The sequence below is a fragment of the Rhizobium sp. 9140 genome (assembly GCF_900067135.1).
In the GTDB taxonomy this organism is placed as follows: domain Bacteria; phylum Pseudomonadota; class Alphaproteobacteria; order Rhizobiales; family Rhizobiaceae; genus Ferranicluibacter.
Genome location: NZ_FJUR01000001.1, coordinates 3561309 through 3617235, shown reverse-complemented (window position 1 = coordinate 3617235; position 55927 = coordinate 3561309). Strand labels below are relative to the sequence as shown.

General features: G+C 63.1%; 54 protein-coding genes, 1 tRNA gene and 1 pseudogene (2 of these 56 only partly in view). 39 read left to right on the top strand and 17 right to left on the bottom strand.

The window, feature by feature from the left end; genetic code table 11:
* The 18 genes from GA0004734_RS17100 to GA0004734_RS17015 all read left to right on the top strand — a co-directional run.
* A protein-coding gene (locus GA0004734_RS17100) for a major capsid protein (RefSeq protein WP_092935583.1) crosses the window boundary here: on the top strand, positions 1–689 show its 3' portion. 247 nt of this gene lie to the left of the window's left edge; the window shows 689 of its 936 coding nt (coding positions 248–936); its start codon lies beyond the left edge, outside the window; its stop codon occupies positions 687–689.
* A gap of 77 nt (positions 690–766) precedes the next feature.
* Positions 767–1018 carry a hypothetical protein gene (locus GA0004734_RS17095; protein WP_092935581.1) on the top strand — a complete coding sequence of 84 codons (252 nt, stop codon included), beginning with the start codon at positions 767–769 and terminating at the stop codon, positions 1016–1018.
* Between the two features lie 105 nt (positions 1019–1123).
* Positions 1124–1990, top strand: a complete 867-nt coding sequence (locus GA0004734_RS17090) for a hypothetical protein (RefSeq protein WP_092935579.1) — start codon at positions 1124–1126, stop codon at positions 1988–1990.
* Positions 1990–2415 carry a gp436 family protein gene (locus GA0004734_RS17085; RefSeq protein ID WP_092935577.1) on the top strand — a complete coding sequence of 142 codons (426 nt, stop codon included), beginning with the start codon at positions 1990–1992 and terminating at the stop codon, positions 2413–2415. The genes GA0004734_RS17090 and GA0004734_RS17085 overlap by 1 nt, the downstream gene beginning before the upstream one ends.
* On the top strand, positions 2412–2837 hold the full coding sequence (locus tag GA0004734_RS17080) for a phage tail terminator protein (protein ID WP_245292452.1): 426 nt from the start codon (positions 2412–2414) through the stop codon (positions 2835–2837). The genes GA0004734_RS17085 and GA0004734_RS17080 overlap by 4 nt, the downstream gene beginning before the upstream one ends.
* Entirely contained in the window at positions 2834–3067 is a 234-nt protein-coding gene (locus GA0004734_RS17075; RefSeq protein WP_092935573.1) for a hypothetical protein, read from the top strand. Before GA0004734_RS17080 ends, GA0004734_RS17075 begins: the two co-directional genes overlap by 4 nt.
* Before the next feature lie 2 nt (positions 3068–3069).
* A complete protein-coding gene (locus tag GA0004734_RS17070) occupies positions 3070–3999 on the top strand; it encodes a hypothetical protein (protein ID WP_092935571.1) in 930 nt (309 codons plus the stop codon).
* Between the two features lie 67 nt (positions 4000–4066).
* Entirely contained in the window at positions 4067–4480 is a 414-nt protein-coding gene (locus GA0004734_RS17065) for a hypothetical protein (protein WP_092935569.1), read from the top strand.
* A gap of 104 nt (positions 4481–4584) precedes the next feature.
* Entirely contained in the window at positions 4585–4878 is a 294-nt protein-coding gene (locus tag GA0004734_RS17060) for a DUF1799 domain-containing protein (protein ID WP_092935567.1), read from the top strand.
* Positions 4875–9038, top strand: coding sequence for a phage tail length tape measure family protein (locus GA0004734_RS17055; protein WP_092935565.1), 4164 nt, complete (start codon positions 4875–4877; stop codon positions 9036–9038). The genes GA0004734_RS17060 and GA0004734_RS17055 overlap by 4 nt, the downstream gene beginning before the upstream one ends.
* A complete protein-coding gene (locus GA0004734_RS17050) occupies positions 9035–9688 on the top strand; it encodes a hypothetical protein (protein WP_092935561.1) in 654 nt (217 codons plus the stop codon). The genes GA0004734_RS17055 and GA0004734_RS17050 overlap by 4 nt, the downstream gene beginning before the upstream one ends.
* A complete protein-coding gene (locus tag GA0004734_RS17045) occupies positions 9685–10335 on the top strand; it encodes a hypothetical protein (protein WP_092935559.1) in 651 nt (216 codons plus the stop codon). The genes GA0004734_RS17050 and GA0004734_RS17045 overlap by 4 nt, the downstream gene beginning before the upstream one ends.
* Entirely contained in the window at positions 10332–10757 is a 426-nt protein-coding gene (locus tag GA0004734_RS17040) for a DUF6950 family protein (protein WP_092935557.1), read from the top strand. Before GA0004734_RS17045 ends, GA0004734_RS17040 begins: the two co-directional genes overlap by 4 nt.
* Positions 10757–19441: a beta strand repeat-containing protein gene (locus tag GA0004734_RS17035; protein WP_092935555.1), complete on the top strand. Its 8685-nt coding sequence runs from the start codon at positions 10757–10759 to the stop codon at positions 19439–19441. The genes GA0004734_RS17040 and GA0004734_RS17035 overlap by 1 nt, the downstream gene beginning before the upstream one ends.
* A gap of 60 nt (positions 19442–19501) precedes the next feature.
* Positions 19502–20188 carry a hypothetical protein gene (locus tag GA0004734_RS17030; RefSeq protein ID WP_092935553.1) on the top strand — a complete coding sequence of 229 codons (687 nt, stop codon included), beginning with the start codon at positions 19502–19504 and terminating at the stop codon, positions 20186–20188.
* Between the two features lie 50 nt (positions 20189–20238).
* Positions 20239–20469, top strand: coding sequence for a hypothetical protein (locus GA0004734_RS17025; protein WP_092935551.1), 231 nt, complete (start codon positions 20239–20241; stop codon positions 20467–20469).
* 190 nt (positions 20470–20659) lie between these two features.
* Entirely contained in the window at positions 20660–21475 is an 816-nt protein-coding gene (locus tag GA0004734_RS17020; RefSeq protein ID WP_092935549.1) for a DNA adenine methylase, read from the top strand.
* A complete protein-coding gene (locus GA0004734_RS17015) occupies positions 21472–21840 on the top strand; it encodes a hypothetical protein (protein WP_092935547.1) in 369 nt (122 codons plus the stop codon). Before GA0004734_RS17020 ends, GA0004734_RS17015 begins: the two co-directional genes overlap by 4 nt.
* Positions 21841–22033: 193 nt before the next feature.
* Here the strand turns inward: GA0004734_RS17015 and GA0004734_RS17010 are convergent.
* The 3 genes from GA0004734_RS17010 to GA0004734_RS17000 form a co-directional block, all read right to left on the bottom strand.
* Positions 22034–22110: transfer RNA gene (locus GA0004734_RS17010), tRNA-Met, on the bottom strand.
* A 147-nt stretch (positions 22111–22257) separates the two neighbouring features.
* Positions 22258–23454 carry a tRNA 2-thiouridine(34) synthase MnmA gene (gene mnmA / locus GA0004734_RS17005; RefSeq protein ID WP_092935545.1) on the bottom strand — a complete coding sequence of 399 codons (1197 nt, stop codon included), beginning with the start codon at positions 23452–23454 and terminating at the stop codon, positions 22258–22260.
* A 155-nt stretch (positions 23455–23609) separates the two neighbouring features.
* A complete protein-coding gene (locus GA0004734_RS17000; protein ID WP_092935543.1) occupies positions 23610–24341 on the bottom strand; it encodes a helix-turn-helix transcriptional regulator in 732 nt (243 codons plus the stop codon).
* 634 nt (positions 24342–24975) lie between these two features.
* Between GA0004734_RS17000 and GA0004734_RS16995 the strand changes: the two genes are divergently transcribed.
* Positions 24976–25251: a CtrA inhibitor SciP gene (locus GA0004734_RS16995; RefSeq protein WP_092935541.1), complete on the top strand. Its 276-nt coding sequence runs from the start codon at positions 24976–24978 to the stop codon at positions 25249–25251.
* Positions 25252–25627: 376 nt separating this feature from the next.
* Here GA0004734_RS16995 and GA0004734_RS16990 read toward each other — a convergent pair whose 3' ends face one another.
* Positions 25628–25978, bottom strand: a complete 351-nt coding sequence (locus tag GA0004734_RS16990) for a flagellar export protein FliJ (RefSeq protein ID WP_092935538.1) — start codon at positions 25976–25978, stop codon at positions 25628–25630.
* A 446-nt stretch (positions 25979–26424) separates the two neighbouring features.
* On the opposite strand from GA0004734_RS16990, the gene ctrA reads away from it, so the two are divergent.
* Positions 26425–27123, top strand: coding sequence for a response regulator transcription factor CtrA (ctrA, locus tag GA0004734_RS16985; RefSeq protein WP_056339603.1), 699 nt, complete (start codon positions 26425–26427; stop codon positions 27121–27123).
* A gap of 251 nt (positions 27124–27374) precedes the next feature.
* Here the strand turns inward: ctrA and GA0004734_RS16980 are convergent, their stop codons facing one another.
* Complete coding sequence (locus tag GA0004734_RS16980; protein WP_092935536.1) at positions 27375–27737, bottom strand: response regulator; 363 nt, start codon at positions 27735–27737, stop codon at positions 27375–27377.
* A gap of 211 nt (positions 27738–27948) precedes the next feature.
* The gene (locus GA0004734_RS16975) at positions 27949–28590 is read right to left on the bottom strand and encodes a histidine phosphotransferase ChpT (protein ID WP_092935534.1); all 642 of its coding nucleotides are present in this window, start codon (positions 28588–28590) and stop codon (positions 27949–27951) included.
* 255 nt (positions 28591–28845) lie between these two features.
* Between GA0004734_RS16975 and GA0004734_RS16970 the strand changes: the two genes are divergently transcribed.
* Together GA0004734_RS16970 and GA0004734_RS16965 are read left to right on the top strand one after the other, a co-directional pair.
* A complete protein-coding gene (locus tag GA0004734_RS16970; RefSeq protein ID WP_092935532.1) occupies positions 28846–29481 on the top strand; it encodes a DUF1134 domain-containing protein in 636 nt (211 codons plus the stop codon).
* 114 nt (positions 29482–29595) lie between these two features.
* Positions 29596–30774: a hypothetical protein gene (locus GA0004734_RS16965; RefSeq protein WP_092935531.1), complete on the top strand. Its 1179-nt coding sequence runs from the start codon at positions 29596–29598 to the stop codon at positions 30772–30774.
* Positions 30775–30778: 4 nt separating this feature from the next.
* On the opposite strand, the gene GA0004734_RS16960 is transcribed toward GA0004734_RS16965, so the two are convergent.
* Both GA0004734_RS16960 and GA0004734_RS16955 read right to left on the bottom strand, forming a co-directional pair.
* Positions 30779–31615 carry a TrmH family RNA methyltransferase gene (locus GA0004734_RS16960; RefSeq protein WP_092935530.1) on the bottom strand — a complete coding sequence of 279 codons (837 nt, stop codon included), beginning with the start codon at positions 31613–31615 and terminating at the stop codon, positions 30779–30781.
* Between the two features lie 2 nt (positions 31616–31617).
* Complete coding sequence (locus GA0004734_RS16955; RefSeq protein WP_092935529.1) at positions 31618–31998, bottom strand: hypothetical protein; 381 nt, start codon at positions 31996–31998, stop codon at positions 31618–31620.
* Between the two features lie 30 nt (positions 31999–32028).
* Here GA0004734_RS16955 and GA0004734_RS16950 point away from each other — a divergent pair, with 30 nt between their 5' ends.
* The 4 genes from GA0004734_RS16950 (at position 32029) to GA0004734_RS26075 (ending at position 34921) form a co-directional block, all read left to right on the top strand.
* A complete protein-coding gene (locus GA0004734_RS16950) occupies positions 32029–33051 on the top strand; it encodes an RluA family pseudouridine synthase (protein WP_092935528.1) in 1023 nt (340 codons plus the stop codon).
* A gap of 103 nt (positions 33052–33154) precedes the next feature.
* On the top strand, positions 33155–33412 hold the full coding sequence (locus GA0004734_RS16945) for a DUF2171 domain-containing protein (RefSeq protein WP_092935527.1): 258 nt from the start codon (positions 33155–33157) through the stop codon (positions 33410–33412).
* Between the two features lie 219 nt (positions 33413–33631).
* On the top strand, positions 33632–34537 hold the full coding sequence (rpoH, locus tag GA0004734_RS16940; RefSeq protein WP_092935526.1) for an RNA polymerase sigma factor RpoH: 906 nt from the start codon (positions 33632–33634) through the stop codon (positions 34535–34537).
* 210 nt (positions 34538–34747) lie between these two features.
* Positions 34748–34921: a hypothetical protein gene (locus GA0004734_RS26075; protein WP_175386438.1), complete on the top strand. Its 174-nt coding sequence runs from the start codon at positions 34748–34750 to the stop codon at positions 34919–34921.
* 9 nt (positions 34922–34930) lie between these two features.
* On the opposite strand, the gene GA0004734_RS16935 is transcribed toward GA0004734_RS26075, so the two are convergent.
* Complete coding sequence (locus GA0004734_RS16935; protein WP_092935525.1) at positions 34931–35257, bottom strand: hypothetical protein; 327 nt, start codon at positions 35255–35257, stop codon at positions 34931–34933.
* An 83-nt stretch (positions 35258–35340) separates the two neighbouring features.
* Complete coding sequence (locus tag GA0004734_RS16930) at positions 35341–35523, bottom strand: hypothetical protein (RefSeq protein ID WP_092935524.1); 183 nt, start codon at positions 35521–35523, stop codon at positions 35341–35343.
* Positions 35524–35683: 160 nt separating this feature from the next.
* Here GA0004734_RS16930 and GA0004734_RS16925 point away from each other — a divergent pair, with 160 nt between their 5' ends.
* From GA0004734_RS16925 to GA0004734_RS16900, 6 genes and pseudogenes are all read left to right on the top strand, one after another.
* A complete protein-coding gene (locus GA0004734_RS16925; protein ID WP_092935523.1) occupies positions 35684–36985 on the top strand; it encodes an amidohydrolase family protein in 1302 nt (433 codons plus the stop codon).
* Positions 36982–37470 (top strand): bleomycin resistance protein, encoded by a 489-nt coding sequence (locus GA0004734_RS16920; protein WP_245292451.1) that lies wholly within the window; start codon positions 36982–36984, stop codon positions 37468–37470. The genes GA0004734_RS16925 and GA0004734_RS16920 overlap by 4 nt, the downstream gene beginning before the upstream one ends.
* 27 nt (positions 37471–37497) lie before the next feature.
* Positions 37498–38416, top strand: a pseudogene (locus GA0004734_RS16915) (LysR substrate-binding domain-containing protein).
* A gap of 109 nt (positions 38417–38525) precedes the next feature.
* The gene (locus GA0004734_RS16910) at positions 38526–39902 is read left to right on the top strand and encodes an LLM class flavin-dependent oxidoreductase (protein WP_092935522.1); all 1377 of its coding nucleotides are present in this window, start codon (positions 38526–38528) and stop codon (positions 39900–39902) included.
* 137 nt (positions 39903–40039) lie between these two features.
* Positions 40040–40567: a flavin reductase family protein gene (locus GA0004734_RS16905; RefSeq protein ID WP_092935521.1), complete on the top strand. Its 528-nt coding sequence runs from the start codon at positions 40040–40042 to the stop codon at positions 40565–40567.
* Positions 40568–40577: 10 nt separating this feature from the next.
* Positions 40578–41963, top strand: a complete 1386-nt coding sequence (locus GA0004734_RS16900) for an FAD-binding oxidoreductase (RefSeq protein ID WP_175386436.1) — start codon at positions 40578–40580, stop codon at positions 41961–41963.
* Between the two features lie 19 nt (positions 41964–41982).
* Here GA0004734_RS16900 and GA0004734_RS16895 read toward each other — a convergent pair whose 3' ends face one another.
* The 4 genes from GA0004734_RS16895 to GA0004734_RS16880 form a co-directional block, all read right to left on the bottom strand.
* A complete protein-coding gene (locus GA0004734_RS16895; protein ID WP_092935519.1) occupies positions 41983–42774 on the bottom strand; it encodes an amino acid ABC transporter ATP-binding protein in 792 nt (263 codons plus the stop codon).
* Positions 42771–43439: an amino acid ABC transporter permease gene (locus GA0004734_RS16890; RefSeq protein WP_092935518.1), complete on the bottom strand. Its 669-nt coding sequence runs from the start codon at positions 43437–43439 to the stop codon at positions 42771–42773. The genes GA0004734_RS16895 and GA0004734_RS16890 overlap by 4 nt, the downstream gene beginning before the upstream one ends.
* A complete protein-coding gene (locus GA0004734_RS16885; protein WP_092935517.1) occupies positions 43436–44077 on the bottom strand; it encodes an amino acid ABC transporter permease in 642 nt (213 codons plus the stop codon). The genes GA0004734_RS16890 and GA0004734_RS16885 overlap by 4 nt, the downstream gene beginning before the upstream one ends.
* A gap of 122 nt (positions 44078–44199) precedes the next feature.
* Positions 44200–45027 carry a transporter substrate-binding domain-containing protein gene (locus GA0004734_RS16880; protein ID WP_092935516.1) on the bottom strand — a complete coding sequence of 276 codons (828 nt, stop codon included), beginning with the start codon at positions 45025–45027 and terminating at the stop codon, positions 44200–44202.
* A gap of 230 nt (positions 45028–45257) precedes the next feature.
* On the opposite strand from GA0004734_RS16880, the gene hutC reads away from it, so the two are divergent.
* Positions 45258–45962, top strand: a complete 705-nt coding sequence (gene hutC / locus GA0004734_RS16875) for a histidine utilization repressor (protein ID WP_092935515.1) — start codon at positions 45258–45260, stop codon at positions 45960–45962.
* 33 nt (positions 45963–45995) lie between these two features.
* Here the strand turns inward: hutC and GA0004734_RS16870 are convergent, their stop codons facing one another.
* A complete protein-coding gene (locus GA0004734_RS16870; RefSeq protein WP_092936394.1) occupies positions 45996–47324 on the bottom strand; it encodes an MFS transporter in 1329 nt (442 codons plus the stop codon).
* A 398-nt stretch (positions 47325–47722) separates the two neighbouring features.
* Between GA0004734_RS16870 and cyoA the strand changes: the two genes are divergently transcribed.
* The 5 genes from cyoA to GA0004734_RS16845 are packed head-to-tail and all read left to right on the top strand — an operon-like array spanning position 47723 to position 52950.
* Positions 47723–49042 carry a ubiquinol oxidase subunit II gene (gene cyoA, locus GA0004734_RS16865; RefSeq protein WP_092935514.1) on the top strand — a complete coding sequence of 440 codons (1320 nt, stop codon included), beginning with the start codon at positions 47723–47725 and terminating at the stop codon, positions 49040–49042.
* 48 nt (positions 49043–49090) lie between these two features.
* Positions 49091–51091 carry a cytochrome o ubiquinol oxidase subunit I gene (gene cyoB / locus GA0004734_RS16860; RefSeq protein WP_092935513.1) on the top strand — a complete coding sequence of 667 codons (2001 nt, stop codon included), beginning with the start codon at positions 49091–49093 and terminating at the stop codon, positions 51089–51091.
* Positions 51092–51093: 2 nt separating this feature from the next.
* Complete coding sequence (cyoC, locus tag GA0004734_RS16855; RefSeq protein WP_092935512.1) at positions 51094–51723, top strand: cytochrome o ubiquinol oxidase subunit III; 630 nt, start codon at positions 51094–51096, stop codon at positions 51721–51723.
* Complete coding sequence (gene cyoD, locus GA0004734_RS16850; RefSeq protein WP_092935511.1) at positions 51720–52121, top strand: cytochrome o ubiquinol oxidase subunit IV; 402 nt, start codon at positions 51720–51722, stop codon at positions 52119–52121. Before cyoC ends, cyoD begins: the two co-directional genes overlap by 4 nt.
* Positions 52111–52950: an SURF1 family protein gene (locus tag GA0004734_RS16845; protein ID WP_092935510.1), complete on the top strand. Its 840-nt coding sequence runs from the start codon at positions 52111–52113 to the stop codon at positions 52948–52950. The genes cyoD and GA0004734_RS16845 overlap by 11 nt, the downstream gene beginning before the upstream one ends.
* 162 nt (positions 52951–53112) lie before the next feature.
* Here GA0004734_RS16845 and GA0004734_RS16840 read toward each other — a convergent pair whose 3' ends face one another.
* Positions 53113–54129, bottom strand: a complete 1017-nt coding sequence (locus tag GA0004734_RS16840) for an Ldh family oxidoreductase (protein WP_092935509.1) — start codon at positions 54127–54129, stop codon at positions 53113–53115.
* Positions 54130–54224: 95 nt separating this feature from the next.
* Positions 54225–55199 (bottom strand): AraC family transcriptional regulator, encoded by a 975-nt coding sequence (locus tag GA0004734_RS16835; RefSeq protein ID WP_092935508.1) that lies wholly within the window; start codon positions 55197–55199, stop codon positions 54225–54227.
* Positions 55200–55520: 321 nt separating this feature from the next.
* On the opposite strand from GA0004734_RS16835, the gene GA0004734_RS16830 reads away from it, so the two are divergent.
* Positions 55521–55927, top strand: partial view of an NAD(P)-dependent alcohol dehydrogenase gene (locus GA0004734_RS16830; RefSeq protein WP_092935507.1) — the beginning only. 634 nt of this gene lie beyond the right edge of the window; the window shows 407 of its 1041 coding nt (coding positions 1–407); its start codon is at positions 55521–55523; its stop codon lies beyond the right edge, outside the window.

Here is a 55927-nt window from a genome sequence, read left to right as displayed (position 1 = left end):
ACGGCCAGGACGCCATCATTCCGATCGCCGACATCATGCAGGCGCCGGCCGGTTACGACCCGGAAGCTTTCGCCGTCCAGCAGCTGACCAACATCGTCGAGCTGGATCGCGAGAAGCGCGTTGCCGACAAGACGTTCAACCCGCTGACCTATCCGCTCGCAAACCGCGAGGTTCTGACCGGCGCTTCTCAGTGGAGCCACGCTGACAGCAAGCCGATCCGCGCCGTCACGGATGCGCTCGACAGCATGGTCATGCGTGCGAACGTTGCTGTCATGGGCCGGCTGGCTTGGTCGCAGATGCGCCAGAACCCGAACGTTCTGCGGGCACTCACGACATCCGGCGTTGCCGATGGTCTCGCCGACAAGCGTGCTGTCGCCGATCTCCTCGAACTTGATGACATCGTCGTCGGCTCCGGATTTGCCAATGCAGCTCGTCCGGGCCAGCCGGCAGTGCGCTACCGCCTCTGGGGCAAGCATTGCGCCCTGATCCGTCGCGAGAAGATCGTGTCGAGCATGGGCGAAGTGCCGACATGGGGCTGGACGGCTCAGTTCGGCAACCGCGTTGCCGGCTCGATGGACGAGCCGAAGATCGGCCTTCGCGGATCGCGCCGTGTGCGCTCCGGCGAAAGCGTTGCCGAAGTCGTGTCGGCTCCGGAGCTTGGCTACTTCTTCCAGAATGTCGCCGCCTGAGTTGGCCTCGGCCTGACCGTCAGGCCACGCTCTCCCTTCGGCCAGCCGGCCGGAGGATAACGCCCGAAGGGACCAGCATGAAATATTGTCTCCGATCCAGCTTTTCCGTCATCGGCGCCGTGGTTTTCGCCATCGTCAGCGCAGCTGTCTACGTCGCCTATCCGGTCATCAAGCTTGCCATGACGTTTTTGCGGGACACGCCCTCGGCCGCCGCGCTCATCGTGATGGCCCCGATCTTCGGCGTCGTCGTGTTCCTCGTCATCGATGCCCTGAAGCCCGTCTACCGCCACAGCTACCGCACGCATGGTCTCAGCCTGACCGCTCGCTAAGGCGGGCGGCGGGAATGACTGAACTCCGGCCGCGCAATCGGCCGGAGCTTTTCGAAAGGGACCGGATGGCCGGTTCCTTTCCGAAAGCTCGAAGGGAAACCGTTCATGGCCAAGAAGATCACATCATCCAGCGCGCCGATCGCAGAAGAAACCGGGACCGACGTCCTGGGCACGGCGCTGGATGCCGCCACTCCTCCCGTGGCAGCATCCGACCCGTCCGGCATGAACGGGCCGGACGGGACCGTTATCGATGGCTCGAACATCCAGACCGGGAGCATAGGCGGTTTCCCAGCGGAGGCCGTCACCGCCAGTGAAATCGGAGATGGGACGGTCACCGCCGATCAGCTCGCCTCGAACGCGATCACGGCGTCCAAAATCCAAGCCGGTGGGATCGTGGCGAGCGCCTCGGTTCCAGCGCTGCTCGCAGGCGGCGTCACCGCGCGTCCCATGGACGGGGCCGTCGTGGACATCCCGCAGGGGACCGACGGCGGAACGGCTGTCCTGGTCGCGGGTGCGGCCGACCCGGTTGCGACCAGCAACGAGGCGCTGGATCTGCGCGCCCTGAAATATGCGCTCGACATGACGGGCTGCACGGACATTGACGATCTGATCGACAAGGCCACGGTCGGCCTTTCGCTCCTGCGCGCCATCGACACGCACGCCGGCCTCGGTCCGCTGCAGGGCTGGCATCCGATGGACGATCCGGCTGAGATCGTCGGTGATCTGGTCAAGATGGCCTCCGAGCTTCAGACCCAGATCAGTGCGCTGCGCGTTGCGCGCATTGCCGATGTCGAGGGCGCTCGTCCCGCCTACACCCACGAGAAGCGCCGGTTCATTCTCACCGGCCGCACCCGGCAGAACAACGTGCTGAAGGACATCGGCGACACGATCGACCTGACTATCGGAGAGCACGCCGAGCTGCTCGACACGCTGGCGATCGCCTCCACGTGGGACGAGGGCTTCGAAGTCTGATGCACTACGCCTCGCTCGAAGATCTGATCGAACGCGCCGGCCTGGATGAAATCCTTCAGGTCGCGGATCGCGACGGGGACGGCGCTGCGGATCCCGATGTCGTCGAGGCGTCGCTCACCCATGCCGACAACGCGGTGAACGGCTATCTGGCCGTTCGCTTCCGCCTGCCGCTGTCGAGCGTTGCGGCCATCGTGTCCACCTGGGCGGTCTCGATCGCGCGCTACCATCTGCATCGCAACGGTCCGCCCGACTACGTGGTGCGGGATTACAAGGATGCGATGGCGGCTCTTCAGCAGGCGGCACGCGGCCTGATCGCTCTTCCCGGCGCTGACGGCATCGCGCCGGCGCAATCCACCTCGGACGGCATCCGGGTCGATGGGCCCGAACCCGTCTTCTCCCGCGAGAAGATGGAGGGCTGGCTTTGATCGCGGCCGTCATCACCCGTTTGAAGAGCGAGCTAGGCACGGCGGTTTCCGACGTGCTGCCGGTCGAGGATCTTGCCTCGATCAGCGCAGGGACGGCTCCAAAGAACGGGACCGTCTTCGTCATCCCTTACCGCGAGCAGGCCGAGCCTAACACGCTGGCGATGGGTGGCTTCGAGCAGCTCGTGCACGCGCAGATCCTCGTGGCGCTCGTCCTGCGCCGGCATGCTGACGTCCAGGGCGCGCAACGTGCGCTCGACTTCGACACGATGAAGGGCGCGATCGAGCAGGCGCTTGCTGGCTGGTCGGTCGATCCCCGAGGCGACCTTTTCGAACTGGTGTCGGCACAGGCCGCGCCGCTTGGCAACGGTGTCACCGTCTATGTGCAGACGTGGCAGACGAGCCGCTACCTGGAGACCGAATGATGACCGATCATGAAGGCGGCGGCAGCTACGTCCGCCAACCCGATGGCTCGTTGCAGCTCGTCAGCCGCACGGAAGAGCCGAAGCCCGCCGCGCCCGAGGCGGACGCCGCGACAGCTGCACCCGAGCAGACGGCGCCGGCCGTCGCCACGAGCGATGCGCCGGCGATCGAAGAAACACCGGCCGTCACATCTGACGAAGCCGCGCCCACCACGCGGAAGAGGAACTCCTGACCATGGCAAAGCGCTACTGGCGAAACCGCGCCATCCTCGTCAAGTCCGAGACTATCTACGGCGAGGACAGCATTCCGACCGGCGCGGCTAACGCAATGGTCATGACCGATGTGGACTTCGATCCGTCTGCCGGTCAGGAGGTCAGCCGCGACCTCGTCCTTCCCTACATGGGCCACCAGGGCGTTACGCTGGTTGGAACCTACGGCACGCTCTCCGGCGAAGTGGAAGTGGCAGGATCCGGCACGCCCGGAACCCCGCCGCCTTGGGGCGTGCTGATGCGGGCCTGCGCCATGCGCGAGGTCATCACGGCCACGACCGATGTTCAGTACAATCCGATCTCCAAGGCGCAGGAAAGCGTGTCGGTGCGCTGGAATGGCGACGGCGTCCAGCACATCCTGCTCGGTGCGCGCGGGACGTGGACGCTCAACATGGCGCCGCTCGCCATTCCCCGCTTCCGGTTCGTCCTGACCGGTCTTCTGGGTGTGGTCTCGGATGCCGCCCTGCCGACCCTGACAACGACGGCATTCAAGAAGGCGGTTCCCGTCAACAAGGCGAACACGACCTTTTCGCTGCACGGTTATGCCGGCGGTACCGAAGGCATCACGTTCGACATCGGCAACCAGATCGAGCCGGACTTTCTGATCAACGAGGAAGCCATCGAGCATGTCGATCGCATGATGACCGGGTCGGCGATCATGCGTGCCGATGCGCTTTCTGCGGTCAACTGGTTTGCCAAGTCCGAAGCCGGCGATCTCGGCATCCTTGCGGCCCAGCATGGGAAGCAGGGTGGCAACATCGTCAAGTTCGGCATGCAGGCCGTCCAGATCGGCCGGCCGAAGTACGGCGAGACGCGCAAGCGGATCAACAACACCCTGCCGCTGATGGCAACGCCGGTCGCCGGCAATGACGAGTTCCTGCTGACCGTCATGTGACGGCCGGCAGCCCGCCTGCAAACTCCCTTCAAAGCCCTTTCGGGGCAACGTTCAGAAAGACGCCCGCATGTTCAAGCTCGTCGAAAACCTCGCCTTCTGGTGGCCGGTCAAGGTCACGGAACCCGACGCGAACCGGATGGGGAAAACCGTCGAGCATACGTTCGAGATCCAGTTCGAGCTACTGCCCGAAGAGATCAACCGGAACTCGGCCCGCGAGCGTGCAGCCATCCTTGCGGAGATCAACGCCGAGACGACAGATGCCGAGATGGTCGAGATCATGGCCCGCGTTGCTGACCACGACGAGGCGGCAGCACGCCGGCTGGTGCGGGACTGGCGCAAGATTGCCGACGAGAACGGCGAACCGCTGGCGTTCAGCCCGGAGACCTTTACGGCCGTCTGGGCACATGAGCGGGTCAGAGTGGCGATCGTGAAGGCGTACCAGGACGCCGTTACGCTCGACAAGGCCCGCCTAAAAAACTGACGGACGCGGCCGTCGCGTGGACATACGTCCGCCTCGGTCGCGTCGATCCCTCCCGTGCCACCATCATCGATGACGATCTCCGCCAGCAGTCCCAGAAGCTCGGCGTGACGTTCGTCATGGACGATGACGATGCTGAACCCAACGACGATGAGATTGCCCTCGTGATCCAGAACGCCGCCAGTCTTTCCGGCTTCATCGCGTGCTCGACGCAGTGGAGAGCGGCGTCGAACAAGAACGGCGTCTTGTTCATTGGCCTCGACTACGCCGCCTGCAAGATCGTGCTCGATGCCGAGGGCTATGAGCCCGACGTGTTCCGGGATCTTCGCGTCATCGAGGACGCCGTGCTGCCGCTCTTCAACGACGGCGACCCGGCCTCCGCCGAGGATGACGAGGAATGACGGCCGCCTATCGCATCGCGATCGGCGTCACCGTCGATCCCTCCGGCGCCAAGTCTGGCGGCACGGAAGCGCGCAATGCCGTTGCGGCGATCGGCAAGCAGGCCGAGGCGGTCGCGCCGAAGGTCCAGGCCGTCACCACGGCACTCGGCAAGCTCAAGGAAGCTGCCAACAACAACACGACCAAGTTGGACGATATCGCCGCGTATGGCCGTGAGATGGACCGGCTGCAGGCGCGCTTCGATCCGATGTTCGCTGTCATGCAGCGCCATCGGCAGGCGTTGACCGATATCGCCAACGCCGAGAAGGTCGGCGCGATCTCGGCCTCCACCGCGATCGAGGCGCGGATCCGCGAGACGCGCGCGATGCAGGAACAGGCGGGTGCCGCCGAGCGGCTTGCGGCACGCCAGAAGCAGCAGGCGCAATCGATCGTTGAAGCGAGGACGATCACGCCGAACCGTGGCGCCGATATCGAGGCGTACCTGAAGGAGATGGACCGCCTGCAGGCGCGGTTCGATCCGATGTTCGCCTTGATGGAACGCCATCGCAAGGCTCTGCTCGACATTAACGAGGCCGAGCGCGTCGGCGCGATCTCGGCGTCCACCGCCATCGATGCGAGGATCCGCGAAACCCGCGCCATGGAAGAGCAGGCAGGTGCTGCCGAACGCCTTGCTGCCCGACGCAAACAGTCCGCACAGTCCATCGTCCAGTCGCAGATGATCCAGCCGGACCGCAGCGCTGACATCACCGCCTTCATGGACGAACGCGATCGGCTGCGGCAGGCCTACAATCCGCGCTATGCGGCTCTCACGACCTATCGCAAGACGATCGAGGACATCCGTCAGGCCAACAGGGTCGGTGCGATTTCGCATGATGAAATGACGGCTGCGATCAGCCGCGAGCGTCAGGCGACGCTCGGGCTGATCCAGTCGCGCAAGGGCATCGCGGGTAGCAAGGGCCTGCGTCCGGACCAACAGGCCAACCTCTTCACGCAGGGCGTGGACACCGTCCAGTCGCTGGCGCTGGGCATGCCTATCTCGCAGGTCATTCTACAGCAGGGTCCGCAGGCCATGCAGATCTACGGCAGCATGGGAAATGCCGCCAAGGCAGCCATGGCCGCGATCACGCCGCTGCGGGTCGGTATTGCCGGCACGACAGCGGCCGTCGTCCTCGGCGCCATGGCCTGGAACGACTATCTCGGCTCCATCAAGGAAGTCGAGACCGCAGCGTCCGGGATTGGTCGCGCGACTGCCGGCAGTGCCGCGAGCATGGAAGCGGCGGCTCAGAACGGCGCAGCGGCGGCCGGGATCTCCGTCGCGTCGGCCCGCACAATGGAAGCGCAGTTCCTACGGACCGGCCGGATCGCCTCGGAGAACTTCGAGCAGCTGATCGCGATCAGCAAGAATTTCGGCGCGACGATCGGTGTGTCGGCCGATGAGGCGGGCGCGGCACTGGCCGAGATGTTCGCAGATCCGTCCAAGGCGATCGACACCCTCTATCGCCAGTATGGGCTGATCGATGCTGCGACGGCCGAGTATGCGCGCCGCCTGACGGCACAGAACCGGCTCACCGAAGCGCAGCAGGTCCTGCTGGCTGCTCTTCCAGGCCGGCTGGCTAACGCCAGCGAAGCGACCACGGCGCTTGGTCGTGCTTGGAACAGTGTGTCAAAGGCCGCAAGCGATGCCTACGACTGGATGGGGAAATCCATCGATCGGGCTTTGAGCGGGCCATCGCCGGCTGACGCTTTGAGCGAAGCAACTGAGTTGTACGCCGCTGCGCTTCGGCAACAGCAGAAGAGCAAAGGCACCATTTTCGGCGATGGCAGCTTTGACAGCGAAGTAGAGGAACGTCGGGCCGAACTGGAACGTCTTCGCCAGGAAGACATGGAGCGGCGCGGCAACGAAGCGCGCGATCGCGAACAGGAAAAGCGCCGTGCCGCTGCTCGAGGCGCACTCGACACCGCCAACGCCAGCCCGGCAACGGCGGCAGCCCGCGCCCGCCGCGATCTTGAGGACAGCCTCGTCAAGGCGCAAAGCGGGCTGGATGCGCCGGGCCTTCTCGACAGCCAACGCGCCGACATAACGGCAACGATCGACGCCAAGAAGCGTGCGCTGGAAACCTTGATCCCGGCGCAGGAGCGCGCCAATCAGCTTGCCGCGCTCGACATCCGCATTCAGACGGAGCGAAACCCTATCGTGCTCGCGGGCCTGATGGCTGATCGTGAGCGCCTGCAGCTGGCCGGTGAGGAAATCACCACGGCCGAGGCATCGTCCCGCATTGCCGCTGCACGCAACCGCGTCATCCAGGAGACGCTCGCCGCCTCCCGCCTTCAGTCGGCCGAGCTGGTCGAGGAGGTCGAAGCACGGCGCCGCCTTAACGATCAGGTCGCGGCCGGCAATATCACGGCGAGCCAAGCCGAGGCTCTTCTGCGCACGGAAATCCAGCTCCGCCCGCTTGCCGCCGCTGCGGCGGCTGCCCAGGGCGAGGAACAGAAGAAGCTGGCCGAGGCGCTGGCGGCTGCCAAGGACGCAGCCGCTGCCAGCGAACTTGAGCAACGCCGCGCCGGCGCGATCGACGTCATCAGGGGGCAGGACGACGATCTGGAGCGCTTGCGCCTTGAGAAGACACTCGTCGGCGCCAGCACGGCCGAACGCGAAAAGGCGCTGGCGGTTCTCGAAGCCGAGCAGATGATCCGGGCACGCGGCTATTCGGCTCTGTCGGCCGAGGCCGAACAGATCCGGCGCAATGCACGTGAGATCGCCAACCAGACGATCGAGGTCGAAAAGGCGACAGCTGCTTGGCAGATGTTTCAGTCAGCCGGCGAGACCGCGATCGACAATGTCTTCAGCTCGCTTCTTAAAGGGGACTTCAAAGGTGCTTTGAATGGCCTCCTCGGCGATGTCGGCAAGTTCTTCCAGGAGCTGGGCACGAACTCGATCAAGAACATGCTTCTGGGCGGCGATCGTCCGGAGCTGTCGGATGTGCTCGGCCGTTTCCTGAAAGGTGCGCCGGTCGCGGCCAATCAGAACACGCCGAAAGCAAGCGGCTTCGAGTCCTACGCAGCTCCGCTGATCCCTGTCACGCGCGAACCGCTGGGAAATATTTCGTCCTACGCCAAGGCCATCCAGTCGATCGAGAGCAGTGGCAACTACGGCGCGCTCGGTCCTATCACCCGGAGTGGTGACCGTGCTTATGGCGCCTATCAGATGATGGGCAACAACATCGGTCCATGGTCGGAGGCTGCACTAGGGCGCCGGCTGTCTACGTCGCAATTCCTTGGAGACAAGTCTGCGCAGGACGCCATTTTCAATCACCGCTTCGGCGGCTACGTCGATAAGTACGGTCCCTCGGGCGCCGCGCAGGCTTGGTTCGGGGGACCGGGTTCTGTTGGTAAAGGCGGTCGAGGTGCCGACGTCCTCGGGACCACAGGAAACGCCTATGTTGATAAGTTCAATGAGGCTCTCGGAAACGCGAACGGCAATTTAGACAAGCTCGCGACTACCGGACAGAACGCCAGCACGACTGTTGGCAGTCTTGCAGGTGCGTCATCGTCAGCCGTCAAAGGTCTAGGTGGCTTTGGTGAAGGCCTTGGGCAGGCAGGACAGAACTTAGCCAACTGGTTTCCGCCGGCCCCGTCTGGCGGCGGCGGCGGCGGGGGTCTCTTCGGCTCGTTGCTGACGGCGTTCCTTCCAAACTTCGTACCGAACGGTGCGCAGGCAAATTGGGCCGTCAACAATCCGGGCAAGGGTCTGTTCGACGTCGGTGGCTACACCGGCAACGGCGGGCGCAGCGATATAGCCGGCTTCGTCCATGGTCAGGAATATGTTGTCAAAGCCAGCGTGGTCGCGCAGCCAGGCGTTCGGCGCATGCTGGATGGGCTCAACTCCGGACGCGGCTACGACAAGGGTGGATTTGTCGCCAAGATCGGAGCGCCGGCGTCGGTTTATCCTTCGCAGGGCCAGAGCAGGATGGCGTCGACTGCCAACGATCGTGCAGGCTCCGGCAAGTCCGAAATCAACGTCTACGTCGATAACCCGCGCGGCGATCGCGACATCGAGGACGCCGTCGATCGCGGCGTTGCCAAGGGCCTTCGCGCCTACGACAAGAACCTGCCGGCCCGCTTCGAACAGATCAAGAAGCGCCCGTATGTGAGGGGCCAATGACCCATAGCTTCCCTTACAGCCTTCCAACGTTCGCCGATCGTCTGCCCATCTCCAGCGTCGAGTGGGGTGCAAAACGGCGTGACAGCCTGTCTGGACAGTCCAGTGGTCGCATCTGGCAGGCAGAGATGGCGGACCCGCTTTGGCGTGCCGTGGTAGAACTCGATCGCCGCTCGAGCGCGGAAATGAAACAGTATGCCGCCCTGATCCGCGCCCTTCGCGGTGCCCAAGAAGCATTCTGGATGTTCGACCCGCTGTCGCCCTATCCGGCGATGGATCCGCGCGGCACCATCCTTGGCAGCCGTGTCATCCAGATCGCCACGATCGGCACGGATCGTCGCTCGGTCAGCTTTAAAGGGTTTCCGGCCGGATACGTCCTCACGATCGCGGACAAGTTTCAGGTGTCGTGGGGCAGCAATCCCGTTCAATACGCTTTCCTCGAGATCTCCGAGCGCGGCGTTGCGGGCAGCGACGGCGTGACGCCCGTCCTCAGCATTTACCCGAATGTGCCCGACGGTTTGGCTGTAAACGCCAACACGATCTTCGCCCGGCCGGCCTGCCGCATGGTCATCATGCCTGACAGCCACATGCCCGGCCGCGCGCGCCGTCACCTGACCGAGGGCGCCGGTTTCACTGCGATCGAAAAGCCATGAAGACAGTCGATCCCGCCTTCTTCGCGTTGCTCCAGAACGCACCCCAGGACGGCATCGTGCCGCGTTGGTTCGTATCCGTGATCGCGCGCACCTATCCCGACGCGAACGGCAACACCACGCTGGAGACGAAGAACTTCTGGTCTGGCGATCGGCCGATCACGGTCGAGGTCCGCTCGTTGATCGACGGCGTGGTCTACGCACGCACCTTCCAAGGGCAGGTTGACCTCGACGTGGGCGAAAGCATCAGCACCTCGACGCTCGAGGTCAACACCCGCGCAGTGTCGATGACGATGCTGAACCCGGCCGTCGAAGACATGGCGCGGGGCCTCGACTGCCGTGCCGGTTCGCTTGAGATCTGGGTTGTGCTTCTCGATCCGAAGACGCGGCAGATCCCGTCGATGCCTGAGAACGACTACCTCGGCGTCATCGACGGGGCAGGCATACAGTCGGCTGCTGAAGACGGCGGCGGCGAAGTGCTGGAGATCCGCCTCGTCAACGACGCCGTGGTCAACCTGACCCGGCCGAACCCCGCCAAGTCCAGCGCCGAAGAACAGAAGAAGCGCAAAGGGCCGAATGGCGAGGTCGATAACTTCGGAAAATATGCCGGCTCCGTTGCCAACTGGATCGAACCTTGGGGCGAAGAATGATCGAGCTTAAGCGCCGCGAACTCTGGATCGGACCGTTCTGCGATGTCTTCAACGACATGCGCCGCAAACCGTTCTCATGGGCGCAGAACGACTGCGGTCAGCTGGCGATCGCGGCTGTGACGGCCATCACGGGCGCCGAGCTGCCGGTACCGGATCAGGGGGACTATCACGATGCCGCCTCGGCCTATCGTCTGATGCGCGCAGCCGGCTTTGATGATCTGGCCGACTTCGCCGCGTCATTGCTTCCCGAATACGAGCATCCGGTTGATGCGCAGACGGGCGATATCGCCGCCATCCCCACGGATACGCAGTTCCGCCACGTGCTCGGTGTCTTCGACTTCGACCGGATCTGGGTGATGGGCGAAGGGGGCTTGGCGACGGTCGATCGAGAGAAGGCGGTTCGCGCCTTTCGGGTGGGCTGATGTTCAAGAAAGCCGCTCTCGCCACAACCGCCCTGACGTTCTTCCTGCTGCAGCCTGACCCGGCTGCGGCCGGGCCGCTGATCGGCGCGGTTGCCGGCGTCTTCAGCGCCGTCATTAGTGGCTCCGGTATCGTCAATGCCGTCGTCAGTCTGGCACTGGCGGCCGCCACGACACTTTATTCGATGGCAACAGCGCCGGATGCGCCGCCGCCCGTTGGCGCCAAAATCCAGGCAGAGGTGGGCGACGATAAGCCGGTCTCCACGACGATCGGCCAGTTCGCTACGCGCGGCAAACGCAAATACTACGGCACGTGGGGAAACTACGACGGCGACACGCCGAACACCTATTTCACCGAGGTCATCGAGCTAGGCAACCTGCCGGTCTCGGGTCTCGACGGCATCTGGATCGAGGGCGAGAAGTGCACGATCCTATGGAACGAGCCCGACACGGTCTTCGGGCGCGGCTATCCCCTGAAGGAATATCGCGACAGCGAAGGGAACGTTCACGATTACTGCTGGGTGAAGTTCTACGACGGCTCGCAGACGGTCGCTGACCCCTTCCTCGTCAAAACGTTCAAGGATGACAAGAAGCGGCCGTGGGACGCGACCATGATCGGTCGCGGCATTCCCTACGCCATCATGACCTATCGCTGGGAACGCGATTACTTCAAGGGCCAGCCGAAGGTGCTGTTCGAGCCGGCGCCTTTGCCGCTCTACGACATCCGCAGAGACAGCACGAACGGTGGGAATGGCACTCATCGTTGGGACGATCAGAGCACCCACGAGCCGTCCTATAACCTCGGCGTGATGACCTACAACGTCCTGCGAGGCCTTCGCTACAAGGGCGAATGGTTCTATGGCGGGCAGAAGGTCAACGCCCTGCGGCTGCCATCCTCGAACTGGATTGCGGCATGCCAGGAGGCTGGCCGTCTGGTTGAGCGGGCGGACAAAACGACAGAACCGCAGTGGCGCGGCGGTTACGAGATCACCGGCGACACGCCGCCGCTCACTGTCATCGAGGAGTTTCGCAAGGCTCAGAACGGACGGCTGACGGATCAGGGCGGCGTCTTCAAGATCAAGAACGGGATCTTCGGTGGAGCCGTGTTTGGTTTCTCGGACGCCGACACCCTCATCACGGAACCGTCAGGCTTCGATCCGTTCCCGTCGGTCGATCTGACCATCAACGGCGTGACGGGCAAGTATCCGAACCCGGAAGAGGCGTGGGTTGCCAAAGATGCGCCGGTTGTTCGAAATGACGCTTTCGAGGTTCTCGACGGCAAGCGTAACCTTGCCGACATCTCCTTCGGCGCCACCTCGCACAATCGTCAGGTCCAGCAGCTCATGCGCGCGATCTTGGCTGAGGCGCGCCGCTTCCGCCGTCATCAGGTGCCCATGCCGCCGATGGCCTATGTGCTCGAGGCCGGCATCGACGTCGTCGCCTGGACGTCGCAGCACAATGGTTATGTGAACAAGCGCTTCCTCGTCACGGAACGCCGTGGCCAGATGGGCATGAACCAGATCGTCACCCTGCAGGAGATCGACCCGACCGACTACGATTGGGTGCGGACCATGCAGGAGGTCGTATCGAGCGGCTGGATCGGCCGCATCGATGTGCCGACGCAGCCAATGACCGGCTGGGAAGCTCGCGCGGATGTTCTCACAGACCCAGACGGTAAAAGCCGTCGGCCGGTCATCATCGTGTCGTGCGCCGCCAATCTTTCTGACGTCGCGCGCGTCCTGGTCCGCGTTCGCCTGAAGGCGACCGGCGCCCTCGTGTTCGAAAGCGATCAGTTCCCCTACGGGCCGACGTCGAGCGCATGGACCTTGAGCGGAATGTGGCTCTGGCCGGCGACGGAATACGAGGTGCAGGGAAAGCTCGTTCCGTACTCTTCGCGCAAGACGGAAGACTCGGCGTGGATCCCGTTGACGACGGCCAACATCGGGTTCTCCTCGGCCGACGTCCTCGACGGCGCCGTCATCACCAGCAAGATCGGCAACGCTGCGGTTTCGGCCAACAAGATCATGGATGCGGCTGTCACTGGTCTGAAGCTGGCCGATGCTGCCGTCTCGACTGCGAAGCTTGAGGTAGCGGCCGTCACGGCACAGATCCTAGCCGATCGCGCTGTGATCACGGCCAAGCTGGCTGACGCTGCGGTCTCAGTCAGCAAGATCATGGATGGCGCGGTCATTGCCGCGAAGATCGCTGACGCGGCGATCGAGCGCGACAAGCTGGCGGCGCAGGCCGTCGATGCCACGAAGTTCGCCAGCGGCATCGCGCCGGTCGGTGTCATTTCGGGCACTGTCGTTCCAACCACGAAGACGCAGGACGTCATCACGGTCAACGGCAAGCTCTATCGCTGGAATGGCTCGGCCTACACGGCATCGGTACCGACGGTTGACCTGACGGGCACCATCGTCGGAACGCAGATCAGTGATGCAGCGATCACGGCCGCGAAGCTCGCGGATGCCGCAGTGACGGCTGCTAAATTTGCTTCCGGCTTGCGTCCTGTTGAAGTGGTCTCGGCGCTGCCGACGACTGGCAATACCGCTGGCCGCACGGCCTACCTCACAACGGATGGCAAGCTCTATCGCTACAGCGGCACGGCTTGGATTTCGACGGTAGACGCGACGGACATCAATGGCACAATCGCCGAAGCGAACATCGCAAGCTTGGCCGCATCCAAGATCACCGGCCAGCTAACGGATACGCAGATCGCTCAGGTTGCCGCCGCCAAGGTGGCCGGCCAGCTGGCGGGTTCGCAGATTGCGGATCTGGCGATCACGAATACCAAACTTGCGGCTCTCGCCGTAGACGCTGCAAAACTTGCAGACGGATCGGTCATTGCCGCAAAGCTAGGCGACGGCGCCGTCACAACGGCAAAGTTCGCCGCCGGCCTGCGCCCGATCGAGGTTGTCAGCACTCTGCCGACCACCGGCAACACGGAAGGCCGCATCGTCTTCCTCACGACTGACGACAAGCTCTACCGGTTCAATGGCACGGCGTTCGTTTCTACACTTGCTGCCGGCGACATTAGCGGCACGCTCCTCGACGCACAGATCGCCGCAGTGGCGGCCGGCAAAGTGACCGGCCAGATGACGGATGCACAGATCGGGGCCGTCGGAGCAGCCAAGGTCACGGGCACGCTGGTCTCAAGTCAAATCGCCGATGCCGCCATCACGGCCGCGAAGTTCGGCACAGGCCTGAAGCCCGTGGAAACGGTCGCCTCGCTTCCGACGTCTGGCAATACGGCAGGCCGTGTCGTGTTTCTGAGCACCGATAGCAAGATCTACCGGTTTGATGGGTCCGCGTGGACTTCGAGTGTCGCGGCTCCAGACATCAGCGGCACGATCGCGGACACACAGATCGCAGCCATCGCGGCCGGCAAGGTCACGGGCCAGTTGACCGATACGCAGATCGCGGCGCTTGCGGCGGCCAAGGTCACAGGGCAGCTCGTTGGAACGCAGATCGCCGATCTCGCGATTTCGAATGCCAAGCTTGCGGCGCTCGCGGTTGATGCTGCCAAGCTGGCTGCCAATGCCGTCACCAACACGAAGATCGCAGATGACGCGATCTCGACGCCGAAGCTGCAGGCGAATTCGATTATTGCCGATAAGATTGCCGTCAACGCGATCACGGCTTCCAAGATGTCGATCGCCGCGAACGCAGTCGGCGCAAGCCTTATTCTTGACCGGTTCTACGGAGATCCGGGTTACTGGGCTCCGAACGCTCCCTACGTGACATTCGTCTCCAGTGCGGATGCCCAGGTCGCAGCGATGCGCGTTTCCGGCGCCATGAAGTTCAATGCTGCTCTGGCGGCGGCGAACGCCGGGCCGCGCATCCACGGCTGGATCGCGCGCGGTTTTCCCCTGACGCCGGACACTTGGTACCGCGCATCGGCCATCGTGAAGAACGTCGGCTGCAACAAGAACTTCAATGCCCTTGTCATCAACGATATGTCGATTTCCGCGTCGAACGGGAGCGTGATCGCTTCTGCAACGGACACCGGGTATCAGGCAGCTGCCGGCAAAACGATCGAGTGGCGCTTCAAGACGGACAGCTCCAGGACACAGACGGCAACACCTGTTCCTTACATGGATACCGGAACGGATGCCGCAGGCTACTGGTTGATTTCCGACATCCAGCTTGTCGAGATGGCGGAAGCATCCCTGATTGTCGATGGCGCGATTATTGCGCGTCATGTTTCGGCCGACGCCATCACGGCCGACGCTATTGCAGCAAATGCCGTCACGGCCGACGCGATCGCTGCGAACGCAATTACCGCAGTGAAGATTGCCGCCGGCGCCATCGAGACGGCCAAGCTTGCCGCTGGCGCCGTGACGGCCGGGACGATCGGCGCGAACGCCGTCATTGCTGGCAAGATCGCCGCCAACGCGGTGACGGCCGGCACAATCGCGGCCGGCGCCGTCACTGCCGGTACCGTGGCTGCGAATGCCATCACGGCTGGCACCATTGCAGCCAGCGCGGTCTCTGCCGGTAACCTCGCGGCCGGTATCATCACGGCCGACAAGCTCGCTGTCGGCAAGGGCACGAACTGGATCAACAACTCGAACGCCCAGGCGGACCTCACCAATTGGGGCACGTATGCTTCCGGTGGAACATGGGTCTTCGACAAGGGCGGTGACAAGTACTCGCCGATCGGCGGCTCGTTCCGCGCGGTTCAAACCGGAGCACAAAACAACGGGCAGTTCCTGGACGTCTTCCCGCTCGATCCGGCCAACACCGCCATGTCGATGCGGTGGGCGGTCGCTCAAGGGACATGGCTGGAAGCTTCGGTTTATGTCTTCGGCCATCGATCCGACTACGCACGCCTGCACATCGAGTATCTCAACAATGGCGGCAACACGATCGGCTACACGTTCGCCGACAAGCCAACGCACCAGAATGCAGATCCCGGCAGCCAGCTTTCAAACTACGAGCGCATATTCGTGGTCGGTCAGGCTCCGGCCGGCACGACGCATGTCCGCATCTTCCTGCGCTGCATGGGACACAGCGTCACCTATGGGACGGACTCCTACACGTGGTTCTCCAAGTTCTTTTTTGGTGAGGCGACGCAGTATCAGACGGAGCCGTCGCCCTGGAGCGAGGGCGGGCTTACCCTGATTTCTGAGGGCAATATCGTCACCAATGCGATCACAGCGAACAAGATCGCCGCTGGCGCCATCGTAGCTGGCAAGATCGCCGCCAATGCTGTCACGGCCAATGAGATCGCGGCCAATGCCATCACGGCCGCGAAGATCGCCTCCGGTGCGATCGAGACGGCCAAGCTCGCTGCTGGCGCCGTCACTGCCGGAACGATCGCTTCGGGCGCCATCACAACGGTAAAGCTCGATGCCCTTGCGGTGACGTCTGACAAGCTGGCTGTGAACTCGGTTGTCGCCGGAAAGATCGCGGCGGGCGTGATCTCCGCGACCGAAATCGCTTCCGGTGCCATCACGACTGCAAAGCTGGCGGCCAGCGCCGTCACTGCGAATGAGCTTGCGGCAAACGCCGTGGTTGCGGGAAAAATCGCCGCTGACGCAATCGTGGCCAATAACATCGCCGCGAACGCGATCTCGGCCAAGCAGCTAATCCTGGCGGATTTCGAGAACTTCATTCCCGACGGTCAGTTTGAGCAAGGCGCGCTCACATCGGTCTGGGACGCCAACTATCCGATGTACAATGGGTCCGGTGCGGGCGGCGCAAATATCTGGCTCTGGGTCGGTGACGCACAAACGGGTCGGTGGTCGCTTGTTCTGGAAAACGGCGTCAACGGCGGGTCCGGTGGCTCCATCTCAATGAACATGGTCACGAAGGACTTCATCCCGGTGACGTCCGGTGACTGGCTGGCGTGGGATGTGTCCGTTCGCACGACTGACGGATCTTCAGGTTTCGGTTTCTATTACCGCATCCTGTGGTTCGATCGTAACAAGACAGCGCTCTCGTCGCCGCAGTACACCGACGTCCAGGGGAACGCGTCCATTCCCGCCGCTTGGGACAAGCGCTCCGGCAAGACGCAGGTCCCTGGCTCTGCCACCTATTGCAAGGTGCAGATCTACCACCACAGCCCGTCAACGACGCGCTACCTGATCATCGATCGCATTTCTCTGCGGAAGGCGGAGGGTGCCGAGCTGGTCGTCGATGGATCGATTTCCACAGTCCATCTGGCGGCAAACTCCGTCACGGCGAACCAAATTGCGGCAAACGCGGTCACTGCAAACCAGATCGCAGCGAACGCGATAACTGCCGTAAAAATCTCGGGCGGTTCGGTTGAGGCGGGAAAGCTTGCTGCTGGCGCCGTCGTTGCCGGCAACATTGCAGCGAACGCGGTTACTGCTGGGACGGTGGCGGCGAATGCGGTCACGGCTGGAACCATTGCTGCGAACGCCGTCACGACAGGCACGATCGCGGCCGGTGCTATCACGGCCGGGCAGATTGCCGCCGGCGCCGTGGTTGCTGATAAGATTGCAGCTGGCGCCATCTCCGCTGACAAACTCGCGGTCGGCAAAGGCACCAACCTCTTGGAGAACTCGGATTTCCGTGCTGGCCTCACCGGTTGGCGCGCCAACCCAATGGGCGGGACGTGGGCGATCAATCGCGTCGATACAACGTGGGTTCCGATCGACGGCGGTCTTGAACTCATCAACACAGGGAACGACAACAACCAGTACGTGGATGTGGTTTCCGTAAATCCCGAAGCCACCAATCTGGATAAAAAATACCCCGTCGAGTCCAACCAGCGCTACGAGTTCTCTTGCTACATGAATGGTCACCGTGGCGGTGGCTTTCAGATGTTCATCCTGTTCTACAATGTTGCCGGAGCCGTGGTTGGCCAGGCAGTTACGGCTTGGAATAACAACACTGGATCCAACCCTGAAAAGCATCTCGAACGCATGACGCGCGCGTTCGTGATCGCCACGTCCCCAGCTGACGCTGTCTTCGCAAGACCGTTCTGCAGGGTCATCGGCAACACACCGGCTTCGGGGTCTGGCTCGTACACATGGATTGCTCGCCTCTTCTTCGCTGAAGCTGGGGCAAACCAGACGCAGCCGTCGGATTGGTCTATCGCGGGTGTTACCCTCATCCAGGAAGGCAACATCGTCACCAATGCGATCACGGCCAACAAGATCGCTGCGAATGCGGTTGTCGCTGGCAAGGTCGCCGCAAATGCGATCACCGCAGGCACGATTGCGGCCAATGCGGTGACAGCCGGCACGATTGCGGCCAATGCCGTGACCGCAGCGACGATCGCTGCCGGCGCGGTGTCCACCAACCAGCTGGCGGCGAATGCTATCACGGCGGCGAAGATCGCTGGCGGCACGATCACGGGCGACAAGATCGCTGTCCGGACCATCTCGGCCGACAGCTTCCTTGCGTCCACGATCACCGGCTACGAGATCAATGCGCGCACGATCGGCGCCGGCCATATCGCGGTCGGCACGATCAGCGCCACAGAGATCGCCTCCAACGCGATCACCGCCGACAAGATCGCGGCCAATGCCATCACTGCCGGCAAGATCGGCGCTGGCGCTGTGACAGCCGGCACGATCGCTGCGAATGCAATCGTGGCGGCGAACATCCAGGGCGGTGTCATCACCGGCGATAAGCTGCAGGCAAACACCCTCGGCGCGCGCGAGATCGCGGCGGGATCGATCACCGCCAAGCAGCTTGTCATCACCGACTTTAACAATCTGGTCCCGGACAACCAGATGACGACGACGGATGCGTGGGTCGGCACCATTCCGGGGTGGATCGTCTGGGGCGATCACGGCCTCTTTCAGTCTTACAACGGCATGGCCTTTACCGCCGGGCCTTGGGGGTCTGGCGGCTACACGAACTGCCAGAGCCGGTCATTCCCGGTCAAGGGAGGCACGGCCTATCGGTTCACCGGGGCCGTCTACTCGAACAACAACTTCAACGCCATGATCCGCGTCCTTTGGCTGGATGCCAATGGCGGCATCGCCAGCTTCGTCGACTACCTCAATACCGGCAACAGGGGTTCGGGCGGTACGGGGCCGCTCGTTGCAAACCTTGTCTCCCCTGGACAAGCGGCATCCGCCATTATCGAGTTGTTCGTCCAGCGGGACACGACGGGTGGGAATGTCTACTTCGGCGGCGTCGGCTGCTTCGAGCGCAATGGTGGCGATTTGATCGTTGACGGCGGGATCACGGCCGACAAGATCGCAGCGAACTCTATCACGACGGCGATGCTTCAGACCGGATCGATCAGCACGGACAAGCTGACGGTCGGTGGCGTAACATATGACAAGCTCGCCTCCCGTGCATCGTCGATGGCGTACATCGATGCGCAGACCAACGGCAACACGATCACGGGCACGAACGAGGTTCAGATCAACAGCCTCGTCGGCGTATCCATCACCGACCAGGACAGTCTGCTGATCTTCGCCGATTGCAGGCTTCGCTGCACTGTCATGGGCGGACTGTCGTCTACTGACGTCGAGATGACGCTCTATGAAGTCGTTGCCGGCGGAGCTGCACAGGAGGTCGCGCAGACGACTGTTACGTTCAACAAGCTGAACGCCAGCAAGACGACGTTCCTCTACTACATGCGCCGAAACGCCGGCAACTTTGGCTACCGGCTGCGCATCCGCCCGGTGGACGCCGGCGTTTCGATCCTCGTTGGCAGAAGCACCGCCGCAGGCGCGCTCCTCAACAAGTCGGTTTGAGGAGGGCCGGCTCATATTTCTTCACCAGTCACACCCACCAAAACAAGCACGGAGCACCCGATGTACAGCATCGACAGCATGTATGAATCTATGGCCGACGGCGTCGTTGAGAGCCTGAAACAGAAGAAGCCCTCGCGTTGGGCCGTTGCCGCTGCCATCTGGCTCGGCCGACAGCAGATCCTCAGCGCATCCGAGTTCTGGTATCAGACCGCAAACAAGATGCTGATCGAGCTGGCGGGCCCGGACGGCGAGGCTCTGCGGGGTCAGTTGACCAAGGCCGAGGACGCCCTCTTTGACGGCTTTGCCGACGCTTGGCCGTCAATCCCGGACAGCCTGAAAACCTACATCGACCAATGGAGCCCGCCAGCTGCTGAGGTCGATATCGAGGCGCTGCGCGTCGAGGCCGTGGTGAAGATCGACCGCGCGGCCGAGGCATACCGGATGCAGTTCATCACGCCGGGCTTTGGTCAGATCATGGCCTATCAGCAGAAGCTCGATGAGGCTCGCGCAAAGGTCGCTTTCGCCGGCGTCCCGGACGCGGATATCCCTCACATCGTGGCTGAAGCCGAAGCCGACGGGATGACCAAGGCTGAGAAGGCACAGCAGATCGTCGATACCTTCACGGGATGGCAGCACATCTCGGCAGGCGTCGAGGCCAAGCGTATGGCCGCGAAAAAGGCGATTGCGGCGGCAGAAACCGCACAGGCCATCACCGCAGCCGCCGAGGTCAACTGGTCGGCCGAATGACACGCCGATCCCGACTTTCCATCCAGAACAACCTCACAAGGAAACTTAGCATGCACATGATGATCAACTCGATGAAGCGCCGTAACGAAGCTCTCCAGAACGAGTGCGATATGCTCGCCCAGGGCTTCGACACGATTTCGGCCCAGCTGACGGAGGCCTATGCCCTGCTCCAGAAGTACGAGCCTGAATATGTCGATCGCAAGCTCAACCCGAACCGGCCGGAAGCGGCGGTCGCGGCCGAGCCGGTTGTGCAAGAGACAGCGGAACAGACGATCAACTGATACCTCAGCGACACGGCTTGCGGAGATCTCAGATGGATCTCCGCGAGCCAAGCACCAGGTGCCGGAGGCAAGCCTCCGAGGACGGGCCTAGTTTCGACGCGAGACCCTTCCGACAGCGATTACGGATAACTGTCACACCCAGACCTCTTTCGAGGCAGCCCTCTGTGACATGATTCTGAGAACCTTTTAAATGCCCTTTGAAGACGGCTTTAGAGACGTAGTTAATACCCAGCCGCCGGCCGCGTGGATCGGTGGGAAACGGACCTTGGCGCCGCGCTTGGTCAAGATGATCGCCAACATCCCGCACATGACCTACGCCGAGCCCTTTGTCGGTATGGGCGGCGTTTTCTTCCGTCGCCGATCGGCGCCTCGCCACGAGGTCATCAACGACAGAAACGGGGACGTCGTGAACCTGTTTCGCATCCTTCAACGGCACTATCCGCAGTTCATGGATTGCCTCAAATTCCAGATCACCAGCCGTCGCGAGTTCGAGCGCTTGAAGGCGTGTGACCCCTCCACGCTGACGGACCTCGAACGCGCAGCGCGCTTCATCTATCTCCAGAAGCTTGCCTTCGGCGGCAAGGTATCCGGTCAGACGTTCGGGGTGGTGCACGAGGGCGGCTCTCGGTTCAATCTCACGCGCCTTGCACCTGTCCTCGAGGACGTGCACGAGCGGCTTGCCCGTGTGGTGATCGAGAACCTCGACTGGCTGGCCTTCATCGATCGGTATGATCTGCCGGGCGCGCTCTTTTATCTCGACCCGCCATACTTCGGCAGCGAGGGTGACTATGGCGCCGCTCTGTTCGGTCGTGATCAGTTTGAGGTGATGGCCGAACGGCTGGGTAGGCTGAAGGGGAATTTCGTCCTATCGATTAACGACGTTCCGCAGACGCGCGAACTATTTGCTGCATTTGACCTCGTGGATGTGGATCTGCTCTACTCGGTTGCCGGCGGCAAAGGTACAGCTGCTCGCGAGTTGATTGTTCACAGACGGAGCGGCAGATGAACGGCATCATGGGAATGGGTATTGGGCTCGTCGTATTTTGCGCTGTTGCTTCAGGAGCCGCAGCGGCCGAGTGCCGCTCGATCGGCGGACATCTGAATGGGCAACTCGTGAAAGCAACGCGCCACGTCGAATTAAAGCCGAAATCCATGACAGTATCCGGGACGCTGAACGGCAAACGCTCACCGCGCCAGTCTCTGCCATGCAGGACTATCGCCAAGGGTGTCTATTGCGAGACGCAGTTCCAGGGGGTGATTGTCACTATCCAGACCAATGGCCGACGGATGATCGAGGCTGTGACGGACCCATCATCACGAAGGGAGCTTGCGTCCTTCGCCTACGAGTGTGATCGGGTAATGAAGCCGTAGTGGCTAGTCGAGTTGCGCTGGAGATGTGAAGGGGCTTTGAAGGCGTTTTGACAGCCCGTTTGCAAAACTAAATTTCTGCAAAACCTCGTGTCAAAACTGCAAAAAGTCGCGTCCGGCTACAACCGGCTACAGCGGCACACGCCTTATCAAGGCTGATGGCTCGTTCATGCAAAATTATGGAAATTGCGCAATTTGGTAGCGGGAGAGGGACTCGAACCCCCGACACGCGGATTATGATTCCGCTGCTCTAACCACCTGAGCTACCCCGCCGCCGGATGCGACCTTTGGTCGGTCGCTTGCGGTGGGCGGCTTATAAGATGTGGGTCAGGGGGGTGTCAAGCGATGGTGGAAAAAAAGCCGGAGGATGTGCGGGGCGAGGGCCGAGCGCTTGTGGGACAGGGCTGGCCGTCGCCGGGTTCAGGCGGCGGCGGGGGTTTCCAGGAGGTGGCGCAGGGCCTGTTCGGCGGCGGGTTCGCGTTCCGAGCGCAGGATGAAGCCGCCGCCGTAAACGCGGGCGTCTTCGCCGGGGCCGGAATAGAGCGCGCAGGCCTGTCCGGGCGCGATGCCGGCTTCGCCTTCCATGAGTTCCACGGTGATGCCCGACGCATCGACCTTGAGCAGGGCCGGCGCGGGAACGCGGGTGGAGCGGACCTTGGCATAGCAGGCAAGGCCTTCCGCCGGCAGGTCTTCGAGCGCCACATCGCCCAGCCAGTTCATGTCGCGCAGCTGGACGCGGCGTGTCTCCAGCGCCTCGCGCGGGCCGACGATGACGCGGCAGGAGCGGGCGTCGAGGTGCACGACATAGAGCGGCTCGCCGGTGGCGACGCCGATGCCGCGGCGCTGTCCGATCGTGTAGTGCAGGATGCCCTCGTGGCGGCCGAGAACGCGGCCGTCGAGATGGACGATATCGCCGGCCAGCGCCGCATTCGGCTTCAGCTTGGAGACGATGTCGCTGTATTTGCCCTGCGGCACGAAACAGATGTCCTGGCTGTCGGCCTTTTTGGCGACGACAAGCCCCATATCCTCGGCCAGCGCCCGCGTTTCCGCCTTGGTCAGGTGGCCGAGCGGGAAGCGCAGGTAATCGATCTGCTCCTGCGTGGTCGCAAACAGGAAGTAGCTCTGGTCGCGGTCGGCGTCCGTCGGGCGGTAGAGCGCGCGGCGGCCGGGGAAGCCCGGCTGCGGATTGGCGCGCGAGCGGATATAGTGGCCCGTCGCCAGCGCATCGGCGCCGAGGTCACGGGCGGTCGCCAAGAGGTCGGCAAACTTGACCGTCTGGTTGCAGGCCACGCAGGGGATCGGCGTTTCCCCGGCGATGTAGCTCTCGGCAAACGGATTGATGACGGTTTCGCGAAAGCGCTGCTCGTAGTCGAGCACGTAATGGGGAATGCCGAGCACGTCGCAGACGCGGCGGGCGTCGTCGATATCCTGGCCCGCGCAGCAGGAGCCGGCGCGGTGGACGGCAGCGCCGTGGTCGTAGAGCTGCAGCGTGATGCCGAAGACGTCGTAGCCCTCCCGCTTCAGAATGCCCGCGACGACGGAACTGTCGACGCCGCCGGACATGGCAACGACGACGCGGGTATCTTCAGGCTTGCGGTCGAAATCGAGGCTGTTCACGAGAGATGGTCCGATTCTGTCGGATGACCGGCGCGGCGTTCGCGCCTGCACCTTGCTTGACGCCAATATAAAAGGTCGAGGCCGGGTCTACAAGCACTGCTGCGTGCGGCTGCCGATGCGCACCGCGCAAGCCGCGGCGACGGGGCACAAAACCGTCAGATGATCTTCAGCCGCATGGCGCGGGCGATCGCCTGCATGCGGTTGACGGCGTCGAGCTTGCGGGCGGCGGTCTTGAAGTAGCTGCTGACGGTGTAGGCGGAGATGCCGAGGATGATGGCGATCTCGTCGCTGCTCTTGCCGGCAGCGGCCCAGCGGAGGCATTCGATCTCGCGGGCGGAAAGCTTTTCCCGCGTGGTGACGCCGGCGTCCATGGAGCGCTCCAGCCGCTCGAACAGCTGTAAAAGGATATAATAGAGCTCTGCCGCCTCGATGCCTTCCGGCGCGTCGCGGCTGCCGGACAGCGTAACGATGAAGGGATCGGCATAGGTCGTGTGCAGCAGCACCGCGAGCGTGAACGCCATGGAGGGGGTGATCTCGACGGCGGTCACGGGTTTGCCGTGGAGGCCGAGAAGGGTGGCTGTCTCATTGAACACGGGCAACTTGGTGTGGCGCAGCTCCTCCACCAGCCGGCTCAGCCGGAAAATGTCGAGCGCGTCGTAGCCCCGCACCAGATCGGAGGGCCAGCTGCTGACGACGAGGCGTTCGGCAAAATTCTGCTGGTCGCCAGCCGGAGCGCGTACGATCATGAAGTTGTCGAAGCCGAAGTCGGCGGCGCATTGCCGCATGAGGCGCAGGACTTCGTATTCCGTCTGGACGGAGGACGGATCCGGGGTCGGAAAGAGCAGGCTCGATCTCCCGCTGCTCACCGTTTCATCGACGTCAGGCATTGCGTCTTCACCATTGCCGGCTCGGCCGGCTCCTTGTTTCCGCATCCTTCCGTCTGCACATGCAACGGTTCTGTTGCGCGTCCGGCGTCTCGACCTCATCGGGCGGGCGCGCCGGGCGGCATCGGCCGTCGCAGTCTAACGGAAAAATACCGTGATGGCATCCAGGGATGCGCATGCGTGAAATCTCGCAGCCTACGATGGTGCGAGGCTGATATCCTGCAGTTTCCCGACGTCGTCGTGCCCTCGCGGCACTGTCTTGGGCACCGTCCAAGGCCCCGTGACGACGAAAAATGCGATCAATGCCCGCTGCGGACGCGCCGCATGCTGCTGCTTCGCCGCGATCTGTACGAAAATCTTACGACGTTTCCTACCCGCTGCTTTCGCATGGCAGCTATGCGGCGGAGTCCTCGCGCAATGCCGGATTTCCACGGCTTTGCGGTGTGCGGAGGGCCGATGCAATCGGGGCGCGGTGTCATGCCTTGAAGGCGGAAAGAACCCTTCTTTCCGCATCGGAGGAGCCCTTTGCGGCAAGTCATTCGAATGATGGATAAATTGTGCCGTCGAGCTTAGGCAAATCTTAAATGTGGCAGGCTAGGCTCTCGGAATATGGTCTTGAGTATGTGTAGAGAGTCCAATGACCGAAATGGTACGACCCCGCGTGAAGTATGTCATCGGCCCGGATGGCAGCCCACTGACGATCGCCGATCTTCCCCCGGCGAACACGCGGCGCTGGGTGATTAGACGGAAGGCAGAAGTGGTGGCAGCCGTTCGCGGCGGCCTGCTGAGCCTTGAAGAGGCCTGTGAGCGGTATACGCTGACGGTCGAGGAGTTCCTGTCCTGGCAGGCTTCGATCACCGATCACGGTCTCGCAGGGCTGCGCACGACGCGCATCCAGCAATATCGCCACTGAGAACATCAGGGCGTCATCAATCGGCTCGAGCGGTCGCGACCTTCGTCGCGGCCGCTCGATTGCGTTTTGGATTCCGGTGATGGGCGCGGTTCGATCGAGGTGAGGAGGGGGAACGGCCGCGCGCGTCAGCGCCGGCGAGCCTCGAGACGTCGCTGCAGCCAGGTTTGGCCGCGGGAAGATCTGGCCGCGGGAAGGCTTCGCGCAAGTTCGTGGGCTTACGTTCGTCACATGTGTCGTTCGGTCGCGCGAGAAAGCGCGGTCGTCGGCGAAAGACGGGAATGGAAAGCACAACGACGACGGCCGCGCTTCGGAGCGAGGCGCGGCGTCGTTCGTCAGGCTGGACTGCCGGTCAGGTTTGACGGCCGGCAGATCAGGATCAGGCGCGCAGGCGCACGAGACCGTCGCGTTCTTCGAGTGCGGAGGCCTTGGCGAATTCGGCCTGGACGTCTTCCAGAGCGAGTTCTGCCGCGTCCTGCTGAACTTTCAGTTCCCGAACCGACACTTGCAGATTGTCGGCCCGCTGGCGGGCCGCCTTTGCAAAGGTCGGATAGGCAAAATGGGACGGATCCGAAATGCCAGACTTTTTCTCCTCGAATGCGATCTGATGCTCCAAATCCTTGGTCATCCTTTCGAATTCAGCCATCATCATCTGAAGCTGCTTCAGTTGACGCTGTTTGTCTTTCACCTGAAATTCCTTCAGGCGGACAAGGCTCTCACGTGACTTCATACGCAATACTCCCGCGGTGCGAGACCCGGCATCTCACTTGCAACCCTTACCGAAGGCTCATGCCTGCGGCTCCGCGAAAAAACCCCAGCGATCTTAACAAATGCCTACCGCTGGTAACGTTTCGTTTACGGGCATAGTTAATCCTAGGGACGATCATTTAAGGCCCGGTAAATGGCCAACGCGAAATGTGACGCTTTGGTGTTTTGGCGAGTCTCTGGAATCCGATAAGGTGGTTCGCTCACCTTCAGGGTGAGAAAGCCGTTTTATCAAAAACGAACAAAATCAAGGGGCTGAGAAATATATTTAACAAATGCTGTGCACCTTGCCAGAGGGAATCAGAATTTGTTAACCATTTGGTGGCAAGCTCCAAATCAGGCAACGACTGGATCCGTTTAGCGTCAGGCAGCCTTGCACGACCTTTCAGCTGCGGAAAAGGGGACAAAAACATGCGGGTTCTGCTTATCGAGGACGACAGCGCGACAGCGCAGAGCATCGAGTTGATGCTCAAGTCTGAGAGTTTTAATGTGTACACCACCGATCTCGGTGAAGAGGGCGTCGATCTCGGCAAACTCTACGACTACGACATCATCCTGCTCGACCTCAACCTGCCCGACATGTCGGGCTACGAGGTGCTCCGGACCCTTCGCCTCTCCAAGGTGAAGACCCCGATCCTCATCCTCTCCGGCATGGCCGGCATCGAGGACAAGGTTCGTGGCCTGGGCTTCGGGGCTGACGACTACATGACCAAGCCGTTCCACAAGGACGAGCTTGTGGCGCGCATCCATGCGATCGTTCGCCGCTCCAAGGGTCATGCCCAGTCCGTCATCTCGACCGGCGAGCTGATCGTCAATCTGGATGCGAAAACCGTCGAAGTCGGCGGGCAGCGCGTTCACCTGACGGGCAAGGAATACCAGATGCTGGAGCTGCTTTCGCTCCGCAAGGGTACGACGCTGACCAAGGAAATGTTCCTCAACCACCTTTACGGCGGTATGGACGAGCCGGAACTGAAGATTATCGACGTCTTCATCTGCAAGCTACGCAAGAAGCTGGCAAACGCTGCCGGCGGCGCAAACTACATCGAGACCGTCTGGGGCCGTGGCTACGTGCTGCGCGAACCGGAAGGCGATCTCGCCGAAAGCGCCTGATATCGAGGATGTTTTGAGAGCCATCGGCGATCATGCATCCCGCAGTGCAGGATCGCCGTCATCGGCCAAGAGCGTTCGCCGTTAGCGGCCCAGATAACTCGCCGTTACCGGAAATGACCGACCCGCCCTTCGTGGCGGGTTTTTCGTTTTCAGCGGTCTGGAAAGCGCTCGCATCTCGCGGACACGAAAAAGGCCGCCTTGCGGGCGGCCGATCTCGGATAGGGGAGGGGAAGCCCGAAGGGGGACTCGGGTCAGGCCGCGGCGGCATAGGCGCCGAAGACGCTGGTCAGGATCTTGCGGTCGAAGGGCTTCAGCAGGAAATCGTCGGCACCGGCGCGTTTGCCTGCCATCATCTTGCGCAGGTCTGCCTCGATGACGCAGTAGTAGATGCGCACGGACTTGCCTTCGGACATCACGCGAATGTTGGCGATCAGTTCCAGCGCGCCATCCAGGCCCGCATCGACAATGATGATGTTGGGAAGCTCGGCTTCGCATCGCGCCAAGGCCTCGAGGCCGTTGGCGGCTTCCGAGACGAGAAAGCCCATGCCGGAGAGAATGCGCTTTCCGACCTTGCGCACCACGTCGGAGTCGTCGGCGATCATCAAGCGCTGCATGGGAGCTCCTTGCCCTTTCATTCCCGTGAACGGAAGACCTCGACGCAAGGCCGAAGGCGGATCTCCGCCCTGGCGCTGCATCAACGTCCAGTTGCGCACTCTCAGGATCTGTCTTGCGAGACCGGAGGTGTACGCTCGTCTCGGGATTATAAGGCGTCGTTGGCAAACAAACCGTTACCGGAGCAGCGAAGAGTGACGGCGACGTTCGGTGTTAGATGGAGGAGGCCAAGAAGACGATCTCTTCCGGGGCCGGGAGAATCTCGATCTTCATGCTGGCTTCGTCTGCCAGCAGAACCGTGTAATAGGGCTGGATCGTATGGGCATCGACGGCTTCTTCCAGCGTGCCGGAGAGAAGTTCGACAAGCCTGGGTGGTACGCGCATCATCTTGCCGCGCACGACAAGCTTGAAGACGGCGTCGTATTCCGGGTTTTCCAGCGTCACATCCAGCGAGCCGCCACGCGGAATGGCGCCGTAGGCGATGAGGAAGAGGTTCAAGAGCAGCTTCACGCGGTTCTTCGGAATGATGACGCGTGGGCCTGTCCAGGTGATCTCGGTCTTCTTTTCCACCACGGCGAAGTCACGCGCTGCCTTTTCCGCTTCGCCGGTGTCGATGGACGCGCCGACCGAGCCGGAGGCCCCGAAGGCGAGGCGGGCGAACTTCAGGCGGACGGCGGCGTTGAGCGCGCTGGTGCGGATGAGGTCCATGGCGTCGGCATCGGCGCCGCCTTCGTCCAGAAGCTCCAGGCCGTTGTTGATGGCGCCGACCGGCGAGATGATGTCGTGGCAGACACGGCTGCAGAGCAGGGCAGCGAGATCGGGGCCGGTCAGGGTCAGGTTCGGATTCTTTTCCATCGTCATGTCCTTAAAGGTCGCCCTTGCCGATCGTCCCGGTGCGCGACGGGATCGCGCGGGCAGTTTTCCGCTATGGTCTAGAGGGTGAAGATTGCGCGGACGTGGCGTGTCCAGTCCGGCCATAATGACACCATGTTTGGTAAACCAATTGTTAAGATGATGGGTTCAGAGTGGCGGAATCCCGGGCCGGGGCCTCAGACAGGCGCGGCCTGCTCCTGCCGATACCCTATCGGCCTTGGGATAACGGAGGATGCGATGTTGCCGAGATCGAAATTTGCGCCGTCGAGAGACGTTGCCGCCCGTTCCTCGCGGTGCAGTCTGCTGTCTGCCGTGAAAGCCGTCGTGTTCGGCGTGCTGGCGCTGTGCGTCGCCGTCTCCACCGCTGCCGCGCAATCCGCCAACAACACGTCGCAATATTCCATCCAGGAAATCGTCGACGCGGGACACGGCTTCTTCGGGTCCACATCCGGCGGTCTTGCCAAGGTGGTCGAGCGGGCGTTCCAAAGCTATGGCCTGCCGAACGGCTATATTCTCGGGCAGGAGGGCTCCGGCGCCTTCGTCGCCGGGCTGACCTATGGTGAGGGAAGCCTGAACACCAAGAATGCCGGTCAGCACAGCGTCTACTGGCAAGGTCCCTCGCTCGGTCTCGATGCAGGCGGTCAGGGCAGCCGCATCATGATGCTGGTCTATAACCTCCCGAGCGTGCCCGGCCTTTACAAGCGGTTCGGTGGCGTTTCCGGTTCGGCCTATGTCGTGGCCGGCGTCGGCATGACGGTGCTGACGGACGAGCATATCGTGCTCGTCCCTATTCGAACCGGCGTCGGCGCCCGCCTCGGCATCAATGTCGGCTACCTCAAGCTGACCCAGCAGCCGACCTGGAATCCTTTCTGACCGTACTTGGCTTGCTGCTTGCCGGTCCAGCGCTTGCCAATCCAGGGCCGAGCGCGAATAATGACGCGCGAGGGCCGGGTGCCCTTGCCCAACCGTCTGTGAAGTGACCTCCGCGTGATCCAATTTGCACTGCTGTTCGCCCTGGGCTTTCTCACCGCGATCCTTCTCGGTGCGCTGGTCGCACCCGTCATCCACCGGCGGATCGTGCGGTTTGCGGAGGACCGGCTGAAGGCGACCACGCCGCTGTCGCAACAGGAGGTGCGGGCTCAGAAGGATGCGGCGCGCGCGATCTATGCTGCGGAGAACGTGCGCACCAGCCAGACGCTGAAGCGCGAGCGCGACAAGGCGATCTCCCTTATGCTGGCCCGCGAGAAGGCCGAGCAGGACGTGCGGACGGTGCGCGCCGAGAATGAGGCGCTTCGGGCTCAGATGGACGAGATGAACGGAGAGGCGGGAGACCTGCGCTCCGGCATCCGGCTTCTGGAACAGCATATCGAGCGGCTGAAGAATGCGCTAGGCACGCTGGAGACGGATTACGCCTCCAAGACCGAGCAGGCGGCCTTGCTGGCGCGCCAGCTCGATCGCGTTTCCGCCGAACTCGACGAGGTTCGCGCCGTATCGGCTGCGGAAGCGTCGCAAGTCGATGAACTTCATGCAAGAGCCGGTGGCCTGCGCGATGAGCGCGAAACCCTGCGCGACGAGCGGCGGCGGGAAAGCGAGAAGGCGAAGGCGCTGGAACTGAAGCTGGCGCAGCACGAGATCCGGGCAAAGCAGCTCGAATCCCGCCTGACGACCGCCAATGGGCTGCTGGCCGACCGGGAAACCCATCTGGAACGCAGCAGCGCGGAAATCGACCGCCTCACCACGCGCGTTCGCGAGATGACGGCGGAGCTGGCGGCGGCAATGCCGGCATTGCGCGTTGCGGGGATCGAGCCGCGATCCCTTGCGAAAGAGGCGGCTGATGATGGTGGCCTGCCGACCACGGCACGAGAGGACGCGATCGCACTTCCGGCGCCGGACGAGACCATGCTGCTCTCGCCGCCCGGTATCCCCACGCCGGAGCGCCTGGCGGCGGATGCCGGCGCCTTCATCGACCGCCTCATGGCGTCCGATCCGGCCGACGACGCGGACCTGCGCGAAGACCTCTTGCAGATTGCGGCTGGTATGACCGCCCTGACGGCAAAGAACGAGGGAGAGGCATCGCCCATTCCCGCGCTGCTGGCGCGAGAGGCGGACGGCGGCGCGACGACGCTGGCCGCGCGGACCCGGTCGCTTCTGTCCTCTATCTCCTGAAACGTTAGACGAGGCCGTTGAGGCTGGCGATCCGGTGAAGGGCTATTCCCGTCGCGGTGGCGACATTGAGGCTGTCGAGACCCGGCTTCTGCCGGATACGAGCCGTGCGGATCGCGGCCATGATGGCGGGCGGCAGGCCTTCGCCCTCGGCACCCACGACCAGCGCCGTGCGCGGCGCGGGTGGGATATCGTCCAGATTGGTTTCGCCGCGCGGCGACAGGCCCCAGAGCGCAAAGCCGTGGCCCTCGATGGCCGCAAGCAGGTTGCCCGCCGTACCCTGGCGCACGAAGGGGACGGTGAGCACCGCGCCGACGGAGACGCGGATCGCCTTGCGATACAGCGGGTCGCAGCAGGTTTCGTCCAGAAGCACGGCGCTCGCGCCGAAGGCGGCGGCGTTGCGGAAGATCGAGCCGACATTGTCGTGATTGGAGAGGCCGCAGGCGGCGAGGATCAGAGCCTCGTCCGGCAGGGTCGAGAGCAGGCCCTCCAGCGTTTGCGGCCTCTGCCGCATGCCGATGGCGAGCACGCCGCGATGCATGTCGAAACCGGCGATGGCATTGAACACCGTGGCATCCGCGACGAAGACCGGCACCGTGTCCTCGAACTGCGCGAGAATGTCGGCAACGCCCGGAAGCCGGTTTTCGAGAAGCAGGATCGCCTCGGCCGTAAACGGACCGCCGCCGGCAGCCGACGCCGCCAGCATGCGCAGCACCACGGTGCCCTCCGCGATGAAGCGGTTGTGACGGCCGGTCAGGTCCCGCTCGCGAATCGAGACGAAGGCTGCGATGCGCGGATCGGCCGGGTCCGTGATGCGCTCGGCGACGCGCTCGGTGTCCGGCACGGTCAGTTCGCGGGTACGGAGATGTCGGCGACGATGCGGTTGGCGGCGATGTCATAGACGAGCGCCTTGCGGACACCGGCGAGCGTGCCGAAGAACAGGATCTGACCGCCCGAAAGCGAGGTGTCGGTGATCTCGAAGCCTTGCGGAAGCACGGCGGTGGCCGCCAGCGGCGCATCGCTCGGCACGCCGGCGGTTGCGTTTGCGAGCGAGGGCGCTGCGCTCGGACGCGTGACCTTGTAGACAATCGCGCCCAGCACGGCCATAAGCATGACCAACATCACACCCGCCGAGACCAGCTGCAGGCGGATCATCTTGCGGCGAACGTTTTCCATCACCGGATCGAGCGGCTTTTCGTCCTGTTCGTCAGGTTCCTGGAGCGACATGGGCGGTTTGACCTCACGGATTGAGCAAGAATGAACGACCCCTTTAACGAAGCGGCAGCCCCAAGGAAAGTCCTGACGGCGCAAGACGATGCATCCGGGCGCATGGATGCCTGGCTGACCGAGCAGATGGACGGCCTTTTCTCGCGCAACCGCATCAAGGCGCTGATCGAGCAGGGCGCCGTGCGCGTCAATGGCAAGCCGGTGCTGGAGCCCAAGCGCAAGGTGCAGCCGGGCGACGTGTTCGAGATCGGCATGCCGGAGCCGGAAGACCCGGAGCCCAAGGGCGAGAACATCCCGCTCGACGTCCTTTATGAAGATAACGACGTGATCGTGCTCATCAAGCCGCCGGGTCTGGTCGTGCATCCCGGTGCCGGCAACTGGACGGGGACGCTTGTCAACGCGCTCATCCATCATTGCGGCGACAGTCTTTCGGGCATCGGCGGCGTCAAGCGGCCGGGCATCGTCCACCGTCTGGACAAGGACACAAGCGGCGTCATGGTGGTGGCGAAGAACGATCTCGCCCACCGGCACCTTTCCGACCAGTTTGCCGACCATGGCCGCACCGGGCCGCTGGAGCGCGCCTATGCCGCCATCGTCTGGGGCCGTCCGCGCGGCCTTCGCGGCACGATCGACGCGCCGCTCGGGCGCGCGGGAGACCGGATCAAGCGGGCGGTGAAGAAGCACGATGCGGACGATGCGCGCGAAGCCATCACCCATTACGAGGTGACCGAGCGTTACCACGAGAAGCCGGATGCGACGGCGCTGGCCGCCATGGTCGAATGCCGGCTGGAGACGGGGCGCACGCACCAGATCCGCGTCCACATGGCCTATATCGGGCATCCGCTGGTGGGCGATGCCGATTATGGTGCGGCATTCCGGACGAAATCGAACCTTTTGCCGGACGCCGCCAAGGCCGTCGTCGATCGGTTTCCGCGCCAGGCGCTGCATGCGTTCATGCTGGCGTTCGAGCATCCGGCAACCGGTGAGACGATGCGCTTCGCCTCGCCGCTGCCGGACGATATGCTGGAACTCGCCGCGGCTCTGAAGGCCTAAGGCCGCGAGCGTTCTTGCGGGCGGTCGTGAAATCTCAAGCCTTGCATGCATCCTTTTGTCGATGCCGGCGTTTTTCCGGTATCGATAGCCAAGGAGAGACATCATGATCGATGGTAACCAGATTAAGGAACATGCCGAAGTCATCAGTGCCGATGGCGTCCATGTCGGAACCGTCGATGGTGTCGAGGGCGACCGCATCAAGCTGACGAAGAAGGACAATCCGGTCGGCCATCAGGACCATCACCACTTCATTGCCTTATCGCTCGTCGAGAGCGTGGATGGCAACCGGGTTCGCCTCAGCGCCAAGAGTGACGAAGCGTTCCTGTCCGAGCAGGAAGATGACGGCGCTGCCATCCGCTAGCACTGCGCGGAGATGCTGAAAATCCGGCTCGAGGGGTTGATTTCAGTTCCTCGATGCCGATCTTACCGAGATATTCCGAAGCCAAAGGATGGGGTCGCAATCGCGCGGCTGCATCCTTGAATCATGCGCTGCGCGTTCTTATCTTGGTGACCTGTGGGGTCGAAGGACCCACATGCCCGGCTTGCCAGCTGGAGGCCGGAACGAGAAAGGGGTGCAAACATGGCCCGTAGTACGATGCCGACACTGACCGCCGGCGAAGGTGGTCTCAATCGATATCTCGATGAAATCCGCAAATTCCCCATGCTGGAGCCGCAGGTCGAGTATATGCTCGCCAAGCGCTACCAGGAACATGACGACCGTAAGGCCGCCCATCAGCTCGTGACCAGTCATCTGCGCCTCGTGGCGAAGATCGCCATGGGCTATCGCGGCTACGGCCTGCCGATCGGCGAAGTCGTTTCCGAAGGCAATGTCGGCCTGATGCAGGCCGTGAAAAAGTTCGATCCGGAGCGCGGTTTCCGCCTTGCGACCTACGCCATGTGGTGGATCAAAGCCTCCATTCAGGAATATATTCTGCGCTCGTGGTCGCTCGTGAAGATGGGCACTACCGCCAACCAGAAGCGGTTGTTCTTCAACCTGCGTCGCCTCAAGGGCAAGATCCAGGCGCTGGATGACGGCGACCTGAAGCCCGATCAGGTCAAGCAGATCGCGACGACGCTGAACGTATCGGAAGCCGAGGTCATTTCGATGAACCAGCGGCTGTCCGGCGACGCGTCGCTGAACGCGCCGATCAAGGCGGGCGAGGGCGAATCCGGGCAGTGGCAGGATTGGCTGGTCGATGCCAGCGACAGTCAGGAAGACATCCTGATCGAGCAGGACGAGTTGGAAAACCGCCGTTCGCTTCTGTCGGGTGCGATGGAGGTGCTCAACGACCGCGAGCGCCGTATTTTCCAGGCGCGTCGTTTGACGGAAGATCCGGTAACGCTGGAAGAACTGTCGACCGAATTCGAGATCAGCCGCGAACGCGTCCGCCAGATCGAGGTTCGTGCCTTCGAGAAGGTGCAGGACGCAGTGCAGAAGGCCGCTCTGGCCCGGGCGCAAGCCTTGCGGGTCGTTGAAGACGCTTAAATCGGCGCTTTTTTGACATATCCAAGCCCGGCTGCCCTTGCAGCCGGGCTTTTTGTTCTGTTCTGGTCATATCTCGAAGAACTGCTGAAAATGCGACGGATTGCTTTAGGATTTTGACATCGAAAAAGGCCTACAAGACGAAATGTGACGTGCATCGCCGGCGTGCCTGCGGTTCGGGTTTCAGATAATGTCGTTGGAAAGAGGCCTGTCATGCAAGAGACAATGGAGGGCCATGCCATGCCGATGCAGCGGCTCCGACCTGCTCCCGGCCAGAAAAGCCGGACGGTGAAGCCGACACTGAGGATCCTGGCGATTGCCGGTGCCCTGGCTTTGTCCGCTGGACTGTGGATCGGCGCCTACGCTCTGGTTCGCCTTGTCTGGTAAAGATGCAGCTTAATTGGCGCCGTCTCCGGCTGCGAGCAGAATGCGCAGTTCCCGATCCAGCGCGTCGGCAATCTGCCGCGGGTCGGATTCATCCGCAGAAGCGGCATCGATGTCAAAGAGTTGGATAACGGCAAGGTCGATCTGCATCTCTTCAGCGGAAACCGGATCGGGCTCCGGCTCGTAATAGATCCGGCAGTGGTCCACAAAATCGCGACCGACCTCGCCGTCAAGCAGAAGCGCTAGCATCTTGCCGTTCTCGTCACGGAAGTGAAAGACCGTGTTCAGGCCTTCCGGCGTTGTCGATAGGTGACGTGCTGCGAATGCGAGTTCCGACATTGACGACCTCGAATTTTCTCAACAGTTCGCAATCTACCAGATGTCGTGGTGCGTCGTCGCTAACTTTTTGCAGTGCAGCAAAATCAGCCGGCGAAGCGTTCCATGACGAAACTGTCGGGCGAGCCCTGCAAGACGCGGTTGGACTTTCCAAGCGACATGGAGCTCATCGAAACGGCCGGTGCATCCCGCTGCGACAGCATGGCTGCGGTCATGAAGGTTGCGGTCAGCGCGATATAGGCTGTCAGGGCTGCAAATCGTATCGACATGGCATCTCTCCTGGTTTTCGGCACAACTCACGCTTTCTTCGAAAGTTCCGTAAGCCACGGATGACTTCGGGGAAAGCGCGCCTTTGCCGGCTTTGCGCGCTTGCCGGGGCGGTGCGACCGTTTAATATGACCGGGAGCCTTTCGACCGACGGAGCCGTTTATGACGTTCGACACCATCATTCGCCATGCCAACCTTGCCGATGATCGGATGGGCGTCGATATCGCGATCTCTAAGGGGCGGATCGTTGCGGTGGAACCCGGCATCACGGCGGAGGCGGGCGAGATCATTGATGCGGGCGGCCGGCTCGTCAGTGCGCCGTTCATCGACATTCATTTTCATATGGATGCGACGCTGTCGCTCGGCACGCCCCGGCTCAACCGGTCGGGCACACTGCTCGAAGGCATCCAGCTTTGGGGCGAGCTGAAGCCGCTCCTGACCAAGGAAGCGGTGATCGAGCGGGCGTTACGCTATTGCGACCTTGCGGTTTCGCAAGGTCTGCTGGCTGTGCGCAGCCATGTCGACGTCTGCGACGAGCGGCTGACCGGGGTCGAGGCACTGCTGGAGGTGAAGGATCTCGTTCGGGATTATCTCGACCTGCAACTGGTGGCCTTTCCGCAGGACGGGTATTTCCGCTCGGCGACGGCGGCCCGCAATCTCGAACGCGCCCTCGACATGGGCGTGGATGTCGTCGGCGGCATTCCGCATTTCGAGAGGACGATGGAGGACGGGCGGCGCTCGGTCACCGCGCTTTGCGAGATCGCCGCGAAACGGGGATTGCTGGTCGATCTGCATTGCGACGAGACCGACGACCCGATGTCGCGCCATATTGAGACGCTGGCTTACGAAACGCAGCGCCTCGGGCTTCAGGGACGCGTGGCCGGCTCGCACCTGACCTCCATGCATTCGATGGACAATTATTACGTCTCCAAGCTCCTGCCGCTGATCGCGGAGGCGCAGATCCACTGCGTGCCCAATCCGCTGGCCAATATCGTGCTGCAAGGGCGGCACGACACTTACCCGAAGCGGCGCGGCATGATGCGCGTTCCCGAACTGATGGCGCTCGGCGTCAACGTCGCCTACGGGCAGGACAGCTGCATGGACCCGTGGTATTCGTTCGGCAATGCCGACATGCTCGACGTCGCCCACATGGCCGTCCATACGGGGCATATGACGAGCCCGGTGGCGGTCAGGGCCTCGTTCCGGGCGGTCACCGAAAACGCGGCCCGCACCTTCGGGCTCGAAGGCTACGGCATCGCGCCGGGTTGCCATGCCGACCTCATTCTTCTCGAAGCGCGTGATGCCGCGGAGGCGGTGCGCATGCGGGCGAACCGGCTGATGGTGCTGCGCCGCGGCAAGATCGTCGCGCAGACGCCGCCGCGCACCGCAACGCTGTCGCTTGCCGGCAGGCCCGGCACGCTTGAGCCCTGGCGATATGCCCCGGTCGAGGCGTCGGCATCGTGAGCCTCGACATTACGCCTCCCCGCCTCGGGCAGAGCGAACGCAACGCGGCCGACAGTGCCGGCGAGCGTCCGGCGGGCGGGTTCAACGCGCTCGTGCCGGAACTCGATGTGACCGATCTCGCGCGCAGCCTTGCTTTCTGGTGTGATCTCTTGGGCTTTCGCATCGCCTACGACCGGAAGGCGGCGAATTTCGCCTATCTGGAGCGCGAGGGTGCGCAGGTTATGCTGTCGCAGATCAACGGCACATGGGTCACGGCGCCGCTGCAGCCGCCGCTCGGCCGCGGCGTCAATTTCCAGATCGCGGTCTCCGATATCGCCGCCATCGCGGCACGGCTGGAGCAGGCGAACTGGCCGCTCTTCCGGGGTTTGAAAGACGCCGTCTACAATGTCGGCGGGGTAGACTGTGCGTCGCGCGAGCTGCTGGTGCAGGATCCGGATGGCTATCTCGTGCGCCTCGCACAAAGCCTTCCGGTTGGCGCGATATAGGTTGGTTCGGACCTTGGGGCATCGCCGATGACGGTTATCGCGCTGAGAGCGTTGCAGGCCTTCGAAGCGGTCGGTCGGCTCGGCAGCGTGACGGCGGCGGCGGCCGAGCTTGGCGTTTCCCCCGGGGGCCGTCAGCCAGCACCTGCGCAAGCTGGAGGCGCATCTCAGCGCGAGCCTGATCGAGCGGCGCGGCCGGCGCATCGCGATGACGGCGCTCGGTCACCTCTATCATGGCGAGATCGCCAAGGGCTTCCAGCAGTTCGAGGAGGCGGGACGCGTGCTGGCGCGGGCGCGCAATACGGGCGGGCTGACGCTGTCTGCGCTGTCGTCGGTGGTCAATAAATGGATCGGCCGCCGCATCTTCGACTGGCAGGCCGCGCATCCCGATGCGCAGATCCGCATTCTCGGGCAGGACGCGGAGCCTCGGCTTGGCATCGATGCGGTCGATTTTCGCATCACCTATGGCCTGCGCGGCAGCCAGCATCCGCACAACGCCGCGCTGTTTCGAGACTGGGTGGTGCCGGCCTGCGCGCCGGCGCTGATCGCGGAGCATGCCGGCCCTGTGGGTCCCGCCGAGATCCTGCGCCATCCGCTGCTCCATGTCGCCTGGGAGCCGCATTTCTCGACCTTCCCGCACTGGCGCGACTTCGCTCATGCGGCCGGCGTGGACTTCGTCGAAGGCGGGCCGGGCCTGTCGTTCACGTTGTCATCCAGCGCCATCGATGCCGCGGTCAACAAGCGCGGCTTCGTGCTGGCGCAGATGTCGATGATCACGGACGAGCTTGCCGCAGGCACGCTGGTCGTGCCCTTCGACCTTCGGCTGCCCCTGCCGGAGAGCTATTTCCTCGCCTGGGACCGCTCCGCGCTCGACAAGCCGCATGGGCAGGCCTTCCATGGCTGGCTGACGGCGCTCGGGCGGCGGCAGGGACTGGCGTCGGCGCCGTAATGACCTTGCGCGATTGTTTAGAAAAACTCACATAGAACGTCATTTGCCGGGCTTGTCCGCCGCCCGGTTCCCGCCATACTCCGGGCAGTCGATAACGAAGGGACATACGATGGCACGGCAGGACAAGCTCAAGCTCGGGACGTTCGTCTACACCTTCGGGTTCCACCCGGCGAGCTGGCTGCACCCTGCCAGCGATGTGAACGGCGCAAACGATATCGCGCATCTCAAAAAGGTGGCGCAGATGTCGGAAGCAGCCAAGTTCGACTTCCTGTTCATGGCGGATTCGCCGGCAGCCGGCATCGGCGATCCCGACGCGCTGGCCCGCAGCCCCACCAAGATGAACCGCTTCGAGCCGCTGACGCTTCTCTCGGCGCTCTCTATGGTGACGGAGCGGCTGGGCCTCGTGGCCACCGCGTCGACCAGCTATTACGAGCCCTTCAACCTCGCCCGCATCTTCGCCTCCATCGACCAGCTGTCGAACGGGCGCGCCTGCTGGAACGTGGTCACCTCGGATCACGACGAGACGGGATATAATTTCAACCGTACCGGTCTCGATCCGCATGAACTGCGCTACGAGCGGTGCCGGGAGTTCGTGGACGTCGTCTTCGGGCTCTGGGACAGTTTTGAGAAGGACGCGCTGCTGCTTAACCGCGATAGCGGGCTCTACTACGACAAGGCCCGGCATCACATGCTGAGCCATGTCGGCAAGCACTATCAGGTGCGCGGCCCGCTCAACATTGCGCCCTCGGCGCAAGGGCGGCCTGTGATCGCGCAGGCGGGCGGGTCCGAAGCCGGCATGGACCTTGCCGCGCGCACCGCCGAGATCGTCTTCAGCCTCGCGTCCAATATCGACCGGAACCGGGCGTTCTACGCGAACGTCAAGGAACGCATGCCGGCGCTGGGGCGCAATCCCGACGACCTCAAGATCATGCCCGGCGTGGTGCTGAATGTCGGCGAGACGGAGGCCGAGGCGCGCGCCAAGGTCGATTTCCTCATCGACAAGCTGCACCCCGATGTCGGGCGGTTGATGCTCTCGGAATTTCTGGAAGCGGACTTGCGCGGCGTACCGCTGGACGAGCCTTTTCCGATGGACCGGCTTCCCGAGCAGCCGAAGGGCTCCAAGGCGCTCTTCGAAGAACTGATAGACTTCGTGAAGAAGGGCCATACGGTGGGCGAGTTGATCCGCCTCTATGCCGAAAAGCACACCGGCAACGGCATCACCGGCACGCCGGTGCAGATCGCGGATTTCATGGAGGAATGGTTCGAGACGCGCGCGGCCGACGGCTTCATCCTGATGTTCCCGACCCTGCCGGCAAGTCTTGAGGACTTCACGGCGCTGGTCCTGCCGGAACTGCGCCGCCGCGGCCTGTTCCGGGAGGAATACGAGGGCGCGACGCTGCGCGAGAACCTCGGCATATCCCTGCCGGTCAATCGCTATACCGCCGCCCGGCAACGTTCGGGCGCGCCAGACGTTCAGGCTCGGTAAAGCATAAGTGACGATTGCAGCCCGTCTTTCGTAGCCCCAATTCTGGTAGAAGGAAGATCTTCAGTGCATTCGGATAGACAGGAGGCCCCGGACGAGCAACCGTCGTCCGGGCCGTTGCAGATGCGAGGTGCCGAGACATGACTGCTGCCGTTTATCCGTCGCCCGTAGAGGGGGCCGCGCCCGATGCCGCCGATTTCAAACTCTCCATGCGCCATCTCGCAGGCGCCGTCTGCGTCATCACGGTGGGCGACGGGGAGGAGCGGACCGGATTTACCGCGACGTCTGTCACCTCCCTTTCGGCCGAAGTCCCCTCGGTCATCGTCAGTCTCAACCGCACATCCTCCTCCTGGCCGGTGCTTGAGCGAAGCGGCCGTTTCTGCGTCAACGTGCTCGCGGAAGGTCAGGACGGTGTCGCGAAAGCCTTTGCCGGGGCGGACGGACGGCGGGGCGCCGAGCGCTATGCCGGTGCCGAATGGACGAAACTCGACAGCGGCGGGTGGGCGCTTGCCGACGCGCTGACCGTCATCGACTGCGGTCTCGACGAGGCGCTGCATCGCCACACGCACGCCATCCTCATCGGCCGCGTGCGCAGCGTGCAGGTCCGTCAGGGCGTGGCGCCGCTTCTCTACTTCAATGGCGGCTTCCGCACGCTGCTTCCCGAATAGGACGACCCGCATGCCTGACATCGACGCCGTCATCGCCGCCATAATCGCGGCCGTTCCCGGTGTGGACATCAGGACAGGTGCCGATATCGTCGCGCTCCATCCCGGCGAACATCCCGACAATCTCGGCGGCTCGGCCGTTATCGCGCCGCGCGATGTGGCTTCTCTCTCCCGGATCGTCGGGATCTGCGCCGGTGCCGGCATCCCGGTCGTCACCCATGGCGGACGGACGGGGCTGGTCGGCGGCGGCATCTCGGCGGCAGGCGACGTTGTGATCTCGCTGAAAAATCTCGACCGTATCCTCGAGATCGATCCCGTCGGCGGCGTGGCCGTGGTGGAGGCCGGGGTCACCCTCGAGGCCTTGCAGCAGGCGGCGGCCGCATATGGTCTGGAGCCGGGCATCGACCTTGCGGCGCGCGGATCGGCGACGCTCGGCGGCATGGCCTCCACCAATGCCGGCGGCGTCATGGCGTTCCGCAACGGCGTCACGCGCCATCGCATTCTCGGGCTGGAAGCCGTGCTGCCGGATGGCGGCATCTATCGCGACATGGTGCGCGTGGTGAAAAACTCCGCCGGCTACGACCTGAAGCACCTGCTGATCGGGGCGGAGGGAACGCTCGGTATCATCACCGGGCTGGTTGTGAAACTGGACCCGGTGCCGGCGGCCAGCGCCACGGCGCTGTTCGGCTTGCCCTCGACGGAAGCCGCATTGGCGCTGATGGGGCTTGCCCGGGCCACGGGCAAGTTGCGGGCCTGCGAGGCGATGTGGTCGCGCTATTTCGGCTTCACGGCGTCGCATTTCGGCTGGCGCGAAACCAGCGACGCGACGCCGGTGCATCTGGCGATAGGGCTTGGCGGCGAGACGGACGAAGCGCTTCTCGGCATGCTGGCCGGGCTCTACGAGGCGATCTGCGAGACCTATCCCGAAACGACCGCGGTGGTTGCGGGCTCGGTGCAGCAGGCGCATGAAATCTGGCGGTTGCGAGAGGAGACGGCGCTGATGTACCGGGCCTTTCCGGCAGCGCCCTCCTACGACATTTCCGTGCCGATCGATCGCCTCGGCGCTTACCTCGCGCGGATCGCGCCGGCGCTCGAAGCCATTGACGGTCTCTCTCCGTTCATCTTCGGCCATGTCGCTGACGGCAATCTGCACATCGTGCTCGACCGGCCGGGAAGCTGGATGACGGAGGGGCGTCGCGATGCCGTCGAGCGCGTGCTGTATGACGGGATCGGCGCGATGGGCGGGTCGTTTTCCGCCGAGCACGGCGTCGGCTCGAAGCGTATTCACGCGCTGCTGGCGACGGCCGACCCCGTGAAGCTGGCGACGATGCGGGCGATCAAGCAGGCGCTCGACCCGAAGGGGTTGTTCAATCCGGGCAAGGTGCTGCCGGTGGCGTGAGGTCGCTCCCGGCTGTTGGTCAGGCCAGCATCGAGGCGCCGCGGTCGAGATAGGTGTCGAGGAATTGCTCCAGGCGCGGATGGCGCGGTTTGCCGAAGACCTCGGATGGCGGGCCGGAGAAGAGCAGGCGGCCCTGATCGAGAAAGCTTATCCGGCTACCGACGGTCGCGGCAAAGCCGATCTCGTGGCTGACGACCACCATGGTCATGCCCTCTGCCGCCAGATCCCGCATGACGTTCAGCACCTCGCCGGTCAGTTCCGGATCGAGCGAGGAGGTGGGTTCATCGAACAGCATGATCTTCGGCTTCAGCGCCAAGGCCCGCGCAATCGCCACGCGCTGCTGCTGGCCGCCCGACAGCTGCGAGGGATAATGCCCGGCGCGGGCCTCGAGCCCCACCTTCACCAGTTGCTCCATGGCGCTGGCCTCGGCGTGCTTCCGGCTCATCTTGTGCACGGTGCGCAGGGCTTCGCTGACATTGCCGAGCGCCGTCATGTGCGGCCAGAGATTGAACTGCTGGAAGACCATGCCGATCTTTGAGCGGATGGCGCGGTTCGTGGCGGCGGGAATGCGCTCGCGCATGCCGTTGGAATTTTCCGAGAAGCCGAGGACTTCTCCATCCACCGTGATGGTGCCGCTCGTCGCCTCCTCCAGAAAGGCCATGCAGCGCAGAAGCGTGCTCTTGCCCGAGCCCGAGGGGCCGATGAGGCAGGAGACCTGTCCCGGGGGAATGTCCAGATCGATGCCGTGCAGCACGGCGGTGTCGCCGTAGCGCTTGACGAGATTGCGGGCGGCGATGGCGGGAAGGGTCATGTCGGGGAAAACCTGTATCGGGACAAGCGATGCTCGGCATAGCGGCCGAACTTGTCGGTGACTTCCACCAGCACCCAGTAGAACACGGCGAGCAGGAAGAGCGATTCGACGAAGGCATATTGCTGGGAGCCGATGGCGCTGACGGTGAGCGTCAGCTCCGGAACGGTGATGATGGAGAGGATCGCGGTTTCCTTCATCAGGATCACGGCCATGTTGATGGCGGGGGGAAGCACCAGCATGGTCATCTCCGGCAACAGGATGCGCCGTACGATCTGGCCCTGGCTGAGGCCGACGCATTCCGCCGCCTCGATATGGCCTTTCGGGATGGCGGCGAAACCCGCACGGAAGATCTCGCTGAAATAAGCGGCGCCGTAGATCGTCAGGCCGAGGAGCCCGGCGGGAATGGGATCGAGCGCAAGGCCGATGAAGGGGCCGCCGTAATAGAGCAGGAAGATCTGGATCAGGAAGGGGGTGCCGCGCAGCACCTCGACGGCAATGCCAAGCGGCCAGTCGAGGACGCGACCGCCATAGCGCCGGCCGACGGCGACGAGAAAGCCCAGTGCCGCACCGCCGATGGTTCCGGCGATCCAGAGAAGCAGCGTGACGCCGGCGCCGGAGAGGATGGCGGGGAGTTGTGCGAGAATGACGTCGATATCGAAGGTCATCGCGGCACTCCCGGCAGGGACCGCTCTATGAGGCCGCCCGTGCGCGCCACCACCCAGTTGATGACGAGATAGATGAGGCCGGCGCAGGCGAAGAGTTGCAGCGGCAGGAAGGTGCTGCCCGCCAGATCCTGCGCCATGCGCGTCAGCTCGACGATGCCGACGACGGAGACGAGCGAGGACGCCTTGAGGATGAGGATCGCCTCGTTGACGAGCGCCGGAAAGGTGAGCCGCAGCGCGATCGGCACCTTGATGCGGCGGAAAGCCTGGGACGGGGTAAGGCCGACCATCTCGGCGGATTCGATCAGCCCGCGCGGCACGCTGGCAAAGCCGCCGCGCAGATTTTCCGCCTGATAGGCCGCCGTGCAGAGCGAAAGGCCGATGATGGCGGCGACGATGCTGGGTACGTTGAGGCCGATGACGGGCAGCAGATTGTAGATCAGCAGCAGCTGCACGAGGAGAGGCACGCCGCGAAAGAAGCTGATGAAAATCCGGGCAGGAACCGCCAGCGCGCGGCGGCCGGACAGGAGCATGCCGGAGAGGAGAATGGCGATCGCAAAGCCGATGAGGATCGACACGAGGCTGATGCCGATCGTGTAGAGCGAGGCTTTGAGAAGGAGTTCGAACAGCTTGAAGGACATTGCCGGGCCAATTCGTCGGGTGGGCTGTCGGTCGCGCAAAGGCGAGCGGGAGACGGGGCTGAGCGAGGACACGTATCGTTGTGCCGGTTCAGCCCCGTTCTACGTTCAGATGGCAGTCCTGATCAGAATGCCGGGTCCTTGACGGCATCCGGCGTGTCGAAGCTGGCGCCGAACCACTTTTCCTGCAGCTTGGCGAGGCGTCCGTCACCCTTCATCTTCAGGAGCGCTGCGTCGATCGCATCCATCAGCGGCGCGTGGTCCGCGTCCTTGGTGCCGATGAAGCCGAAATAGGCCTTCTGGCCGAAGGGCGGCTGCACCACCTCGAACGTATCCTTGCGCTGGCTGGCAACGAAGGCGATGTTCGGCAGGGAGTTTGCGACACCGGCGATGCGGCCGGCTGCGAGATCGGCGTAGGATTCGGTGAAGGCGGGATATTCGCGGATATCGACCTTCTCGGGAAGCTTTTCGGAATAGCCCTGCAACTGGGCGAGCTGCGCCGTCGCCTTGCCGACGCCGATCTTCTTGCCGGCGATGTCCTCGGGCTTGGTGATGCTGGTGTCGCCGGCCTTCTTCAGGATCGCGACCGTGGCCTCGGCCACCGGCGGCGTGAAGCGGTAGCGCTCCATGCGGGCCTTGGTGATCGTCGCGGGGCCTGCGACCATGTCGAACTTGCCGGCTTCGAGGCCCGGCAGGACGCCTTCCCAGGGGAGGGCGATCCATTCGATCTCGACGCCCAGTTCCTTGCCGAGCTCGGCAAAGACATCGACGTTGAGGCCGGCATGCTCGCCGGCATCGATGAAGTCGAAGGGCGCGAAGGCGGTTTCGGTGCCGACCTTCATGGTGCCGGCGGCCTTGATGCGGGCGAGCGCGTCTTCGGCGTGGGCCGAGAAGGTCGCGCCGAGCAGGAAGGCCGCGGCAACGAGGCCCTTCAGCAGGAAATGGGATTTCATGATCGTCTCTCCAGTATCGTGCCGCATCTCACGCGGCGTTCCCGTCTTCAGAATTGGATCGGCAGGCTTCTGCGTCCTGCATTTTGACTATACAAATAGACAGGTCCTTGCATAAGGTGTCAACGACAAACTGCCCGCGGTATGCGGCATCCGCTGCCCTTGTCATGCAAGTGACAAGCAAGTCTCGTGCCGTGTCAGCGCTTCCCGTCCGCCTTTCTGAGGGCCGTTCCTTGATCTCTCTTCACCAGCGCATATTCGAAGATATCGAGCAGAAGATCATGAGCGGCATGTGGCCGCCTGGGCAGCGGATTCCGGCCGAGCACGAGCTGGAGGTGACCTATGGCTGCTCTCGTATGACCGTCAGCAAGGCGCTCTCGGCGCTGGCGGCACGGGGCATGATCGTGCGCCGCCGCAGGGCCGGGTCCTTCGTGGCTTCGCCGCAGATCGACCGGACCGTCATGGACATTTCCGATATCGGGACGGAAGCGAAAGTGGCGGGCCACGCTTACAGTCACCGCATCCTCACGCGGCGGATCGAGCGGTTAGCTGCGGCGGATGCGGCCATGATCGAGGAAACGGCCGGTGGCGAGGTACTGCGGGTGGAATGCCTGCACATCGTGGATGACAGGCCCAATGCGCTGGAGAAGCGGCTGATCCTGCTCGACGCGGTGCCGCAGGCGCGTGAGGAAACCTTCGAGGCGAGCCCGCCGGGCAGCTGGCTGCTGGATCAGGTGCCGTGGTCGGAGGCCAAGCACATCATTCGTGCGGTTGCAGCGGATGCGGCGACAGCAAAGCTGCTGACGATCGAGAGGCACGCCGCATGCCTGCTTCTAACCCGCCAGACCTGGCAGAACGGCCGGACAGTGACCTTCGTGGAGATAACGCATCCCGGCGACCGTTACCAGTTCGCCGGGGTGTTTCATCCGTCCAAATAGATCTTGCCGCGTACTGGAGCCAGATCAAGCGGGCTATTCGCGGGCGAGCAGGCGCTTGTTCAGGAACAGTGCCAGCATGGTGCAGATCGCGCCGGACAGCAGGTAGTAACCGACGAAGGGCAGGCCGAACTTGCTCGACAGGCCGAGGGTGATCAGCGGCGCAAAGCCGGCGCCGAGGAACCACGCGAGGTCGGATGTGAAGGCCGCGCCCGAATAGCGATAGCCCTGCGTGAAGCGTGAGGACACTGAACCCGCGGCCTGTCCGAAGGAGAGGCCGAGCACGCCGAAGCCGGCGATGACGAAGGACGAGATGCCGGTCTGGCCGGAGCCGAGCAGGATCGGGCCGATGAAGCTGAAGATGGCGATGATGATGGCGCCGACGACGAGCTGGCTGCGGCGGCCAATGCGGTCGGCAAGCAGGCCCGAGGCGATGACCGTGAGAATGCCGAGGCCGGCGCCCGCGACCTGAACCAGCATGAAAGAGCCGATAGACTGGTCGCTGTTGAGGTTCGTCCAGGCCAGCGGGAAGATCGTAACGACGTGGAACATAGCAAAGCTTGCCAACGGCGCGAAGGCGCCGATCAGGATATCGCGGCCATGGGTGCGGATCAGGTCGGTGAAGGGCACGGCTTCGAGTTCGTGGCGCTCGAGAAGGTCGCCGAAATCCTTGGTCATGACGAGACGCAGGCGGGCGAACAGGGCGACGACGTTGATTGCGAAGGCGACGAAGAACGGGTAGCGCCAGCCCCAGGAGAGGAAGTCGGCCTCAGACGTGTTGGCGACGAAGAAGCCGAACAGGATGCTGGCAAGCGCGAAACCGATCGGCGCACCAAGCTGCGGGATCATCGCGTACCAGCCGCGATGCTTTTCCGGCGCGTTGAGCGCGAGCAGGGAGGCCAGGCCGTCCCACGCGCCGCCAAGCGCCAGACCCTGGCCGATGCGGAAAATGGCGAGCAGATAGATCGACCAGGCGCCAGCTTCCTGATAGCTGGGCAGAAAGCCCATGCAGACCGTGGAAATGCCGAGCAGAAACAGGGCGATGGTCAGCTTGGTGCCGCGTCCGTACGCCCGGTCTATGGCCATGAAGACGACCGAGCCGATGGGGCGCGCGACGAAGGCGAGAGAGAAGATGCAGAAAGAATAGAGGGTCGCCGTCAACGGATCCGGCTCGAACGAGAAGACGAGCTTGGGGAATACGAGAACCGATGCGAGGCCGAACACGAAGAAGTCGAAGAATTCCGACATGCGGCCGATGATCACGCCGAGCGCGATTGAGCCCGGCGATACGGGTGCGTCGCCATGGATCTGCCGCGCGTCGCGCTCCAGGGCCGAGGATGAGGGTCCGCCGGACGTCTCTGCTATCGTTGTCATCGGGATGCCTCCATGCCTTTCGCTGGCCGCGCGGTTCAACGCGTGCCGTCTTTTGAACGATGTTGATCAAACGGGCCGCGTTATCAAGTGGCAGGGTTGAGAAATTCTCCCGTGCGACGGTATGACCCGTGTCAGGAGACGGTCATTTCAAGGGGAAGGCTCGACTTTCTCATCAGGACCTATATCTCGCATCTTAGCGGGCTGACGACGTGAAGTCTGTGGACGACGCGCTGTTGCGAATGGTGGACCGAGCCCGAGAGGTCTATCGACGCGGCGGTAAATTTTGCCGCAGGGCATCATTTTTGCTGCGGTGCGACCAAACACCTCATATCGTTTGTGGTCGCGGAGTATTACTCGCAGGGCAAAGATAACGAAAAGAGCATTGGACCATGGCGAACCTCTATCGACACGCTTGTCGCATCCTCATGCTGCCGCTCCTGGCGGGGCTTGCCGGCTGCAACATGGTGGTGATGTCTCCCTCCGGCGACATCGCAACGCAGCAGCGCGACCTTATCCTGGTCTCCACCTTCCTCATGCTCCTGATCATCATTCCGGTGATCGCGCTGACCTTCTATTTCGCCTGGCATTATCGTCGCGCCAACACGGAAGCGGTCTATGATCCCGAATGGCACCACTCCACGCGCCTCGAGGTCGTCATCTGGTCGGCGCCGCTCGCCATCATCGTCGCACTCGGCGCCGTGACCTGGATCAGCACGCACAAGCTCGACCCTTACCGTCCCATCGACCGTCTGGATGCGGAACGCGCCATTCCGGCAGATGTCAAGCCGCTGACCGTCGAGGTCGTGGCGCTCGACTGGAAGTGGCTGTTCTTCTATCCGGAGTATGGCATCGCCACGGTGAACGAACTCGCCGCGCCCGTGGATGTGCCGATCAATTTCAAGATCACGGCCTCCTCGGTCATGAACTCTTTCTACATTCCGGCACTCGCCGGGCAGATCTACGCCATGCCCGGCATGCAGACCCGGCTCCACGCCGTTATCAATGCGCCGGGCGTTTTCGACGGCTTCTCCGCGAACTACAGCGGCGACGGCTTCTCGCACATGCGCTTCAAGTTTCACGGTCTCGACCAGGCGGGCTTCGATGGCTGGGTCGCCAAGGTCAAGCAGCAGGGCACCATGCTCAACCGCGACACCTACCTGAAGCTCGAGAAGCCGAGCGAGCGTGAGCCGGTTCGCTACTATGGCGGCGTCGAGAACGGTCTTTACGAGGCTGTGCTCAACATGTGCGCCCAGCCCGGCAAGATGTGCATGAACGAGATGATGCATGTCGACATGATGGGCGGCGGCGGCGAGAACAGCGAAAGCAACCGCGAGCGCCTCGAATACGATAATCGCCATGCAGGCACCGGCGAAGGCACGAATTCCGCGACTTTCCCCGCTACAGGTCAGCCGGCCCGCTCGCAGGGCGCACCGGAAGGCCATGACGACAAGGGGCAGCCCAATGCCGCACCGGCCGAGGGCCAGCCCGCCAACGAAGGCGAGCCAGCCAATCAGAACCAGCCGGGCAATCAGAACGAGCCTGGCAATGGCGCGCAGCCGATGCAGCATGACATGCAGAATATGAACGGGCACGACATGAACGGACACCAGATGGGCGGCCAGAGCCCGGAGGCTCCGGCCTCTGACAGTGGTTCCGCGACGCCCGACAAGGGCTCCATCGCGCCCGAACAGCTGAACAACTCGAAATGATCGCGGCGCTTTTCCGCACCGCTTGCGACTGCAAGAACTGGGGTCACCATGTTTAATCAGGACATTTCCAGCCTCGTCTTCGGACGATTGACCTTGGAAGCCTTTCCGTACCACGAGCCGATCCTCGTGCTCACCTTCATCGGCGTCGTCCTTGGCGGCATCGCCGTGGTCGGTGCTCTCACCTACTTCAAGCTCTGGGGCTATCTCTGGAAGGAGTGGCTGACGAGCGTCGATCACAAGAAGATCGGGATCATGTATGTGATCCTGGCATTGATCATGCTTCTGCGCGGCTTTGCTGACGCCTTGATGATGCGCACCCAGCAGGCCATCGCCTTCAACGGCAATGAAGGCTTCCTGCCGCCGCACCATTACGACCAGGTGTTCACCGCACACGGCGTCATCATGATCTTCTTCATGGCCATGCCCTTCGTCACCGGCCTGATGAACTTCGTCGTTCCGCTTCAGATTGGCGCGCGCGACGTGTCCTTCCCGTTCCTGAACAATTTCTCGTTCTGGATGACGGCGGCCGGTGCTGCGATCATCATGATCTCGCTGTTCGTCGGCGAGTTTGCGCGGACCGGCTGGCTGGCCTATCCGCCGCTCTCCGGCGCGGATTACAGCCCGGGCGTGGGGGTCGATTATTATATCTGGGGCCTGCAGGTGGCGGGTGTCGGCACGACGCTGTCGGGGATCAACCTGATCGCGACCATCGTGAAGATGCGTGCGCCCGGCATGACCATGATGAAGATGCCGATCTTCACCTGGACCTCGCTCTGCACCAACGTGCTGATCGTCGCTTCCTTCCCGATCCTGACCGCGACGCTCGCGCTGCTGTCGCTCGACCGTTACGTGGGTACGCACTTCTTCACGAATGATCTCGGCGGCAACCCGATGATGTATGTGAACCTCATCTGGATATGGGGCCACCCGGAAGTCTACATCCTGATCCTGCCGGCCTTCGGCATCTTCTCGGAAATCGTCGCTACCTTCAGCGGCAAGCGCCTGTTCGGCTATGCCTCGATGGTCTACGCGACGGTCGTCATCACCATTCTCTCCTACCTCGTCTGGCTGCACCACTTCTTCACCATGGGCTCGGGCGCCAGCGTCAACGCCTTCTTCGGCATTACCACGATGATCATCTCGATCCCGACAGGGGCCAAGATCTTCAACTGGCTGTTTACGATGTATCGTGGCCGCATCCGGTTCGAGGTTCCGATGCTCTGGACGATCGGCTTCATGGTGACCTTCGTCATCGGCGGCATGACGGGCGTTCTGCTCGCTGTACCCCCGGCCGACTTCGTGCTGCACAACTCGCTGTTCCTCATCGCCCACTTCCATAACGTCATCATCGGCGGCGTGGTCTTCGGCGTCATGGCCGGCGTCACCTACTGGTTCCCGAAGGCCTTCGGCTATCGCCTGAACGACTTCTGGGGCAAGATGAGCTTCTGGTTCTGGCTGGTCGGCTTCTACTTCGCCTTCATGCCGCTCTACGTGCTCGGCCTGATGGGCGTCACGCGCCGGCTCAGCCAGTTCGAGGACCCGTCGCTGCAGATCTGGTTCATCATCGCTGCCTTCGGCGCCTTCCTGATCGCGCTCGGCATCGCCTCGTTCATCATCTCGCTCGTCGTCAGCTTCCTTCAGCGCGAGCAGTTGCGCGACGTCACGGGCGATCCGTGGAACGGCCGGACGCTGGAGTGGTCCACGTCGTCGCCGCCGCCGGACTACAACTTCGCCTTCACGCCCGTCATCCACGATCACGACTCGTGGTACGACATGAAGAACCGCGGCTACGAGCGTCCGCTGGGCGGCTTCAAGCCGATCCACATGCCGAAGAACACCGGCACGGGCGTCATTCTCAGCGCGCTGAGCGTCGCCTTCGCATTCGCCGTCATCTGGTACATCTGGTGGCTCGCCATCGTATCCTTCGTCGGCATCATCGCGGTGTCCATCGGTCACACCTTCAACTACAACCGCGATTTCTACATTCCGGCGGATGACGTCGTCGCAACGGAAGGGGAGCGCACACGGCGGCTCTCCGGGCAGGCCTGATCATGAGCGCACCGACACATACGCCTCTCGCCGACGGCGAAAAGCCGGTCTTCTACATGACGGAAGACCATCATCCGGAAAACAGCACGGGCCTCGGCTTCTGGCTGTACCTGATGAGCGACTGCCTGATCTTCGCGATCCTGTTCGCCACCTACGCCGTGCTCGGCCGCTCCTATGCGGCCGGCCCGTCGCCAGCCGATCTATTCGACCTGCCGCTGGTGGCGATCAACACCTCCATGCTGCTGCTGTCGTCGATCACCTACGGCTTCGCGATGTTGCAGATGGAGCGCAAGGCGAAGACCGAAACGCTGTTCTGGCTCGGCATCACCGGCATTTTCGGCGCGATCTTCATCGGGCTGGAAGTCTACGAGTTCGTGCACCTGATCCATGAAGGCGCCGGCCCCGGCCGCAGCGCGTTCCTGTCGGCCTTCTTCGTGCTGGTCGGCACGCACGGTCTGCACGTCACCTTCGGCATCATCTGGCTGATCACGCTGATGGTACAGGTGTCGATGAAGGGGCTGATCCCGGAAAACCGTCGCCGCCTGATGTGTCTGTCGATGTTCTGGCACTTCCTCGACGTCGTCTGGATCGGCGTCTTCTCGATTGTCTATCTGATCGGAGTTCTCGGATGAGCACCCACGCACCCGCACACGAGGACGCGCACGAAGCCCATCACGGCCACAGCCACGGGCATGAGGCGGCCCACGGGTCCTTCAAGAGCTACATGACCGGCTTCGTGCTGTCGATCATCCTCACGGCCATTCCGTTCTGGCTGGTCATGGGCGAGGTCTTCGAGAACAAGGCTGTGACCGCAGGTCTCGTCATGCTGTTCGCGGTCGTCCAGATCGTCGTGCACATGATCTACTTCCTGCACATGAACACCAAGTCCGAAGGCGGCTGGACCATGATGGCGCTGATCTTCACGCTCGTGCTGATCGTCATCGCGCTGTCCGGTTCGCTCTGGGTCATGCATCATCTGAACACCAATATGATGACCATGACGCCGGACATGATGCGCAATGTCCCCTGATACCAGCCGGCGGCCGGACACGGCCGCCGGCTCCCCTGAAAAGGCTGCCTCCTCCGCTTCCGGTAACCGTTCAGAGGCTCGTGCCGCGGACGGCGACGCCGCCGCCGCGCGCGGCTCCCGTAGAGGTCTCGCCGTGCTGGGCGCGGTTGCGACCGTCGTCACGGTCGTGCTTCTGGCGCTGGGCATCTGGCAGGTGCAGCGCCTTTTCTGGAAGCTCGACCTGATCGAACGGGTCGATGCGCGGGTCCATGCCGCACCGGTCGAGGCACCTCGCGCCGACCAGTGGTCTTCCATCACGCCCGGCAATGATGAATATCGGCACATCAGCGTCAGCGGCACATTCCGTCATGATGCGGAAACGCTGGTGCAGGCGACAACCGAGCGCGGCCCCGGCTTCTGGGTCGTTACACCGCTCGTGCGGGACGATGGCACTACGGTTCTCGTCAATCGCGGCTTCGTGCCGCCCGACCGGCGTGACCCCTCCAGCCGCAGTGCCGGCAATGTTCCCGGTTCGACGCGTATCGTCGGTTTGCTACGCCTATCGGAGCCCGGCGGCGGCTTCCTTCGCGAAAATGATCCGTCGGGAGACCGCTGGTATTCCCGCGATGTCGCGGCCATTGCCACAGCCCGCGGTCTCGATCACGCGGCGCCCTATTTCATCGACGCCGACGGGACGGAAAACCCCGGCGGCCTGCCGATTGGCGGCCTGACACGCGTGGTCTTTCCAAACAACCACCTCGTTTATGCCCTGACATGGTTCGCGCTTGCCGCCATGCTGATCGGCGCGATGGTCGTCATCGGTCGCCGGGAATGGTCGCGCGCCGGCTGAATGCCTGGTCTGGTTTTCCATCCTCTTGCATCGAACGTCCCGGTTCTTCATGAGCCGATGGCCGCCCATCTTCAGAGCGGCTGTCGTGTCGTTCGCAAGGACCGGCATTGCGGCCGGCACAGCCCGTGCGCCGGGTTCCATGGCCGGACGCTTTCGCTGACCTCAGGCGATGAGCGCCAGCAGATCGTCGTGGAGGGGCTTCGGGATCTCGATACTGCCGGCGGCCTCGCTGCGTTGGCGCGCCTCGTAGCGGCGCTGTGAGGGCAGGCGTGCGCCCTGGCCGATGATGGCATCGAACAGGGCCTCTGCCCGCTCGACATTCTCCGTCGCTCTCCCGCCCGACAGGAGGTTCGGATCGAAAGCGAGCAGCAGTTCGCCGTGGCGAGGCGTCACGCCGGCGCCGGCGTCGTAGATCTGGGATTCCCGGCTCGTCAGATCGCCGATCAGCGGTCCGGCCATCAGCTCGACCATGGCGGACAGGGCCGAGCCCTTATGGCCGCCGAATGTCAGCATGGCGCCGGCCATGGCGGCACCGGCATCCGTTGTCGGGGCGCCATCGCCATCGATCGCCCAACCCTGCGGAATGGCTTTTCCGGCACGACGATGGAGTTCGATCTCTCCGCGCGCGGCGGCACTGGTCGCGAAGTCGAACACGAACGGAAACGGGCCGGGGCGCGGCCAGGAAAAGGCAATGGGGTTGGTGCCGAAGACAGGTTTCGTGCCGCCGGCAGGGGCGACCCAGCTGTGGCTCGGCGTCATGGCAAGGGCTGCAAGCCCGGCAGCGGCGATCCGCTCCACCTCCGGCCACAGAGCGGAGAAGTGGTAGCAATTGTTGATGGCGAGCGCAGCGATGCCCTGCGTCCGCGCCTTTTCCTGCAAAAGCGGCAGGCCGAGCCGGAAGGCGAGCGGCGAGAAGCCATTTTTCGCATCGACCCGCACGATACCCGGCGCCTGATCCAGAACCTCGGGCACGGCTGCTACGTTCACCTGCCCCCTGCGGAGAGCGTCGACACAGCTAAGCACGCGGTATAGGCCGTGAGAATGGCACTCGTCGATCTGGCCCGCCATGATCGTATCGGCCAGCGCCTCGCAGTGCTCGGCGGAAAGGCCTGCATTGGAAAGAGCCTGCACGGTCAAAGCGCGCGCTTCGTCGAGGGACAGTCTGACGGTTTCGGTCATGGGAACTCCGGTTGAGGGCAGGATGTACTGCCAGGGTTCTGGAAAGGGTTCTCTCGGTCAGGAAGAGCATAGCTTCGCCGGCGATGCCTGATGGTTCAACCCTCGCTCAGCATTTCCGGCTCGCCGGCCAGCCGGCCGAGAAGCGAACGTCGGGTGCGGCCGGCGTCGCGCAGGGGCGGCGCGCCGAACTGGCGGGCATATTCGCGGCTGAACTGCGAAGGGCTCTCATAGCCGACCTGATGCCCGGCGCTGCCGGCATCCAGCATGTCCTCCACCATCAGCCGGCGGGCCTCCTGCAGGCGAAGCTGCTTCTGGTACTGCATGGGGCTCATGGCGGTGATGGCCTTGAAGTGGTGGTGCAGCGACGACACGCTCATGCTGACACGACGGGCGAGATCCTCGATGCGCAGGGGCAGGGCATAGTGCTCCTTCAGCCAAGCGCAGGCGCGGCCGATCTGGTGCGACTGGCTTTCGGCCATCGTCATCTGGCGCAGGCGCGCCGCGTGCGGGCCGGTCAAGAGACGGAAGATCAGCTCCTGCTCTATCAGCGGCAGCAAAGCGGGGATGTCGCCGGGACGGTCGAGCAGGCGCAGGAGCCGGAGCGCGGCGTCTTCCAGTTCCGGCGTTAGCGCCGCAACCGACATGCCGCGCTGCTCGGTTGCCTCGGAGGATGCGCCCGCCGGTTCCCGCACCTGCGTCGTGGTGGCGGGACGGTCGAGCAAGGCGAGAAGCGGCGGGATCTTTGCGACGTCGATTTCGAACACCATGCCGAGATAGGGGCTTTCGGGCGAGGCCTGCACGATCTGGCTCGTCACCGGCAGATCGAACGAGGTCAGAAGATAGTCTGAGCCGCCATAGACATAGGTCTCGTGGCCGAGCGTCACCTTCTTCACGCCCTGCGCGATCAGCGCGAAGCTCGGCCGGTAGGCGGCGCAGGAGGGAACGGCCTGCTCTGAGCGTCGGTGCACCGTCAGGCCCGGCACCGATGTCACATGGTCGCCATCTTCCCTGGCGAAACGGGCAATGATCTCGACGAAAGGCTGGCGGCGGGCGGCGGCGGGATCGAACATGAGGCAAGCCTTTCCTGAAACGGGGATGCCGGACGAGACGGTTCTAACGCGAAAGCCTCGAGCGCGACAACGGCTGAATGCCGGATGTTGGGTTGTGCCAAGGCGGTCAGGCGTCCAGCCGCACGCTCTCGCGCATTGCGTGGTGATGACGATTTCGAGATAGGCCCGATGCGCGACGGCCACAAAGCCTTCGAAGGTCATTTGCAGGATCGTGCAAGAAATTTGCAGGAATGGCGCATGCCTATGTCGGTCCCAACTTGCATAGTGGGCGAACCGGCGATGTCTCGACCGGTCCAGATTTGCAGACAGAAGGAACCACCCATGGCTTTCGCAAAAGGATATGCGGCGACCGACGCGTCGAAGCCGCTCGAACCCTTCACCTTCGAGCGTCGTGCGCCCAACGAAGACGATATCGTCATCGACATCAAGTATTCCGGAATCTGCCATTCCGACATTCACCAGGCCCGTAACGAATGGGGCAACTCCAGATATCCCATGGTTCCCGGCCATGAGATCGTCGGTATCGTTTCCGCCGTCGGCTCCGGCGTGACCAAATTCAAGGTGGGCGACAAGGCCGGCGTCGGCTGCTTCGTCAATTCCTGCACGACCTGCGCCACGCGCGATCTCGACCTCGAGCACTACATGCCCGGTCTCGTCCAGACCTACAATGACGTCGAGGCCGATGGCACGACGCCGACCTACGGCGGCTATTCCGACAGCATCGTCGT

Excerpts from the sequence above, each read along its gene's own strand:
- GA0004734_RS17095 (WP_092935581.1), top strand. The coding sequence starts at position 767 with ATGAAATATTGTCTCCGATCCAGCTTTTCCGTCATCGGCGCCGTGGTT.
- GA0004734_RS17090 (WP_092935579.1), top strand. The coding sequence starts at position 1,124 with ATGGCCAAGAAGATCACATCATCCAGCGCGCCGATCGCAGAAGAAACC.
- GA0004734_RS17085 (WP_092935577.1), top strand. The coding sequence starts at position 1,990 with ATGCACTACGCCTCGCTCGAAGATCTGATCGAACGCGCCGGCCTGGAT.
- GA0004734_RS17075 (WP_092935573.1), top strand. The coding sequence starts at position 2,834 with ATGATGACCGATCATGAAGGCGGCGGCAGCTACGTCCGCCAACCCGAT.
- GA0004734_RS17070 (WP_092935571.1), top strand. The coding sequence starts at position 3,070 with ATGGCAAAGCGCTACTGGCGAAACCGCGCCATCCTCGTCAAGTCCGAG.
- GA0004734_RS17065 (WP_092935569.1), top strand. The coding sequence starts at position 4,067 with ATGTTCAAGCTCGTCGAAAACCTCGCCTTCTGGTGGCCGGTCAAGGTC.
- GA0004734_RS17055 (WP_092935565.1), top strand. The coding sequence starts at position 4,875 with ATGACGGCCGCCTATCGCATCGCGATCGGCGTCACCGTCGATCCCTCC.
- GA0004734_RS17050 (WP_092935561.1), top strand. The coding sequence starts at position 9,035 with ATGACCCATAGCTTCCCTTACAGCCTTCCAACGTTCGCCGATCGTCTG.
- GA0004734_RS17045 (WP_092935559.1), top strand. The coding sequence starts at position 9,685 with ATGAAGACAGTCGATCCCGCCTTCTTCGCGTTGCTCCAGAACGCACCC.
- GA0004734_RS17040 (WP_092935557.1), top strand. The coding sequence starts at position 10,332 with ATGATCGAGCTTAAGCGCCGCGAACTCTGGATCGGACCGTTCTGCGAT.
- GA0004734_RS17035 (WP_092935555.1), top strand. The coding sequence starts at position 10,757 with ATGTTCAAGAAAGCCGCTCTCGCCACAACCGCCCTGACGTTCTTCCTG.
- GA0004734_RS17030 (WP_092935553.1), top strand. The coding sequence starts at position 19,502 with ATGTACAGCATCGACAGCATGTATGAATCTATGGCCGACGGCGTCGTT.
- GA0004734_RS17025 (WP_092935551.1), top strand. The coding sequence starts at position 20,239 with ATGCACATGATGATCAACTCGATGAAGCGCCGTAACGAAGCTCTCCAG.
- GA0004734_RS17020 (WP_092935549.1), top strand. The coding sequence starts at position 20,660 with ATGCCCTTTGAAGACGGCTTTAGAGACGTAGTTAATACCCAGCCGCCG.
- GA0004734_RS17015 (WP_092935547.1), top strand. The coding sequence starts at position 21,472 with ATGAACGGCATCATGGGAATGGGTATTGGGCTCGTCGTATTTTGCGCT.
- GA0004734_RS17000 (WP_092935543.1), bottom strand. The coding sequence starts at position 24,341 with ATGCCTGACGTCGATGAAACGGTGAGCAGCGGGAGATCGAGCCTGCTC.
- GA0004734_RS16995 (WP_092935541.1), top strand. The coding sequence starts at position 24,976 with ATGACCGAAATGGTACGACCCCGCGTGAAGTATGTCATCGGCCCGGAT.
- GA0004734_RS16990 (WP_092935538.1), bottom strand. The coding sequence starts at position 25,978 with ATGAAGTCACGTGAGAGCCTTGTCCGCCTGAAGGAATTTCAGGTGAAA.
- ctrA (WP_056339603.1), top strand. The coding sequence starts at position 26,425 with ATGCGGGTTCTGCTTATCGAGGACGACAGCGCGACAGCGCAGAGCATC.
- GA0004734_RS16980 (WP_092935536.1), bottom strand. The coding sequence starts at position 27,737 with ATGCAGCGCTTGATGATCGCCGACGACTCCGACGTGGTGCGCAAGGTC.
- GA0004734_RS16975 (WP_092935534.1), bottom strand. The coding sequence starts at position 28,590 with ATGGAAAAGAATCCGAACCTGACCCTGACCGGCCCCGATCTCGCTGCC.
- GA0004734_RS16970 (WP_092935532.1), top strand. The coding sequence starts at position 28,846 with ATGTTGCCGAGATCGAAATTTGCGCCGTCGAGAGACGTTGCCGCCCGT.
- GA0004734_RS16955 (WP_092935529.1), bottom strand. The coding sequence starts at position 31,998 with ATGTCGCTCCAGGAACCTGACGAACAGGACGAAAAGCCGCTCGATCCG.
- GA0004734_RS16950 (WP_092935528.1), top strand. The coding sequence starts at position 32,029 with ATGAACGACCCCTTTAACGAAGCGGCAGCCCCAAGGAAAGTCCTGACG.
- GA0004734_RS16945 (WP_092935527.1), top strand. The coding sequence starts at position 33,155 with ATGATCGATGGTAACCAGATTAAGGAACATGCCGAAGTCATCAGTGCC.
- rpoH (WP_092935526.1), top strand. The coding sequence starts at position 33,632 with ATGGCCCGTAGTACGATGCCGACACTGACCGCCGGCGAAGGTGGTCTC.
- GA0004734_RS26075 (WP_175386438.1), top strand. The coding sequence starts at position 34,748 with ATGCAAGAGACAATGGAGGGCCATGCCATGCCGATGCAGCGGCTCCGA.
- GA0004734_RS16935 (WP_092935525.1), bottom strand. The coding sequence starts at position 35,257 with ATGTCGGAACTCGCATTCGCAGCACGTCACCTATCGACAACGCCGGAA.
- GA0004734_RS16930 (WP_092935524.1), bottom strand. The coding sequence starts at position 35,523 with ATGTCGATACGATTTGCAGCCCTGACAGCCTATATCGCGCTGACCGCA.
- GA0004734_RS16925 (WP_092935523.1), top strand. The coding sequence starts at position 35,684 with ATGACGTTCGACACCATCATTCGCCATGCCAACCTTGCCGATGATCGG.
- GA0004734_RS16910 (WP_092935522.1), top strand. The coding sequence starts at position 38,526 with ATGGCACGGCAGGACAAGCTCAAGCTCGGGACGTTCGTCTACACCTTC.
- GA0004734_RS16905 (WP_092935521.1), top strand. The coding sequence starts at position 40,040 with ATGACTGCTGCCGTTTATCCGTCGCCCGTAGAGGGGGCCGCGCCCGAT.
- GA0004734_RS16900 (WP_175386436.1), top strand. The coding sequence starts at position 40,578 with ATGCCTGACATCGACGCCGTCATCGCCGCCATAATCGCGGCCGTTCCC.
- GA0004734_RS16895 (WP_092935519.1), bottom strand. The coding sequence starts at position 42,774 with ATGACCCTTCCCGCCATCGCCGCCCGCAATCTCGTCAAGCGCTACGGC.
- GA0004734_RS16890 (WP_092935518.1), bottom strand. The coding sequence starts at position 43,439 with ATGACCTTCGATATCGACGTCATTCTCGCACAACTCCCCGCCATCCTC.
- GA0004734_RS16885 (WP_092935517.1), bottom strand. The coding sequence starts at position 44,077 with ATGTCCTTCAAGCTGTTCGAACTCCTTCTCAAAGCCTCGCTCTACACG.
- GA0004734_RS16880 (WP_092935516.1), bottom strand. The coding sequence starts at position 45,027 with ATGAAATCCCATTTCCTGCTGAAGGGCCTCGTTGCCGCGGCCTTCCTG.
- cyoA (WP_092935514.1), top strand. The coding sequence starts at position 47,723 with ATGGCGAACCTCTATCGACACGCTTGTCGCATCCTCATGCTGCCGCTC.
- cyoB (WP_092935513.1), top strand. The coding sequence starts at position 49,091 with ATGTTTAATCAGGACATTTCCAGCCTCGTCTTCGGACGATTGACCTTG.
- cyoC (WP_092935512.1), top strand. The coding sequence starts at position 51,094 with ATGAGCGCACCGACACATACGCCTCTCGCCGACGGCGAAAAGCCGGTC.
- cyoD (WP_092935511.1), top strand. The coding sequence starts at position 51,720 with ATGAGCACCCACGCACCCGCACACGAGGACGCGCACGAAGCCCATCAC.
- GA0004734_RS16845 (WP_092935510.1), top strand. The coding sequence starts at position 52,111 with ATGTCCCCTGATACCAGCCGGCGGCCGGACACGGCCGCCGGCTCCCCT.
- GA0004734_RS16840 (WP_092935509.1), bottom strand. The coding sequence starts at position 54,129 with ATGACCGAAACCGTCAGACTGTCCCTCGACGAAGCGCGCGCTTTGACC.
- GA0004734_RS16835 (WP_092935508.1), bottom strand. The coding sequence starts at position 55,199 with ATGTTCGATCCCGCCGCCGCCCGCCGCCAGCCTTTCGTCGAGATCATT.